The organism is Geodermatophilus sp. SYSU D01045 (assembly GCF_054050295.1).
In genome coordinates this window covers 112960-170630 of record NZ_JBJGZB010000003.1, presented here as the reverse complement: position 1 = coordinate 170630, position 57671 = coordinate 112960, and the positions used below count along the sequence as shown (strand labels likewise).

At 73.6% G+C, this 57671-nt stretch carries 47 protein-coding genes (2 of these 47 only partly in view); 23 read left to right on the top strand and 24 right to left on the bottom strand.

The genetic code is table 11. From position 1 onward, the window contains the following. A protein-coding gene (locus tag ACI798_RS04005) for a YihY/virulence factor BrkB family protein (RefSeq protein WP_457047300.1) crosses the window boundary here: on the top strand, nt 1–1052 show its 3' portion. Its footprint begins 82 nt before the window's first position; only the last 1052 of its 1134 coding nucleotides appear in the window; the start codon falls outside the window, past its left edge; the stop codon is at nt 1050–1052. Between the two features lie 25 nt (nt 1053–1077). Here ACI798_RS04005 and gcvT read toward each other — a convergent pair whose 3' ends face one another. Continuing rightward, on the bottom strand, nt 1078–2187 hold the full coding sequence (gene gcvT / locus ACI798_RS04000; protein ID WP_457047299.1) for a glycine cleavage system aminomethyltransferase GcvT: 1110 nt from the start codon (nt 2185–2187) through the stop codon (nt 1078–1080). Nucleotides 2188–2266: 79 nt separating this feature from the next. Here gcvT and ACI798_RS03995 point away from each other — a divergent pair, with 79 nt between their 5' ends. From ACI798_RS03995 to ACI798_RS03980, 4 genes are all read left to right on the top strand, one after another. After that, nucleotides 2267–3778: a leucyl aminopeptidase gene (locus tag ACI798_RS03995; protein ID WP_456941933.1), complete on the top strand. Its 1512-nt coding sequence runs from the start codon at nt 2267–2269 to the stop codon at nt 3776–3778. A gap of 141 nt (nt 3779–3919) precedes the next feature. Further along, entirely contained in the window at nt 3920–5299 is a 1380-nt protein-coding gene (gene lpdA, locus ACI798_RS03990; protein ID WP_457047298.1) for a dihydrolipoyl dehydrogenase, read from the top strand. Between the two features lie 60 nt (nt 5300–5359). Then, on the top strand, nt 5360–7246 hold the full coding sequence (sucB, locus tag ACI798_RS03985; protein ID WP_457047297.1) for a 2-oxoglutarate dehydrogenase, E2 component, dihydrolipoamide succinyltransferase: 1887 nt from the start codon (nt 5360–5362) through the stop codon (nt 7244–7246). A 72-nt stretch (nt 7247–7318) separates the two neighbouring features. Continuing rightward, nucleotides 7319–8230, top strand: a complete 912-nt coding sequence (locus tag ACI798_RS03980; RefSeq protein ID WP_456941936.1) for a TIGR01777 family oxidoreductase — start codon at nt 7319–7321, stop codon at nt 8228–8230. A 14-nt stretch (nt 8231–8244) separates the two neighbouring features. On the opposite strand, the gene ACI798_RS03975 is transcribed toward ACI798_RS03980, so the two are convergent. Further along, complete coding sequence (locus ACI798_RS03975) at nt 8245–9942, bottom strand: serine/threonine-protein kinase (RefSeq protein ID WP_457047296.1); 1698 nt, start codon at nt 9940–9942, stop codon at nt 8245–8247. A gap of 119 nt (nt 9943–10061) precedes the next feature. Between ACI798_RS03975 and ACI798_RS03970 the strand changes: the two genes are divergently transcribed. From ACI798_RS03970 to lipB, 3 genes are read left to right on the top strand one after another with little or no spacing between them, the layout of a single operon-like run. After that, nucleotides 10062–11315: an NAD(P)/FAD-dependent oxidoreductase gene (locus tag ACI798_RS03970; protein WP_457047295.1), complete on the top strand. Its 1254-nt coding sequence runs from the start codon at nt 10062–10064 to the stop codon at nt 11313–11315. Continuing rightward, nucleotides 11315–12049: a Type 1 glutamine amidotransferase-like domain-containing protein gene (locus tag ACI798_RS03965; protein WP_457047294.1), complete on the top strand. Its 735-nt coding sequence runs from the start codon at nt 11315–11317 to the stop codon at nt 12047–12049. Before ACI798_RS03970 ends, ACI798_RS03965 begins: the two co-directional genes overlap by 1 nt. Before the next feature lie 22 nt (nt 12050–12071). Beyond that, nucleotides 12072–12731 (top strand): lipoyl(octanoyl) transferase LipB, encoded by a 660-nt coding sequence (gene lipB / locus ACI798_RS03960; protein WP_456941940.1) that lies wholly within the window; start codon nt 12072–12074, stop codon nt 12729–12731. A 164-nt stretch (nt 12732–12895) separates the two neighbouring features. On the opposite strand, the gene leuS is transcribed toward lipB, so the two are convergent. Continuing rightward, nucleotides 12896–15790, bottom strand: coding sequence for a leucine--tRNA ligase (leuS, locus tag ACI798_RS03955; RefSeq protein ID WP_457047293.1), 2895 nt, complete (start codon nt 15788–15790; stop codon nt 12896–12898). A gap of 229 nt (nt 15791–16019) precedes the next feature. Here leuS and ACI798_RS03950 point away from each other — a divergent pair, with 229 nt between their 5' ends. The 4 genes from ACI798_RS03950 (at nt 16020) to ACI798_RS03935 (ending at nt 21460) form a co-directional block, all read left to right on the top strand. After that, complete coding sequence (locus ACI798_RS03950) at nt 16020–18281, top strand: putative bifunctional diguanylate cyclase/phosphodiesterase (protein WP_456941942.1); 2262 nt, start codon at nt 16020–16022, stop codon at nt 18279–18281. Between the two features lie 85 nt (nt 18282–18366). Beyond that, a complete protein-coding gene (locus ACI798_RS03945; RefSeq protein ID WP_457047292.1) occupies nt 18367–19515 on the top strand; it encodes a hypothetical protein in 1149 nt (382 codons plus the stop codon). An 82-nt stretch (nt 19516–19597) separates the two neighbouring features. Next, the gene (lipA, locus tag ACI798_RS03940; RefSeq protein ID WP_457047291.1) at nt 19598–20572 is read left to right on the top strand and encodes a lipoyl synthase; all 975 of its coding nucleotides are present in this window, start codon (nt 19598–19600) and stop codon (nt 20570–20572) included. Between the two features lie 51 nt (nt 20573–20623). Further along, the gene (locus tag ACI798_RS03935) at nt 20624–21460 is read left to right on the top strand and encodes a DUF4191 domain-containing protein (RefSeq protein ID WP_456941945.1); all 837 of its coding nucleotides are present in this window, start codon (nt 20624–20626) and stop codon (nt 21458–21460) included. A 48-nt stretch (nt 21461–21508) separates the two neighbouring features. On the opposite strand, the gene ACI798_RS03930 is transcribed toward ACI798_RS03935, so the two are convergent. Both ACI798_RS03930 and ACI798_RS03925 read right to left on the bottom strand, forming a co-directional pair. Continuing rightward, on the bottom strand, nt 21509–22006 hold the full coding sequence (locus ACI798_RS03930) for a GNAT family N-acetyltransferase (RefSeq protein WP_457047290.1): 498 nt from the start codon (nt 22004–22006) through the stop codon (nt 21509–21511). Beyond that, the gene (locus ACI798_RS03925) at nt 22003–22425 is read right to left on the bottom strand and encodes an RDD family protein (RefSeq protein ID WP_456941947.1); all 423 of its coding nucleotides are present in this window, start codon (nt 22423–22425) and stop codon (nt 22003–22005) included. The genes ACI798_RS03930 and ACI798_RS03925 overlap by 4 nt, the downstream gene beginning before the upstream one ends. 168 nt (nt 22426–22593) lie before the next feature. On the opposite strand from ACI798_RS03925, the gene glnA reads away from it, so the two are divergent. After that, on the top strand, nt 22594–24030 hold the full coding sequence (glnA, locus tag ACI798_RS03920) for a type I glutamate--ammonia ligase (protein WP_456941948.1): 1437 nt from the start codon (nt 22594–22596) through the stop codon (nt 24028–24030). A 58-nt stretch (nt 24031–24088) separates the two neighbouring features. Here the strand turns inward: glnA and ACI798_RS03915 are convergent, their stop codons facing one another. After that, the gene (locus ACI798_RS03915) at nt 24089–25216 is read right to left on the bottom strand and encodes a tyrosine-type recombinase/integrase (protein WP_457047289.1); all 1128 of its coding nucleotides are present in this window, start codon (nt 25214–25216) and stop codon (nt 24089–24091) included. 3 nt (nt 25217–25219) lie between these two features. After that, nucleotides 25220–25666 carry a helix-turn-helix domain-containing protein gene (locus ACI798_RS03910; protein ID WP_457047288.1) on the bottom strand — a complete coding sequence of 149 codons (447 nt, stop codon included), beginning with the start codon at nt 25664–25666 and terminating at the stop codon, nt 25220–25222. 82 nt (nt 25667–25748) lie between these two features. Here ACI798_RS03910 and ACI798_RS03905 point away from each other — a divergent pair, with 82 nt between their 5' ends. Next, a complete protein-coding gene (locus ACI798_RS03905) occupies nt 25749–25979 on the top strand; it encodes a helix-turn-helix transcriptional regulator (protein ID WP_457047287.1) in 231 nt (76 codons plus the stop codon). A 41-nt stretch (nt 25980–26020) separates the two neighbouring features. After that, the gene (locus ACI798_RS03900) at nt 26021–26569 is read left to right on the top strand and encodes a hypothetical protein (protein WP_457047286.1); all 549 of its coding nucleotides are present in this window, start codon (nt 26021–26023) and stop codon (nt 26567–26569) included. Between the two features lie 10 nt (nt 26570–26579). Here ACI798_RS03900 and ACI798_RS03895 read toward each other — a convergent pair whose 3' ends face one another. Next, on the bottom strand, nt 26580–27047 hold the full coding sequence (locus ACI798_RS03895) for a hypothetical protein (protein WP_457047285.1): 468 nt from the start codon (nt 27045–27047) through the stop codon (nt 26580–26582). A gap of 996 nt (nt 27048–28043) precedes the next feature. Here ACI798_RS03895 and ACI798_RS03890 point away from each other — a divergent pair. Beyond that, nucleotides 28044–28286 (top strand): hypothetical protein, encoded by a 243-nt coding sequence (locus tag ACI798_RS03890; RefSeq protein ID WP_457047284.1) that lies wholly within the window; start codon nt 28044–28046, stop codon nt 28284–28286. A 39-nt stretch (nt 28287–28325) separates the two neighbouring features. Here ACI798_RS03890 and ACI798_RS03885 read toward each other — a convergent pair whose 3' ends face one another. From ACI798_RS03885 to ACI798_RS03870, 4 genes are all read right to left on the bottom strand, one after another. Then, on the bottom strand, nt 28326–31979 hold the full coding sequence (locus ACI798_RS03885) for an HsdM family class I SAM-dependent methyltransferase (RefSeq protein WP_457047283.1): 3654 nt from the start codon (nt 31977–31979) through the stop codon (nt 28326–28328). Between the two features lie 653 nt (nt 31980–32632). After that, on the bottom strand, nt 32633–33121 hold the full coding sequence (locus ACI798_RS03880) for a hypothetical protein (protein ID WP_457047282.1): 489 nt from the start codon (nt 33119–33121) through the stop codon (nt 32633–32635). Then, a complete protein-coding gene (locus tag ACI798_RS03875; RefSeq protein WP_457047281.1) occupies nt 33122–34240 on the bottom strand; it encodes a DUF262 domain-containing protein in 1119 nt (372 codons plus the stop codon). Between the two features lie 1125 nt (nt 34241–35365). Further along, nucleotides 35366–35812, bottom strand: coding sequence for a hypothetical protein (locus tag ACI798_RS03870; RefSeq protein ID WP_457047280.1), 447 nt, complete (start codon nt 35810–35812; stop codon nt 35366–35368). A 241-nt stretch (nt 35813–36053) separates the two neighbouring features. Between ACI798_RS03870 and ACI798_RS03865 the strand changes: the two genes are divergently transcribed. The 4 genes from ACI798_RS03865 to ACI798_RS03850 all read left to right on the top strand — a co-directional run bounded on the left by ACI798_RS03865 (nt 36054) and on the right by ACI798_RS03850 (nt 41310). Further along, the gene (locus ACI798_RS03865; RefSeq protein ID WP_456941950.1) at nt 36054–36749 is read left to right on the top strand and encodes a hemerythrin domain-containing protein; all 696 of its coding nucleotides are present in this window, start codon (nt 36054–36056) and stop codon (nt 36747–36749) included. A gap of 1 nt (nt 36750) precedes the next feature. Beyond that, nucleotides 36751–37170: a hypothetical protein gene (locus ACI798_RS03860; RefSeq protein ID WP_457047279.1), complete on the top strand. Its 420-nt coding sequence runs from the start codon at nt 36751–36753 to the stop codon at nt 37168–37170. Between the two features lie 68 nt (nt 37171–37238). Further along, complete coding sequence (locus tag ACI798_RS03855) at nt 37239–37778, top strand: DoxX family protein (protein ID WP_456941952.1); 540 nt, start codon at nt 37239–37241, stop codon at nt 37776–37778. 205 nt (nt 37779–37983) lie between these two features. Then, nucleotides 37984–41310 (top strand): SpoIIE family protein phosphatase, encoded by a 3327-nt coding sequence (locus tag ACI798_RS03850; protein WP_457047278.1) that lies wholly within the window; start codon nt 37984–37986, stop codon nt 41308–41310. Between the two features lie 68 nt (nt 41311–41378). On the opposite strand, the gene ACI798_RS03845 is transcribed toward ACI798_RS03850, so the two are convergent. From ACI798_RS03845 to ACI798_RS03825, 5 genes are all read right to left on the bottom strand, one after another. Further along, nucleotides 41379–42626, bottom strand: a complete 1248-nt coding sequence (locus ACI798_RS03845; RefSeq protein ID WP_456941954.1) for an alpha/beta fold hydrolase — start codon at nt 42624–42626, stop codon at nt 41379–41381. Next, nucleotides 42620–43507: a CPBP family intramembrane glutamic endopeptidase gene (locus ACI798_RS03840; protein ID WP_457047277.1), complete on the bottom strand. Its 888-nt coding sequence runs from the start codon at nt 43505–43507 to the stop codon at nt 42620–42622. The genes ACI798_RS03845 and ACI798_RS03840 overlap by 7 nt, the downstream gene beginning before the upstream one ends. Before the next feature lie 17 nt (nt 43508–43524). After that, nucleotides 43525–44097: a dihydrofolate reductase family protein gene (locus tag ACI798_RS03835; protein WP_456941956.1), complete on the bottom strand. Its 573-nt coding sequence runs from the start codon at nt 44095–44097 to the stop codon at nt 43525–43527. A gap of 119 nt (nt 44098–44216) precedes the next feature. After that, nucleotides 44217–45569 (bottom strand): dicarboxylate/amino acid:cation symporter, encoded by a 1353-nt coding sequence (locus ACI798_RS03830; RefSeq protein WP_456941957.1) that lies wholly within the window; start codon nt 45567–45569, stop codon nt 44217–44219. 209 nt (nt 45570–45778) lie between these two features. Beyond that, entirely contained in the window at nt 45779–46147 is a 369-nt protein-coding gene (locus ACI798_RS03825; RefSeq protein WP_457047276.1) for a hypothetical protein, read from the bottom strand. Between the two features lie 191 nt (nt 46148–46338). Between ACI798_RS03825 and yidD the strand changes: the two genes are divergently transcribed. After that, on the top strand, nt 46339–46743 hold the full coding sequence (yidD, locus tag ACI798_RS03820) for a membrane protein insertion efficiency factor YidD (protein WP_457047275.1): 405 nt from the start codon (nt 46339–46341) through the stop codon (nt 46741–46743). Here yidD and ACI798_RS03815 read toward each other — a convergent pair. The 4 genes from ACI798_RS03815 to ACI798_RS03800 form a co-directional block, all read right to left on the bottom strand. Then, a complete protein-coding gene (locus ACI798_RS03815; RefSeq protein ID WP_457047274.1) occupies nt 46734–47864 on the bottom strand; it encodes a 5-methyltetrahydropteroyltriglutamate--homocysteine S-methyltransferase in 1131 nt (376 codons plus the stop codon). The two genes, yidD and ACI798_RS03815, sit on opposite strands and share 10 nt — an antisense overlap. Before the next feature lie 89 nt (nt 47865–47953). Then, complete coding sequence (locus tag ACI798_RS03810) at nt 47954–49711, bottom strand: bifunctional metallophosphatase/5'-nucleotidase (protein ID WP_457047273.1); 1758 nt, start codon at nt 49709–49711, stop codon at nt 47954–47956. A 79-nt stretch (nt 49712–49790) separates the two neighbouring features. Continuing rightward, on the bottom strand, nt 49791–50351 hold the full coding sequence (locus tag ACI798_RS03805) for a DUF1353 domain-containing protein (RefSeq protein ID WP_456941962.1): 561 nt from the start codon (nt 50349–50351) through the stop codon (nt 49791–49793). A gap of 60 nt (nt 50352–50411) precedes the next feature. Then, nucleotides 50412–50546, bottom strand: coding sequence for a hypothetical protein (locus tag ACI798_RS03800; RefSeq protein WP_456941963.1), 135 nt, complete (start codon nt 50544–50546; stop codon nt 50412–50414). A 200-nt stretch (nt 50547–50746) separates the two neighbouring features. On the opposite strand from ACI798_RS03800, the gene ACI798_RS03795 reads away from it, so the two are divergent. Then, entirely contained in the window at nt 50747–51757 is a 1011-nt protein-coding gene (locus ACI798_RS03795) for an iron-containing redox enzyme family protein (RefSeq protein ID WP_457047272.1), read from the top strand. Nucleotides 51758–51878: 121 nt separating this feature from the next. Then, a complete protein-coding gene (locus tag ACI798_RS03790) occupies nt 51879–53438 on the top strand; it encodes a methyl-accepting chemotaxis protein (protein WP_456941965.1) in 1560 nt (519 codons plus the stop codon). A gap of 93 nt (nt 53439–53531) precedes the next feature. Here the strand turns inward: ACI798_RS03790 and ACI798_RS03785 are convergent, their stop codons facing one another. The 3 genes in view from ACI798_RS03785 to ACI798_RS03775 are tightly spaced (each overlapping or abutting the next) and all read right to left on the bottom strand, a layout consistent with a single transcriptional unit that may run on beyond the window. Beyond that, entirely contained in the window at nt 53532–54872 is a 1341-nt protein-coding gene (locus tag ACI798_RS03785; protein WP_457047271.1) for an acyltransferase family protein, read from the bottom strand. Further along, nucleotides 54869–55927: a glycosyl hydrolase family 18 protein gene (locus ACI798_RS03780; protein ID WP_457047270.1), complete on the bottom strand. Its 1059-nt coding sequence runs from the start codon at nt 55925–55927 to the stop codon at nt 54869–54871. The genes ACI798_RS03785 and ACI798_RS03780 overlap by 4 nt, the downstream gene beginning before the upstream one ends. After that, on the bottom strand, nt 55924–57671 hold the 3' portion of the coding sequence (locus ACI798_RS03775; protein ID WP_457047269.1) for a bifunctional polysaccharide deacetylase/glycosyltransferase family 2 protein. Its footprint extends 592 nt past the window's final position; only the last 1748 of its 2340 coding nucleotides appear in the window; the start codon falls outside the window, past its right edge; its stop codon occupies nt 55924–55926. Before ACI798_RS03775 ends, ACI798_RS03780 begins: the two co-directional genes overlap by 4 nt.

The following is a 57671-nucleotide window of genomic DNA, read 5'->3' as shown; positions in this document are numbered from 1 at the left end:
CGCGGGAGGCGGCCGAGCGCGCCGCCCGGGGGGAGGAGGCCGATCCCGGCCGGGTGCCGCCCGGCGGCCCGACGCCGGCCGAGCTCCCTGGGGTGCACGCGACCACCCCCACCCAGATCCCGCCGCGCGGCTGGAAGCAGATCGTCAAGCGGGCGTGGGCCGAGAACAACGCCGACAACATGCCGATCATCGCCGGCGGCGTCGCGTTCTTCGCCTTCCTCGCGATCTTCCCGGCGCTGATCGCGACGATCTCCATCTACGGCCTCGTGGCCTCGCCGGAGACCGTCGCCCGGCAGGTCGAGAGCCTCTCGGCGCAGCTCCCCGACGAGGCGGCGACCCTCATCGGCGACCAGCTCACCGCGATCACCCAGAACAGCGGCGGGGCGCTGTCGCTGTCGCTGGTCGTCTCGGTGCTCGCCGCGCTGTGGTCGGCGTCCGGCGGCACCGGCAACGTGATCACCGCCGTGAACATCGCCTACGACGAGGTGGAGACCCGCGGGTTCGTCAAGCGCAAGGCCATGGCGCTCGGGCTCACCCTCGGCGCCATCGTGTTCGTACTGGTCACCTTCACGCTGGTCGCCGTCGTCCCGGCGGTGCTCGACGCGCTGCCGCTGGGCGTCGTCGGCACGGTCCTCGCGCAGGTCGTGCGCTGGGCGCTGCTGCTCGGGGTGTTCGCCGGCTCCCTGGCGGTGCTCTACCGGGTGGCGCCCGACCGCGACGCACCCAAGCTCAAGTGGGTCAGCCTCGGCGCGATCGTCGTGACGGTCATCTGGGCGCTGGTCAGCCTGGGCTTCAGCTTCTACGTGAACAACTTCGGCTCGTACGACAAGACCTACGGCGCCATCGCCGGCGTCATCGTGCTGATGCTGTGGCTGTACCTCACCTGCTACCTGGTGCTCCTGGGCGCGGAGATCAACTCCGAGTCCGAGCACCAGACGGCCGAGGACACCACCGAGGGCCCACCGGTCCCCATGGGCGAGCGCAACGCCACGATGGCCGACGAGCTCCCCGACCCGCCCGAGCCGACGAAGGAGTCCAAGCAGAAGGCCTGAGGCCGCTCCCCCGCCGGGCGCTGCCTCAGCGCACGTGCGAGGGCACGAACGGCGGCCGGACGGCGACGACGGGCTGCGGGCGGCCCCGGACGTCGACGGCCAGCGGCGTGTCCGGGGCGATGCCGGCCGCGGCGTCGAGCAGGGCCAGCGCGATCCCGGTGCGCAGCGTCGGGGAGAACGTGCCGCTGGTGACCTCGCCGACGCGGCGGCCGGCCTCGTCGAGGACGTCCATGCCGGGGCGCGGGATGCCGCGGCCGGTGGCGCGCAGGCCCCACAGCAGCCGCGTCGCGCCGGACTCCCGCTCGGCCAGCAGCGCCTGCCGGCCCCAGAACGCGGGCTTCTTCCACCCGACCGCCCAGCCGCTGCGCGCCTGGTTGGGGGTGATCCCGCGGGACAGCTCGTGCCCGTGCAGCGGGTAGCCCATCTCGGTGCGCAGCGTGTCCCGCGCGCCCAGCCCGCACGGGCGGATGCCCTCGGCGGCGCCCGCCTCGAGCAGCCGGTCCCACAGCGCGCCGGCCCGCTCGGCGGCGACGAGCAGCTCGTAGCCGTGCTCGCCGGTGTAGCCGGTGCGGCAGACGGTGACCTCCTGCCCCTCCCCACCCGCGAAGGCCATGTAGTCCAGCCCCGCGGCCAGACCGGCGGCCTCGAGGACGGCGGCCGAGCGCGGCCCCTGCACGGCGAGGACGGCGACCTCCTCGTGCCGGTCGGTCACCGTGACGCCGGCCGGTGCGGCGGCGGCGATCCGCGCGAGGACCTCCTGCGCGTTGGCGGCGTTGGGCACGAGCAGCACGTCGTCGGGTGAGTGCAGGTAGACGATGAGGTCGTCGACCACGCCGCCGGCGTCGGCCTCGCCGTCGGGGACGCAGCACAGCGTGTACTGCGCCTGCCCCGGGCCGATCCGGCCGAGGTCGTTGGTCAGGCAGGCGTCGACCAGGGCCGCGGCACCCGGCCCGCGCACGGTGCCGGTGCCCAGGTGGGAGACGTCGAACAGGCCCACCGCCTCGCGCACGGCGGCGTGCTCCGCGAGCACCCCGCCGCCGGCGTACTCGATCGGCATCGACCACCCGCCGAAGTCGGCCAGCTTGGCGCCGGCCGCCACGTGGCGGTCGTGGAGGGGCGAGGTCCGCGCGGTCACCCCCGCACCGTAGCGACGGCGGAGGCCGACACTTCGCCGTCCTCAGGACCGCGCGGAGGCCGGGACCTAGGATCGAGCGGTGCCGCCCACGATCACCGCCACCGACCGCCCGCTCGAGAAGACGCCCGCCGACGCCGTCGTCGTCGGCATCGGGAAGGGGTCCTCCGGGCCGCTGCCCACACCCGGCGCGGAGGCGGTGGACCGGCTCCTGGGCGGCCGCCTGCTGCCCGCCCTGGCCGACCTGGGCGCGCGCGGCGCCGCCGACGAGGTCACCCGGGTGGCCAGCCTCGGGCAGGGACCGTTCCCCGTCGTCGCCGCCGTCGGCCTCGGCGCCCCCGAGGCCACCGGTGGCTACTCCCCCGAGGCGATCCGGCGCGCCGCCGGCGCCGCCAGCCGCGCGCTGGCCGGCCGCGGCTCGGTCGTCACCCTGCTGGCCGCCGTCGGCGGGACCCCGGACGCCGAGCGGCTGCACGCCGTCGGCGAGGGCGCACTGCTGGGCGCGTACGAGTTCACCGCCTACAAGTCCGACCTGCCGGCCGACCGGCCCACCCCGCCGCGCGAGTTCACCGTCGTGGTCCCCGACGCCGGTGCGGCCAAGGCCCCGCTGGCGCGGGTCCGCGCCGTCGCCGACGCGGTCGCGCTGGTGCGCGACCTGGTCAACACCCCGCCCAACGACCTCTACCCGGCCGAGCTCGCCTCCCGCGGCGCCGCCGCCGGCAAGGCCGCCGGCCTGAAGGTGGAGGTGCTCGACGAGGACGACCTCGTCGCCGGCGGCTACGGCGGCATCCTGGCCGTCGGTGCCGGGTCGGTGCGCGGCCCGCGCCTGCTCCGCCTCACCTACACGGGCAAGAAGGCGCAGAAGAAGGTCGCCCTGGTCGGCAAGGGCATCACCTTCGACAGCGGCGGCCTGTCGATCAAGCCGGCCGCGAAGATGGACGAGATGAAGAGCGACATGGCCGGCGCCGCGGCCGTGATCGCCACGGTGTGCCTGGTCGCCCAGCTCGGCCTGCCGGTGGAGGTGACCGCCACCGTCCCGATGGCGGAGAACCTGCCCAGCGGCACCGCCTACCGCCCGGCCGACGTGGTCACCTTCCGCAACGGCAAGAAGGCCGAGATCACCAACACCGACGCCGAGGGCCGGGTGATCCTGGCCGACGCCATCGCCCGCGCCGCCGAGGACGCCCCCGACGTCCTGCTCGAGACCTCGACGCTCACCGGCGCGCAGCTGGTCGCGCTCGGCGCGCGCACCGCCGGCGTCATGGGCAGCGACGACATGCGCGACGCCGTCGTCGCGGCCAGCCGGCGCAGCGGCGAGCCGATGTGGCCGATGCCGATGCCCGAGGAGCTGCGGCGCGGCATCGACTCGCCGGTCGCCGACTTCGTCAACGCCAACGCCGACCGGATGGGCGGCATGCTCGTCGGGGCGCACTTCCTCGCCGAGTTCGTCCCGGCCGGGCTCCCCTGGGCGCACGTCGACATCGCCGGCCCCAGCTTCAACACCGGCGCCCCCTGGGGCCACACGCCCAAGGGCGGCACCGGGGTGCCGGTCCGCACCCTGCTGGCGACCATCGAGGACCTGCTGACCCGCTGACCGCCCGTGCAGCCGCGGACCCCGGCCGCACGCGGCACGGAACCGCCCTCGGCCTGCCCCGTCACCCGGAGTGGCAGGATGGTCGAGGACCATCCCCCACCCGATCGGGTGGGGCAGGCCGAGAGCATCGAGGAGCACGTCGTGAGCGCACCCACCACCCCCGCCGACCTGGTCATCCTCGGTGGTGGCTCGGGTGGCTACGCCGCCGCGCTGCGGGCCGCGGAGCTGGGGATGTCGGTCGTCCTGATCGAGAAGGACAAGGTCGGCGGCACCTGCCTGCACCGTGGGTGCATCCCCACCAAGGCCCTGCTGCACGCCGGCGAGGTCGCCGACCTGGCCCGCGAGGGCGAGCAGTTCGGGGTGAAGACCTCGCTGGCCGGCATCGACATGGACGGCGTCAACTCCTACAAGGACGGCGTCGTCTCGCGGCTGTACAAGGGCCTGCAGGGCCTGATCAAGAGCCGCAAGATCACCTACGTCGAGGGCGAGGGCCGGCTGGTCTCCCCCACCGCGGTGGCGGTGAACGGGCAGACCTACGAGGGCCGCCACGTGCTGCTGGCCACCGGCTCCTACTCGCGCTCCATCCCGGGCGTGGAGCTCGACGGCGTCCGCGTCCTGGACAGCGAGCAGGCGCTCGCGCTCGACCGCGTCCCGACCTCGGCGATCATCCTCGGCGGCGGCGTCATCGGCTGCGAGTTCGCCAGCGCCTGGAAGTCCTTCGGCGTCGACGTCACGATCATCGAGGGCCTCAAGCACCTGGTGCCGCTGGAGGACGAGAACTCCTCCAAGCTCCTCGAGCGCGCCTTCCGCCGCCGGAAGATCAACTTCGAGCTCGGGAACATGGTGTCCTCGGTGCAGTCCACCGAGAACGGCGTCAAGGTCACCCTGCAGAACGGCAAGGAGTTCGAGGCCGAGATCGTGCTGGTGGCCATCGGCCGCGGCCCGGTCAGCCAGGGCCTGGGCTACGAGGAGGCCGGCGTCGCGATGGACCGCGGCTACGTGCTGGTCGACGAGTACTGCCAGACCAACGTGCCGACCATCTCCGCCGTCGGTGACCTCATCCCGACCCTGCAGCTGGCCCACGTCGGGTTCGGCGAGGGCATCCTCGTCGCCGAGCGGCTCGCCGGCCTCCCGGTCGTGCCGATCGACTACGCCGGCGTCCCGCGGGTCACCTACTCCGACCCCGAGGTCGCCTCGGTCGGCCTGACCGAGACCCAGGCCCGCGACGAGTACGGCGACGTCGAGACCCTCGTCTACGACCTGGGCGGCAACGGCCGCAGCCAGATCCTCAAGACCCAGGGCGCGGTCAAGCTGATCCGCCAGAAGGACGGCCCGGTCGTCGGCGTGCACATGGTCGGCAGCCGGGTCGGCGAGCTCGTCGCCGAGGCGCAGCTGATCTTCAACTGGGAGGCCCTCCCCGACGAGGTCGCCTCCCTGATCCACCCGCACCCCACGCAGAGCGAGGCCATCGGCGAGGCCCACCTGGCCCTGGCCGGCAAGCCGCTGCACGCCCACAGCTGAGCCGGCCGGCTCCGCTCTCCGTCTCCCCCACCCGCGCCACCACGAAGGAGCCCCGCCCCGATGCCGACCTCCGTCACCATGCCCGCCCTGGGCGAGAGCGTCACCGAGGGCACGGTCACCCGATGGCTGAAGCAGGAGGGTGAGCAGGTCGAGGTCGACGAGCCGCTGCTCGAGGTCTCGACCGACAAGGTCGACACCGAGATCCCCTCCCCCGCGGCGGGTGTCCTCACCAAGATCCTCGTGTCCGAGGACGAGACCGTCGAGGTCGGCGCCGAGCTGGCCGTGATCGGCGGCGACGGTGACGGCGCGGGTGCCGGCGGCCCGGCCTCCGCCGAGGACGCCACCACCCCGCAGACCCCGGTCGAGCAGGTGGAGGACGCCGGCCCCGGCGCCGCGGACGAGCCGCAGCCGGCTCCCGCCGCCGAGGCCCCGGCCCCCGCCGACCAGGGCGGCGGTCAGGGCGGTGGCGAGGGGACGCCGGTGACCATGCCGGCGCTCGGCGAGAGCGTCACCGAGGGCACCGTCACCCGCTGGCTCAAGGCGGTCGGCGACGAGGTCACCGCGGACGAGCCGCTGCTGGAGGTCTCGACCGACAAGGTCGACACGGAGATCCCGGCCCCGGTGTCGGGGACGCTGCTGTCGATCACCGTCAACGAGGACGAGACCGTCGAGGTCGGCGCGCAGCTGGCCGTGATCGGGTCCGGCGCCGCCGGCGGTGGCGCCTCCGCCCCCGCCGCCCCGGAACCCGCCGCCCAGGAGGCCCCCGCTCCCGCTCCCGCCCCGGCCCCCGCTCCTGCTCCGGCGCCGCGCCAGGAGCAGCAGCCCGCGCCGCAGCCGCCGGCTGCGCCGCCGTCGGTCCCCGCCGGGGCCGACTACGGGTCCGGCGAGGCCGAGACCGTCCGCGCGCAGCAGAGCAGCCAGCCCTCGCAGCCCGCGCGGGCGGAGGCCCCGGCCGGCGCCGCCCCCGCGGCTGGGGCTCCGGCCGACGGTGGCGGCACCTACGTGACGCCACTGGTGCGCCGCCTGGCCGCGGAGCACGGCGTCGACCTGGCCGGCGTCACCGGCACCGGCGTCGGCGGCCGCATCCGCAAGCAGGACGTCCTGGCCGCCGCGGAGGCCGCCTCCGCCCCGGCCGCCGCCCCCGCTCCGGCGGCCGCCCCGGCTCCGGCTGCCGCCGCCCGGCCCACCACGCCGTCGCCGGCGGCCCAGCCGGACACCTCGCTGCGCGGCCGCACCGAGAAGATGTCCCGGCTGCGCGGGGTCATCGCCCGGCGGATGGTCGAGTCGCTGGCGGTCAGCGCCCAGCTGACCACCGTCGTCGAGGTCGACGTCACCCGGATCGCCAAGCTGCGCGACCGGGCGAAGCGGGACTTCGAGGCCCGCGAGGGCGTCAAGCTGTCGTTCCTGCCCTTCTTCGCCAAGGCGGCGGTCGAGGCGCTCAAGGCCCACCCGGCCGTGAACTCCTCGGTCGACATGGAGGCCGGCACGGTCACCTACCACGACCAGGAGAACCTCGGCGTCGCCGTCGACACCGAGCGCGGCCTGCTCGTGCCGGTCATCCACGGCGCCGGCGACCTGAGCATCGGCGGGCTCGCCCGCAAGATCGCCGACCTCGCCGAGCGCACCCGCCTCAACAAGGTGACCCCGGACGAGCTGGGCGGCGGCACGTTCACGCTGACCAACACCGGCAGCCGCGGCGCGCTGTTCGACACGCCGATCATCAACCAGCCGCAGGTGGCGATCCTGGGCACCGGCACCGTGGTCAAGCGCCCGGTCGTGGTGCAGGACCCCGACCTCGGCGAGGTCATCGCGGTGCGGTCGATGGTCTACCTGGCCCTCACCTACGACCACCGGATCGTCGACGGCGCCGACGCCGCGCGGTTCCTCGGCACGGTGAAGGAGCGGCTGGAGGCCGGACAGTTCCAGGGCGAGCTCGGCCTGAGCTGACGTCCCCCGGTCGGGCCCCGGCGCACGCGCCGGGGCCCGACGTCGTACCGGGCAGGGGGGACGAGGAGGGTCATGAAGATCGCCGTCACGGGGGCCTCCGGCCTCATCGGGTCGACGCTGGTGCCGGCGCTGCGCGCCGACGGGCACGAGGTCATCCGGCTGGTGCGCCGCACTCCCCGCACCGCCGACGAGCACCGCTGGGACCCCCAGCACCGGCGGATCGACCCGGCGCTGCTGCGCGACGTCGACGCGGTCGTCAACCTCGCCGGCACCCCGATCCGGCCACGCCCGTTCACCGAGGCCTACCGGCGGGACGTGCTGACCAGCCGGGTGGACAGCACCACCACGATCGCCGAGGCGCTCGCCGCCGCGGCCGCCGAGGACCCCTCGCGCAGGCGGGTGCTGCTGTCGGCCTCCGCGGTCGGCTACTACGGCGACACCGGTGACCGGGTGGTCGAGGAGGACGCACCGCCCGGGGACGACTTCCTCGCCCGCGTCTGCGTGCAGTGGGAGGCCGCCACCGCCCCCGCGGCCGAGGCGGGCGTCCGGGTGGTCACGCTGCGGACCGGCCTGGTCATCGGCCGCGGCGCGATGCTGGTGCGGATCCTCGGCACGGTCTTCCGGTTCGGCCTCGGCGGCCGGATCGGGTCGGGGCAGCAGTACTGGCCGTGGGTGAGCCTGGACGACCAGGTGGGCGCCATCCGCTTCCTGCTGACCGCCGACGAGGTGTCCGGGCCGGTCAACGTCACCGGTCCCGACCCCGTGCGCAACGACGAGTTCGTCCGGGAGCTGGGCCGCGCCGTCCACCGCCCGACGGTCCTGCCGGTGCCCGGCTTCGCCGTCCGGTCGGCGCTCGGCGAGTTCGGCCGTTCCAGCGTCCTCGCCGGGCAGCGGGCGGTGCCGGCCCGGCTGCTCGCGGCCGGCTACCCGTTCCGGCACCGGGACCTGCCCTCCGCCCTCGGCGAGGCGCTCGGTCGCGGCTGACGCGCCGCCGGGCCTCACGCCAGCCGCCCCGCCGTCCCGATCCGCCAGCCGCCGGTGACGGGGACCAGCACCATCGTCACCGGGGCCCGGCCGCGGCCGGCCTCCGTGCGCAGCACCGGGCCGTCCGGGGCCGCGGCCGCCACGACCGCGTACCCCGGCCAGCTGTCGACCAGCCGCACCTGCACGGACCCGTCCCCGGAGTCCCCGGAGGTCGTGGGCTCGACCGTCACGTCGGAAACCGACGGGGCGAAGCCGCGCAGCACCTCGCCGGCGCCGGTGAGGGAGCCCAGGTGGGCACGGTCGGCGGCCAGCAGCGGGCTGTCGGTCGTGTAGACCTCCTCCAGCAGCGCCGGGGAGCCGGTGGCGAACGCCCGTGCGCGGCGGTCGTAGAGATCGGTGAGGACGGCGGTCCAGTCGACCTGCTCCCCCGCCGGCGGAGGGGCCGGCACGGAGGACGGGACCGGCGCGGAGGACGGGACCGGCGCGGAGGAGGGGACCGGCGCGGAGGACGCGGCCGGCACGGAGGATGCGGCCGGCGCGGAGGACGGGACCGGCGCCGCCGCGGACGGCGCCGGGACGGCGGTCTCCGGAGCCGGAGATGCCGCCGGCACCACCGGACCGCCGGGCCCGGACCGGGTCAGCGCCAGCCCGAGCGCCACTGCGCCCAGCACCAGGGCGGCGACCGCGACGGCCGCGGCCGCGCGCCGCGCGACCGGTCCCCCCGGCCACCCGGACCGGTCCGACGGCGCGCGGACCTCGGCGGGCTCGGGCCGGCGGCGCCGCCCGGGCAGCTGGTGGGTCAGCTCGGTGCGCGGCCCGCGGCCGGTCCGTGCCAGCTCGGCGTCGGGGATCCCCGGCGTCGGCAGCCGCACCGGCTCCGGGCGGCAGGCGTGCCGCAGGTCGAGCGCGAAGGCCGCCGCCGGTCCCCGCACGTGGGGATCGGCCGACAGGCCACGGCCGACCACCTCGAGCAGCGCGGCCGGCGTGCCGGGGGCCAGCGCGGCGAGGTCGGGCAGCTCGCCCACGGCGGCGACGGCGAGGGTGTCGGCGGGGGTCGCGGCGTTCCACGGCGGGACGCCGGTCAGCGCGTGGAAGGCGGCCGCGGCGACACCGAAGACGTCGGAGGCCGGTCCGGGAGCGCTCCCGCGCGCGACGGCGGGGTCGACGTAGGCCGGCGTCACCTCACCGGCGGCGTCCTCGCCCAGCACCCGCGCCACGCCGAGGTCGGTGAGCACCGGCCGCCCCTCGGCGGTGAAGACGACGTTGCCCGGGGACAGGTCGCCGTGGACGACGCCCTGCTCGTGCGCACAGGCGAGCGCGGCAGCCACCGGCGCCAGCGCGGTGACCACCTCGCCGGGGCGCAGCCGGCCGCGCCGGGCCAGCAGGGCCGCCAGGCTGCCGCCCTCGAGCAGGTCGAGGACCAGCGCGACCCGGGCCGGTCCGCCGCGCCGGGGCTGGTGCACCACCTCGTGCAGCCGGACCAGGTGCGGGTGGTCGAGGGCGCCCAGCAGCGCCGCCTCCCGCGCCTGCCGTTCGGCGTCGCCGGTCACGAGCAGCTTCACCGCCACCGGCGCGCCGCCGTCGCGGGGCCGGGCGCGCCAGACCTCGCCGGACCCGCCGCGGCCGAGCAGCCGGTCGAGCCGGTAGCCGGGCACGACGGGCGGCGCCGGCGCGTCGTCGCGGCCGTCGCTGGGCGGGGAGGTGGCGGGCACGTCGGGGACCGTAGGCCGCGCCGCCCCCGTCCCGCCCCCGCCGTCCACAGGCCCGGCCGGCGTCCACAGGTCCCGGCTCCGGACGGGTGCCCGGAGCCGGCTGCACCTAGGTTCGGGGCATGCCGCTGCCCGCCGGTGCCGAGGTCGTCGTCGTGGGCGCCGGGCTGGCCGGGCTGTCGGCGGCCACCCGCCTGGCCGCCGCTGGCTGCGACGTGCACGTCCTGGAGGCCTCCGCGCACGCTGGCGGCCGGCTGGCCACCGAGCGGGTCGACGGCTTCGTCGTCGACCGCGGCTTCCAGGTGTTCAACACCGGCTACCCGCGCGCCGCCGACCTCGACCTGCCCGCCCTCGACCTCGGTTTCTTCACCCCCGGGGCGGTCGTCCGCGTCGGGGACCGGGCGCACCGCGTCGCCGACCCGCGCCGCCGGCCGTCGGCGGTGGCGGACACGCTGCGGGCGCCGGTGGGGTCGCTGCCGCACAAGGCGGCGATCGCCGCGTTCTCCGCGCGGGCCGGGTACTGGCCGGTCCCGCGGCTGCTGGCGGCCCAGGAGACCTCCGCGGCGGAGCACCTGCGGCGGGCCGGGGTCGGCGCCACGGCCCTGGAGCGCTTCTTCGGGCCGTTCTTCGCGGGAGTGCTGCTCGAGGACCGGCTGGAGACCTCCAGCCGCTACCTGGACCTGCTGTGGCGCAGCTTCGTCCGCGGCGGCACCGGCCTGCCGGCCCGGGGCATCCAGGCGATCGGCGAGCAGCTGGCCGCCGGGGTCGGCGAGGGGCGAGTCCACCACGGGGTCCGGGTCACCGCGGTCACGGGCACCTCCGTCGACAGCGACGCCGGCCCGGTGCGCGCCGACGCCGTCGTGGTGGCCACCGATCCCGACACCGCGGCCGCCCTGGTGCCGGCGGTGGAGGCCGCCGCGCCCCGCCAGGTGACGACCCACTACCACGTGCTGCCGGCCTCACCGTGGCCCGAGCCGCTCATCGTCCTGGGGACGCCGGGCGGCCGGCTGGTCAACAGCGTGGTGCTCACCGACGCCCAGCCCGCCTACTCCCCCGACGGCCGCGCCCTGCTGGCCAGCAGCTCGCTGGCACCGACCCCGGAGGCCGAGGTGCGCGAGGAGGTGGCCCGGCTGCACGACGTCGCGACGGCGGACCTGCGGCACCTGACCACGGTGACCGTGACCGGCGCGCAGCCGGCCGCGCTGCCCCCGCTGCGGCTGCGCCGCCCGGTCGACCTCGGCGGTGGCCTGTACGTCTGCGGCGACCACCGGGACACCCCGTCCATCCAGGGCGCCATGGCCAGCGGCCGCCGCACCGCCGCCGCGGTGCTGCGCCGGCTGCGGCCCGCGACCGCGACCGCGACCGGAGCGGCCTGATGCCCGCCACCGCCCCGACCATCGTGGCCACGAGCATCGGCTTCGACTCCCGCGGCCGGGGTCCCTACGACTGGGCGCCGGGCCCGGTGTTCGACCTCGCCGTCGAGCTCGCCGGGGCGCCCGCGCAGCCGCGCCTGTGCTACCTGGGCACCGCCACCGGCGACGACCCCGCGCGGCTGGCCGGCGTGTACGGCGCCTTCGCCGGCGGCGCGGTCCGGCTCAGCCACCTGAGCCTGTTCCCCATGCCCACCGTCGCCGACGTCCGGGCGCACCTGCTGGAGCAGGACGTGATCTGGGTGGGCGGCGGGAGCGTGGCCAACCTGCTGGCGGTGTGGCGGGTGCACGGTCTCGACGAGGTGCTGGCCGAGTGCTGGCGGGCCGGGGTCGTGCTCGGCGGGGTGTCGGCGGGGTCGCTGTGCTGGCACGTCGGCGGCACCACCGACTCCTACGGTCCCGACCTGCGCCCGGTGACGAACGGCCTGGGGCTGATCCCCACCTCCAACGGCGTCCACCACGACTCCGAGGAGCGGCGCCGCCCGCTGTACCAGCGGCTGGTCGCCGACGGGACGCTCCCGGCCGGGCACGCCACCGACGACGGCGTGGGCCTGGTCTACCGGGGCACCGCGCTCGTCGAGGCGGTCGCCGACCGGCCGGGCAAAGCGGCCTACCGGGTGGAGCGCGGCCCCGACGGCACCGCCGTCGAGACCCGCCTCGAGCCCCGCCGGCTGCGCTGAGCGCGGGCCTAGGCTGGGAGCCGTGACCGAGTTGCGCGTCGTCCGGGCAGGCACCGTCCCCTACGAGGAGGCCTGGGCACGCCAGCGCGAGATCCACGCCGCGCGGCTGACCGGGGAGGCGCCCGACACGGTGCTGCTGCTCGAGCACCCGTCGGTCTACACCGCGGGCCGGCGCACCGAGCCGCACGAGCGCCCGCTCGACGGCACGCCGGTGGTCGACGTCGACCGCGGCGGCAAGATCACCTGGCACGGGCCCGGCCAGCTGGTCGGCTACCCGATCGTGGCGCTGCCCGACCCGGTCGACGTCGTGGCGCACGTGCGCCGGCTCGAGGACGCGCTGATGGAGGTCTGCGCGTCGGTCGGCGTGGAGACGATGCGCGTCGACGGGCGCAGCGGCGTCTGGGTGGCCGCCGACGCCCCCGGCCCCGGCAGCCGGTTCCGGCCCGAGCGCAAGATCGCCGCGATCGGCGTGCGGGTCGCCCGCGGGGTGACGATGCACGGGTTCGCGCTCAACTGCGACCCCGACCTCGGCGCGTTCGGCGCGATCGTCCCGTGCGGCATCGCCGACGCCGGGGTCACCTCGCTCAGCGCCGAGCTGGGCCGCGACGTCCCGGTGGCCGAGGTGGTCGACGCGGTGGAGGCGGCGATGCGGCGGGTGCTCACCCTCGCCCCCGCCGCCTGAGGGCCCGGCTGCGGCGCAGCACCTCCGTCGGCCTGACCACCTCCCGCGCCGGTGCGGCCCCCGCAGTGGCCTGCGCAGTGGCCTGACCCGGCCGGGCTCCGAGCGGAACGCGGTCGTCAGCGCCCGTCCCGCCCGGACCGGGGTCCGGGCGGGACGGACGATCGTCAGGCGACGACGAAGTTGACCAGCCGGCCGGGGACGGCGATCACGCGCCGCACCGTCTTGCCGTCCAGCTGCGCGGCGACCTTCTCGTCGGCCCGCGCCGCCTCCTCCAGCGCCGCGGCGTCGGCGTCGGCCGGCACGGTCACCTGCGCCCGCACCTTGCCGTTGACCTGGACGGCGACCTGCACGGTGTCCTCGACCAGCCACCGCTCGTCGGCCACCGGGAACGGCGCCCAGGCGATCGACCCGTCGTGCCCGAGGCGGGCCCACAGCTCCTCGGCCAGGTGCGGGGCCAGCGGCGCCACCAGCAGCACCAGCGGCTCGGCCACCGCCCGCGGCACCGGGGAGTCGGCGCCGTAGGCCGCGGTCAGCGCGTTGGTCAGCTCGGCGATCCGGGCGATGGCCACGTTGAACCGCAGCGTCGCCATGCCGTCGCGCACGCCGGCGATCGCCTTGTGCAGCGCCCGCAGCACGTCCTCGGACGGCGCGGCGTCGTCGGCGGCCCGGACCGCGCCGGTCTCCTCGTCGACGACGACCCGCCAGATCCGCTGCAGCAGCCGCTGCGAGCCGACGACGGCCTTGGTGTCCCACGGCCGCGACTGCTCCAGCGGGCCGGTCGACATCTCGTACACCCGGAACGTGTCCGCCCCGTACGCGCCGATCATCTCGTCGGGCGTGACCATGTTCTTGAGGGACTTGCCGATCTTCCCGTACTCGCGGTTGACCGGCTTCCCCTCGTAGAGGAACTGCCCGTCCTCCTCGACCACCTCGGCGGCGGGCACGTAGAAGCCGCGCTCGTCGGTGTAGGCGTAGGCGGAGATGTAGCCCTGGTTGACCAGCCGCCGGAACGGTTCCTCGCTGGACACGTAGCCCAGGTCGTGCAGCACCTTGTGCCAGAAGCGGGCGTACAGCAGGTGCAGGACCGCGTGCTCCATGCCGCCGACGTAGAGGTCCACGCCGCCGACGTCGCCCGGCGACCGCGGGCCCAGCCAGTACCGCTCCAGCTCCGGGTCGACCATCCGGTCGTCGTCGCCCGGGTCCAGGTAGCGCAGGTAGTACCAGCACGAGCCCGCCCAGTTAGGCATGGTGTTGGTCTCGCGCCGGTAGGGCTTCGGCCCGTCACCCAGGTCCAGCTCGACCGTCGTCCACTCGGTGACCCGCGACAGCGGCGGCTCGGGCTGGGAGTCGGCGTCGTCGTCGGCGAAGGTCTTCGGCGAGTAGTCATCGACGTCGGGCAGCAGCACCGGCAGCAGCGACTCGGGCACCGCGCGCGGCAGGCCGTCGGCGTCGTACACGATCGGGAACGGCTCGCCCCAGTAGCGCTGCCGGCTGAACAGCCAGTCGCGCAGCTTGTAGGTGGTCGTCGCCTCGCCGTGCCCGGCGGCCACCAGCCACTCGGTCATCCGCGCGATGGCGGCGGCCTTGTCGGTCAGCCCGTCCAGCGAGACGTGCTCGTTCGACGAGTTGATCATCGGGCCGCTGCCGGTGTACGCGCCGCCGTCGAAGTCGGCGGGCGGCTGCACCGTGCGCACGATCGGCAGGCCGAAGGCCTGCGCGAACTCCCAGTCGCGGGTGTCCTCGCCCGGGACGGCCATGATCGCGCCGGTGCCGTAGCCGGTCAGCACGTAGTCGGCGATGAAGACGGGCAGCTCCTGCCCGGTGACCGGGTTGACGGCGGTGGTGCCCAGCCACACGCCGGTCTTCTCCCGGCTCTCGTTCTGCCGGTCCAGTTCCGAGCGCCGCGAGGCCTGCCGCTGGTACTCGCGCACCGCCTCGCCCGGGGTCGCCGCGCCGCCGGTCCACCGCGGGTCGGTGCCGTCGGGCCACGCGGCCGCGGTCAGCGTCTCGACCAGCGGGTGCTCGGGCGCCAGCACCATGTAGGTCGCGCCGAACAGCGTGTCGGGGCGGGTGGTGAACACCTCGATCGTCTCGTCCCCGGCGGCGAAGCGGATGCGCGCGCCGGTCGAGCGGCCGATCCAGTTGCGCTGCATCTGCTTGACCGAGTCCGACCAGTCCAGCCGGTCCAGGTCGGCCAGCAGCCGCTCGGAGTAGGCGGTGATCCGCATCATCCACTGGGTCAGCGGGCGCCGGAACACCGGGAAGTTGCCGCGCTCGGAGCGGCCGTCGGGGGTGACCTCCTCGTTGGAGAGCACCGTGCCCAGGCCCGGGCACCAGTTGACCGGCGCCTCGTGCAGGTAGGCCAGCCGGTGGGCGTCGACGACCTTCCGCTTGTCGACGTCGGACAGTTCGGCCCACGGCCGCCCCGACGGGTTGGTGCCCGGCGCGGGCTCACGGGTGCCGGCGTCCAGCTCGGCCACCAGCTCCTCGACCGGGCGGGCGCGGCCGGCCTCCTCGTCGAACCAGGCGCCGAAGATCTTCAGGAAGATCCACTGGGTCCACCGGTAGTAGCCCGGGTCGATCGTGGCGAAGGTGCGGCGCTCGTCGTGGTCGACGCCCAGCCGGCGCAGCTGCGCCCGGATCGCCGCGATGTTGGCCTCGGTGGTGATCCGCGGGTGCTGCCCGGTCTGCACGGCGTACTGCTCGGCGGGCAGGCCGAAGGCGTCGTAGCCCATCGGGTGCAGCACGTTGTCGCCGTCCATGCGGCGGAACCGGCTGGTGACGTCGGTGCCCAGGTAGCCCAGGGGGTGCCCGACGTGCAGGCCCGCACCCGAGGGGTACGGGAACATGTCCATGATGAAGGTCTTGGGCCGGCCCTCGACCCGCTCGAAGCCCTCGGACAGGCGGCCCACCGGGTTGGGCGTGTGGAACGTCCCCTCCCGCTCCCACCGGTCCTGCCACTCCAGCTCGATCCGCTGGGCGAGGGCGGGGGTGTAGCGGTGCGGGGGGACGCCCTCCTCGGCCGGCTCGGTCGTGGGCTGGCTGGCCGTCTGGCTCATCGCGGTGCTCCCGGGGTCATCCGTCGGCGGACATGAAAAGACCCCTCACGCAGGAGGGGTCGCCGTGCTGACGTGAGCGTTCAGGTCAGCACGGCCGGAGAAGCAGGCGTCCGCCGGTCACGCCCCCGAGTCTACCGCCCGGGGACTCACCCGGACGGGTCGGTCGGGAGGCTCCGGACTGCACCCGGACGGCGGACCGGCCGTTGTCGTCCTCGTGCGGCGCACTCAGGTGTCCCTCCGGCGTGCGGGGACCGGGCCCCGCGGCCACCTCGTGGTGGTCGCGGCGGTCGCCGCTGCCCTCTTCGCGACCGGCGTCGGCCCGCGCCCGCCCGGGCGGGCCTGGGACGTCGTCTACGACGTCGTCCTCTACCACCTGTCCTGGCTGGCGGCCGGCGCCGCCTGCTGGCTGACCGCCCGGCTCGCCCCCCGCGAGGCCCTCGCCTGGCGGGCGCTGGCCACCTCGCTCGTCGTCGGCGCGGCCGGCAACGTCGCGCGCATCCTCGAGACCGGCCAGGCGGGCACCACGCCGGCCCCCGTGGCCGACACCTGCGTCGCTGTCGCCTACGGCAGCCTCTACGTCGCGCTGTTCGTGCTCATCCGCGCCCGCGTCGCGCGGTTCCTGCCCAGCATGTGGCTCGACGGCGTCGTCGCCGCCCTCGGCACCACCGCGGTCGGCACCGGGTTCCTGCTCGGCCCCTACCTCACCGACAGCAGCCACGTCTCGGTCGCCCAGCTCGCCTGGCCCGGCGCCGACGTGCTGCTGCTGGCCCTCCTGGTGGGGGTCAGCGCCATCCTCGGCGTGCACCTGGACCGCACCCTGCTGACCATCGCCGGGGCCATCGCGCTGTTCTGCGTCGCCGACGCCGCCCTGTTCGTGCTGAGCGCGGAGGGCCGCTACGCCGACGGCGGGCCGCTGGAGCTGGTGTGGCAGGCCGGCGTGCTGCTGGCCGCCGTGGCCGCGTGGCGCACCACCGGCGACCCGCGGCGCGGCGCCGGGCAGGAGGGCGTGCGCATCACCTGGCGGCTGGTCGCGCTGCCGCTGGCCGGCACGCTCGCCGCCCTCGCCGTGCTGGCCGCCGGCTACGGCGACGACCTGCCCGACAGCGCCGGGTGGCTGGCCGTGGGCTGCGTGCTCGCCGCGCTGGCCCGCACCGCGGTCACCTTCCGCGAGGTGCGGTCGTTCGCGGTGGTCCGGCAGGAGGCGCGCACCGACGAGCTCACCGGGCTGCCCAACCGGCGCGCCCTGCTCGAGCGCGCCCGCACCGTCGTCGCCGCGGCGACCACCGCCTCCCCCGCCGCGCTGCTGCTGCTCGACCTCGACGGGTTCAAGGAGGTCAACGACAGCCTCGGGCACGGCGCCGGCGACCAGCTGCTGTGCCAGGTCGGCCCGCGGGTGGCCCCCGCGCTGCGGCCCGGCGAGGTGCTCGCCCGGCTCGGCGGCGACGAGTTCGCCGTCCTGCTGCCCGCCGTCGACCTGGACACCGCCGCCGAGCGCGCCGCTGTCGTCCACGACCTGCTGCGCCGGCCGTTCGAGGTCGACGGCATCCGGCTGCACGTCGGCGTGAGCATCGGCGTGTCGACCGCGCCGGTCCCCGCCGACGACGTCCAGGAGCTGCTGCGCTGCGCCGACGTGGCGATGTACGCGGCCAAGACCGAGCGCGCCGGCGTGCACGTCTACGTCCCCGACCCGACCAGCGGCTCGGGCGAGCGGCTGCGCACGATGGAGGAGCTGCGCACCGCGCTGGCCGAGGACCAGCTCGACGTCCACCTGCAGCCGCAGGTCGCCATGGACGACGGCCACGTCGTCGGCGTCGAGGCGCTGCTGCGGTGGCACCACCCCGGGCGTGGGCTGCTCGGCCCCGCCCAGGTCCTGCCCGCCGCCGAGCAGGCCGGCCTGCTGCGCCCGCTGACCGACACCGTGCTCGCGCGCTCCCTCGACGCGGTCACCCGCTGGTGGGACGAGCACCGGGTGCCGGTGTCGGTGAACCTGTCCGCGGCCAACGTCGCCGACCTGGACCTCCCCGGCAAGGTCGCCGCCGAGCTGGACCGGCGGGGGCTGCCGCCGGCCGCGCTGACCCTGGAGCTGGTCGAGGACACCCTCATGGCCGACCCCGAGCGCGGCCGCACCGTGCTCGGCGAGCTGCGCCGCCTGGGCGTGCGGACCTCCATCGACGACTACGGCACCGGCTACAGCTCGCTGGCCTACCTGCGCCGGCTGCCGGCCGACGAACTCAAGCTCGACCGCAGCCTCACCGCCGACGTCGACCGCGACGAGCGGGCCGCGGCGATCGTGCGGCACACCGTCGCGCTCGCCCACGACCTGGGCCTGAGCCTGGTCGCCGAGGGCGTCGAGGACCTCGCCACCGCCGCCCGCCTCGCCGCGCTGGGCTGCGACGTCGCCCAGGGCTACGCCGTCGCCCGGCCCATGCCGGTCCCCGACCTGCTGCGCTGGCTGACCGCCCACCGCGCAGGGCTGCTCCGCCCGGCCTGAGCGCGCGGGACGGTGTTCCCGGGGATGTGCCTTCCCGCCGGAGCGGGCAGGATGGCCGGAGTCGATCAACCCGGAGGTGCATCCCGTGTCCCGCACACAGTCCCGCGGCCAGGTCATCGGGGCCGAGCTCCAGGAGGGGCTGAGTCACCTCGGCGCCGCCGTCACGGAGGCCGGCCGGGCCGCCGCGGAGCAACTCGCCCCCCGCGTGGACGCCGCGCGCGAGGCGGCCGCCCCCAGGGTCGCCGCCGCCGTCGCGGTGGCCGCGCCCGCCGTCGCCTCGGCCCGCGAGGCCCTGGCCCCGCGGGTGGACGCCGCCCGGGGCGCCGCCAGTCCCGTCCTCGACGCCGCCCGCGAGCGCGTCGACGCCGCCGTCGTGGCGCTCACCCCGCGCGTGGTGGCGGCCCGCGAGGCGGCCAACCCCGTCCTCGACGCCGCCCGCGAGCGCGTCGACGCCGCCGTCGACGCCCTGACCCCGCGCGTGGTCGCCGCCCGCGAGTCCGCCGGCCCGGCGGTCACCTCGGCGCTCACCGCCGCCGGTGCCGCGGCCGCCAAGGCCGCCGCGGACCTCGCGCCCCGGGTGGAGGCCGCCTCGGCCGCCACCCGCAAGGCGCTGGCCGCCGAGGTCGCCCCGCGGGTGGCCGCCGCCAGGGACACCGTCGTCCCGGCGCTGGGGAGCGCCCGCGACAGCCTGGTCGCCGGCGTCGGCACCGCCCTCGGCGAGCTCGAGCACCGGCGCGCGGAGCTCGTCGGCGGCGCCGCGAAGACCGGCCGGAAGGCCAGGCGGAAGACCACGCGGAAGGCCACGCGGAAGACCGCGGAGAAGGCTGCGCAGGTGAGGCGGAAGGTGGGTACGGAGTCCGAGCCGCGCCGCTGGCCGTGGGTGCTGCTCGCGCTGGCGGTCGGTGCGGCGGCGTTCTCGTTCCTGCGCCGCAAGACCGAGGACCCGTGGACGCCGGCACCCGCCGGTGACGGGCCCGTGCCCAGCTACCGAGAGGACCCCGTGCCCAGCTCCCCGAGCAACGACGACTCCGGCAAGACCGTCTCCGACGCCATGTTCGTCGCCGGCGACTCGGCTCCCCCCGAGTCCGACATGGGCATCCGCGACGCCCAGAACGTGGCCGGCGACGACGACGCCGGCGCCACCGACCCGACCCAGACCGCGCCCGAGCCGTTCACCAGCGGCGGCGGGGCGGACGAGGGCCCGACCGCCGGGCCCGCCGCCGGCCAGGCCTGACGATCCGGCACCCGCGCGCCGATCGCCCCCGCTGCCCTCGGGGCGGCGGGGGCGATCGCCGTCCGGGGGTACGGTGGGGATCATGAGCGAGACGGTGGCGACCAGCACCTCCGAGCCGTCCCGGATCGGCCCCTCGGGCCGCAAGCTGCTGCGCCTGGAGGTGCGCAACAGCCAGGTCCCGATCGAGCGCAAGCCGGAGTGGATCAAGACCCGGCTCAAGACCGGCCCGGAGTACACCGAGCTCAAGTCGCTGGTGCGCCGCGAGGGCCTGCACACCGTCTGCGAAGAGGCCGGCTGCCCCAACATCTACGAGTGCTGGGAGGACCGGGAGGCCACCTTCCTCATCGGTGGCGACCAGTGCACCCGGCGCTGCGACTTCTGCCAGATCGACACCGGCAAGCCCGCCGAGTTCGACGCCGACGAGCCCCGCCGCGTCGCCGAGAGCGTCGCGACGATGCAGCTCCGGTACGCCACCGTCACCGGCGTCGCCCGCGACGACCTGCCCGACGGCGGGGCCTGGCTCTACGCCGAGACCGTCCGCCAGATCCACGCCGCCGTCCCCGGCTGCGGCGTCGAGCTGCTCATCCCCGACTTCAACGCCGACCCCGGCCAGCTGGCCGAGGTGTTCTCCTCGCGGCCCGAGGTGCTGGCGCACAACGTCGAGACCGTGCCGCGGATCTTCAAGCGCATCCGCCCCGGCTTCCGCTTCGAGCGGTCGCTCGCGGTGATCACCGCCGCCCGCGAGGCCGGGCTGGTCACCAAGTCCAACCTCATCCTCGGCATGGGCGAGGAGCCCGACGAGGTGGTCGAGACCATGCGCGCCCTGCACGAGGCCGGCTGCGACCTGCTGACGATCACCCAGTACCTGCGGCCCTCGCCGCGGCACCACCCCGTCGTCCGCTGGGTCAAGCCCGACGAGTTCGTCGGTTTCCAGAAGACGGCGGAGGAGATCGGCTTCCCGGGGGTGCTCGCCGGGCCCCTGGTGCGCAGCTCCTACCGGGCCGGGCGGCTCTACCAGCAGGCCGTCGAGGCCCGCGGTCTCACCACTCGGGGCTGACCGCCCCGCGGGCTCACCGGGACCGCTGCGCGACGCCCCTATCCTGGGGACATGGCACGCAGCAAGCCCACAGACTCCCCCGCTCCCGCCGGCAACGCCGGCCGGGGCCCCGCCGCGGGGCGCGGCCGGTCGACGGGCGGTGCCACCGCGGCGGGGAAGGCCGGCAAGCCCGTGAAGACCGGCAAGGACGGCGAGCCGAAGGTGGGCCGGCTGAAGAAGGTCGGCAACCAGGTCCGCATGATCAAGCAGGCCTACTCGCTGACGCGGAAGAACGACCCCAGGCTGCCGTGGTACATGCTCATCGCCTTCGTGGCGGTGGCCGGCGTCATCGAGCTGCTGGCCATCCTGTTCGGGGCGCCGTTCCTCTTCCTGCCGATCGCGGTCCTCTTCGGCGTGCTGGCCGCGATGATCGTCTTCGGCCGCCGCGCGCAGGGCTCGGCCTACCGCCAGGTCGAGGGCCAGCCCGGTGCCGCCGCGTGGGTGCTCGAGGGCATGCGCGGTGACTGGCGGGTCTCCGCCGGCGTCGCCGGCACCGCCCAGCTCGACGCGGTGCACCGGGTGCTCGGCCGCCCGGGCGTCATCCTGGTCGGCGAGGGCTCGCCGGTCCGCGTCCGCGGCCTGCTGGCGCAGGAGAAGAAGCGCATCGCCCGCGTCATCGGCGACACCCCGATCTACGACGTCACCGTGGGCGAGGAGGAGGGGCAGGTCCCCCTCCGCAAGCTCAGCGCCCACGTGATGAAGCTGCCCCGCAACCTGTCCGCCGGTGAGGTCAACACCCTCGGCCGGCGGCTGGCCGCGCTCGGCGGCGCGCGCCCGCCCGTCCCCGGCGGCCCGCTGCCCGGCGGCCGGCAGATGACGGTCAGCCAGCGGCAGGTCCGCCGCCGCTAGGACTCCCCGACGAGAGCCCCGCACCGCCCGGTGCGGGGCTCTCGTCGTTCACAGCCGGTCGAAGGGCTCCGCGTAGCGGAAGGTGCCGCGCTGCTCCGGGCCGGCGAGGCGGCGGGCCTGGAAGTGCTCGGCCCAGGTGGGGTCCGGCGGGTCGACGCCCAGGTCCGAGGCGCGCACGAAGCCGGCCCGCGCGTAGAAGGCCGGGTCGCCGAGCAGCGCCACGAGGCGCTCCCCCGCGGCCTCGGCGACGGCGACCAGCGCGTGCACGAGCACCGTCCCGACGCCCCTCCCCTGCCGGTCCGGCCGCACGCCGAGCGGGCCCAGCCCGAGCGCCGGGGCGTCGAGGGGGTCGATCCACCCGCGGGTGGCGATCACGTGCCCGACGACGTCGTCCCCGTCGACGGCGACCAGCGACAGGTGCGGCAGGAAGCCGGCGTCCGCGCGCAGCTCCCCCACCAACCGGGCCTCGACGTCCGTGGGGAACGCCGCCCGGTGCACCGCGTCGACGGCGGCGGCGTCGGCCGGCCGCTCGCGCCGCACGATCACCTGTCGAGGACGACGGCGGTGTCGGTGATCCGGTCGTGCAGGCCGCGGCCGTCGGCGTCGACCACCAGCGCCGGCACCAGCAGCATGAGCAGCCCGGTGCGGACGACGGCCCGCCAGAGCGCCAGCCGGGACGCGGGGTGCGGGTGCGCCAGCCGCAGGCCCAGCAGCCGCATCCCCGGCGTCTGCCCGACCGCCACGAGGAACACGACGTAGACCACCGCGAACGACAGCAGGCTCCAGTTGCCCGGCAGGTCCGGCGCGGTGAACAGGGCCGCGACGACGGCGGAGAGGAACGCGTCGACCAGGAACGCCAGCACCCGGGTGCCGAAGGGCGCCAGCGACCCGGGCCCGCTCCCCGGCAGGCCCAGCGACGCGCCCCGCCGGCGCTCCTGAGAGGGTGGCTGCGCGTCCCCGACCATGTCCACCAGCGTAGGACCCGCCCGCAGCACGCCCGGCCGACCGCGTGCGACGGCGACCGGTGCGACACGCCGGAGCCGTTGTTACCGCCCCGAAACAGACGGGACACCCCGGGGCAACTCCCCGGCCATAGCTTGCGAGTCGGCTGTCCGCCCCATACCGGAGGATCGATGTTCACCAGTCCCGACGAGGTCGCCGCCTACATCCGCGACAACGACGTCGAGTACGTCGACGTGCGCTTCTGCGACCTGCCCGGCGTCATGCAGCACTTCACCATCCCGGCGTCGGCGTTCGGTGAGGACACCTTCTCCGACGGCCTCGGCTTCGACGGGTCGTCGATCCGGGGGTTCCAGGCGATCAACGAGTCGGACATGCTGCTGCTGCCCGACGCCAACAGCGCCTTCCTCGACCCGTTCCGCAAGAGCAAGACGCTGAACGTCAACTTCTTCATCCACGACCCGATCACGCGCGAGGCCTACAGCCGCGACCCGCGCAACGTGGCGAAGAAGGCCGAGGCGTACCTCGCCAGCAGCGGGATCGCCGACACCGCCTACTTCGGCCCGGAGGCGGAGTTCTACGTCTTCGACTCGATCCGCCACAACACGGGGATCAACGAGGGCTACTACCACATCGACTCGGTCGAGGGCTCCTGGAACTCCGGCTCCGCGACCGGCGCGAACGGCGTCGGCCCGAACCTCGGCTACAAGACCCGCCCCAAGGGCGGCTACTTCCCGGTCGAGCCCTACGACCACTACAGCGACCTGCGCGCCGACATGATGACCAACCTGACCAACGTCGGGCTGGAGCTCGAGCGCGGTCACCACGAGGTCGGCACCGCCGGCCAGGCGGAGATCAACTACAAGTTCGACACCCTGCTGCGGGCCGCCGACAGCCTGATGCTGTTCAAGTACGTCATCAAGAACACGGCCTGGCAGGCGGGCAAGACCGTCACCTTCATGCCCAAGCCGCTGTTCGGTGACAACGGCTCGGGCATGCACTGCCACCAGAGCCTCTGGAAGGACGGCGAGCCGCTCTTCCACGCCGAGACCGGCTACGCGGGCCTGTCCGACACCGCCCGCCACTACATCGGCGGCCTGCTGGCCCACGCCCCGTCGCTGCTGGCCTTCACCAACCCGACGGTGAACAGCTACCACCGCCTGGTGCCCGGCTACGAGGCCCCGATCAACCTCGTCTACTCGGCCCGCAACCGGTCGGCCTGCTGCCGCATCCCGATCTCGGGCGACAACCCGAAGGCCAAGCGCATCGAGTTCCGCGTGCCCGACCCGTCGGCCAACCCCTACCTCGCCTTCTCGGCGATGCTCATGGCCGGCCTCGACGGCATCAAGAACAAGATCGAGCCGCCGGCGCCGGTGGACAAGGACCTCTACGAGCTGCCGCCCGAGGAGGCCCTGGGCATCGAGAAGGTCCCGGCGTCGCTGGACGCCGTCCTGGACCGGCTCGAGGTCGACCACGAGTACCTGATCGACGGCGGCGTCTTCACGCCCGACCTGATCGAGACGTGGATCGAGTACAAGCGGGAGAACGAGATCGACCCGATCCGCCTCCGCCCGCACCCGCACGAGTTCGCGATGTACTACGACATCTGATCGACCACTTCGGCCCCACCTGCAGAAATCTCGCAGGTGGGGCCGAATCGTTCCGAGATCAGTCCGACACTTGTCTGACTGGGCGCGGACCGCCCCCGGCACCCCGCTCGCGCGCCGCTCCCGCGCGCTCCCCCAGCACCGCTGCGATGGACGCCGTCGCCAACTCGTCACCGTCCGGCCACAGGTGCGCGTAGGTGTCGAGCGTCGTCTTGGCACTGGCGTGCCGGAGTCGGTGCTGCACCACTTTTACGTCCGCACCGCAGCCGATCAGCAGTGACGCGAGGTAGTGCCGGAGGTCATGGAAGCGGAGCCCATCCGGCAGCCCCGGCACCCGCTTGCGGGCCGACCGGATCGCCCGCTCGATTGCCCAGCTGGAGGACCGGCCGCCGATCCCGTCGGTGACCATCCATTCCGTCCCGAACTTCGCCACGTAGGGCGACAGCAGCGTCGCCAGCTCCCGCGAGCATGGAAGCGCGGTGCGGGACGTCTTGCTCTTGAGCGGTTGCGGATCGCCATTGCCCTGCTGGACCGGGGTCACGATGCCGCGAAGGAAGTCGACGTGCTCGACCTTCAGCGCAACCACCTCGGCGACTCGCAGACCGGCGAACGCACCCAGCAGGATCGCCGGGCGCAGGTGCTCGGGCACCGCGTCGTGAAGCTGCCAGAGCTGGTCGGTCGTGAGGAGGTAGGGCCGCTGTTCCGCGGTTCGGGGTGAGGTCCGCCGGGAGCACGGAGACCGTGGGATCACACCGTCTAGCACCGCGTCGCCCATGATCTGCGCCAGCCGACGGTGCAGCGCGTAGACGTAGCTGTCGGCATAGCCCTCAGCCCTGAGCTTCACCGTCCACGCCTTGACCTGGGACGGGCGAACGTCGGCGAGCTTGAGGCTCCCGAACTCGCGAACGATCTGGGCCACATGCACCCGCGCCTGCCGCACGGTGCTCGGACGACCGCCGTACCCGGCCTGCCAGGTCTCGCACCAGGCCGCGACAGTCTTCCGCGCGGTCTCCCGGTCGACGTACTCGTTGCGAGTGATCGATGCCGTCTGCTCGTCCAGCCACGCCTGCGCCGCCTGCTTGTTCGGGAAGCACTTGGACCGCTCCCGCTTCGACACCGGGTCGATGAACCGGGGGACGTAGAACGCCTTACCCTTGGCGTTTCTCCGCTTGCTGATCGTGCCCCGCATGGGTCAGCCCTCCTCGTCGCCCCCGCGCTCGTCGAGTACCCGGCGCACAACTCGCTCGATCTCTGCCTGCAGTTCAGACCGGTCGATCGGCCGCTCTGGGATGGGCGCATGTGGTGCGTGCGGATCGGCGAGGGTGACGCGGACTGGGCCGTTCACCCCGACATCGATGGCCTGCCCCGTCCCCTCGGCGTCCCACAGGACGGCCTCGACCTCCTCCCGCGTCACCGGGATCAGGAACGGCAACTCCACGTCGAATACCTGAGCCAGCGCCGCCGCCTCGTTGACCCTGACCGGCCGCTGCGCCAACTCGACTCGCGCCACGGTGGCCTGCCGCCAGGGCGTGCCGTGCTCAGTCATGACCTCGGCGAGCCGTTCCTGGGACCAGCCGCGCGCGGTGCGCAACAGGCGCACGCGCCGGCCCATTCGTTGCTCAGCCGTCTCATCCTGCATGCGAGTAGCTTATGCGTAGGAAGAGTAGAGTCAACAGTGCAGCACCTCACACTGTCGTCATCGCACAGAGGTAGGACTCGGAGTGACCACCAAGCTCCTCAGTCAGCAGGACGTCGCCGACCTGTTCGGTGTCCCCCTCGCGACTGTTCGATATTGGCGAGTGCAACGCACCGGCCCGCGCGCCGCCGTGATCGGCAAGCACGTGCGCTATCGCGAGTGCGACGTGGAGGCCTGGCTCGCCCAGCAGTTCGAGCGCGCGACCGCTGGCCCGGATCCGACCCGGACCCGTCGCCGCAAGGTCGCATCGTCATGACCAGGGACCGGATCCCCCGGAGGGACTGCGCGCGAGTCCTCATGACCGGTCTCCCCATCACCACCGACCCTGATGAGCTGACCGAGGCGGTCATCCTCGGCGACGCTGTGATCGGCTCCCTGGAGGAGTTGCAGACCGCCATGCTGCGGTGCGGCCGGAACGCGGAGCCGGCCATCGTCGCCAATCTGTTCGCCGACGACTGCCTCGAGCCGGCGTGGCTCCCCAGGCTGGTACCCGGCGCCTGGTGCTCGGCCGAGTGGCCGCTGCAAGCCCTGGACCGGGACACCTGGCGGGACTTGTTCCGCGCAGCCGGCTACACGGACGACGGGCACCGGCGAGCCCGCCCCCGAGACGTCGCACGGCTCTACCGCGGCGCCGACGAAGACCACCGGTACGGCTGGTCATGGACCTCGGACCTTGCCCGCGCCCGCTGGTTCGCCGAGCGACCGATCCACGACACGCCTGGGCTCGTGTGGGTCGCCATCGTGGAACCAGCCCAAATGCTCGCCAAGATCCAGGACCGGCGCGAGGCCGAGGTTGTCGTGGACACCGAGGGGCTGAGCATCCAACCGCTGGAGGAGCCACCGTGACCGACCCGCATCATGCGCTAAGCGCGTCGCCCGCCCCGCCCTCGCTCCTTCTGTCACGAAGCACCTCCGTCCTCGCGAAGGCCGCACCGCGCCCCGCCGACGCTTTAGGGACGCCGCGGTGAGCTGGGTCAAGCTGTCGGATGACTTTCCTGAGCGCGCAGCTCATGCAGAACTGTCCGACGCCGCCGTGCGTACTCATATCGACGCCCTCTGCTGGGCGATGCGCCGAGAGTCCGGTCCCCACCTCACCCACCGAGATCTCCGCCGCGCCCTCGACTCGCCAGATGCCGAGCGGGCCATCGCCGAGCTGGTGGCAGCCGGCTGGTGGGTCCCCATGGCCACCGGGGTCCGACTCGTCGAGTGCATGACCGATCAGCCTGAACCCGAGGTGCTCGCCAAACGCCGACAAGCTAACGCCGACCGGCAACGCCGGAAGCGACTCCTCGACGCCGAAATTGACCCGGATACCGGAGAGCATCTGACACCAGGTCAAGTGAAAGCCCGGCGGAAGCAGGACGGAAGCGCGCTCTCGCGCGGATCGTCTCGCGCTCGCGTCGCTGCCCCGACTCGTCCCGACCCGTCCCGGCCCGCCCCGAGTAACGCCCCTACTCACACCGTGAGTCACGCCGTGACAGACGCCGTGACAGACGCCGTGACAGATCATGCCGAGGACTGGCCGGCGGTCCGGCCGATTCCAACCGGCTGGGACGACTTGGCGGACACCGACCCCGACGACCCTTGGCAGGAGGCCGCCCGATGATCATCAACCGCGAGGCTGGCAGCTACCGTCCTAACAGGACACGCTCGACGTCGCCGCCGAGCCGACCACAGTCGGGATCGACCTCGGACAACTCAAGCGGGACGGCTTCGCGCTCGCTGACCACGGCGGGCGATCGGCGCGACGCCCGCCGACACGAGACGCCGATCGTCGTCGACCATCGCGCACACGAGCCCGTTCGGCGTCGGCAACAGTGTGCACCTTTCTCGACCTCCGTCTGGCGCTCATGTCGTCGTCATTGAGTCGGCCGAGTTCTATGCGGCTCCCTGTGAGGCCACCGTCGCCCAGCCGACTCCCCAGGTTTGCATGGTGTAGGCGATGCAATCAGGAGGCGATCGTTGAACAGGTGATCGGTCGCAGGCACTTCTACTGCTCCCCGTCGCAATCTCACAGCGCAGGACGCACCCAGTGCCCACGTCGGCACCATTCCAACGCCGCACGGGGGCGGCCTAAAAAGTTCATGCGGCTCGCCGCTCCGCTCCGCCGGGTACTGGTCGTCCCCCTCCCAACGGCACAAGCACCGACTGACGAGCCGAACACGCTCCGTAACCCTCACGATGGAGACGAAGGATGACCAGAACCGCTGTCCCAACGGGAACCGGGCCATGTGGCCGTCGTCTATGGCGCGCGGTCAGTGAGCGGCAGCCTGAATTGGATCCTGTGCAGCAAGCCCTGCTGACTCAGGCCGTCCGAGTCGTGGATGCCATCGAGTGGCTACACGCAATCGCCGACGACCCGGAGGAATCGAACGCTGAGCGCCGACGCGCGCTGGCCGAGCTTGCCCGGCAGCGAACCCTACTCATGAGGCTGTTGGAGGCCATTCGGCCGATCGTCGGCAGACAAAGAATGCCGGACCCGAACAGTCGACTGGCGCAGCTCCGGCGGATCCACGGACTCGCGTCGATGCGTCGCGAGATCGAGGACGAGTCCGTCCTATGACTGCAACCTCACGGAAAGCCCGTCAATGGGTCCTGCGGTTTACGTCCCGAGCGCAGACTCAACAGCGACATCAATGGCCTTGCGATTCTCCTGGTATGCCTCAACAACCATCTTGACTGCCTTGAGGTCATCTTCATACGTCGCTAGCAGACCAGTGACCGACAAAGGGACAGGAGTCGCAAGGAGGTCATCCACGCTTCCCCGCCGCAGTTGGACGCCTCGGGCGATCGCCTCCAACACCTCGAATGCGCGGTCACTTACATCCGGATCGAGGTCTCCTTGAAGAGACAGGTGAACAACGCCTCGGGTGAAACGGACAGCGAGATGGCGACCGAACAGATCATCTTCTCGCTCAACCTCCTCCACCACGCCCATCGCCCGTCCTACCTGTTCTGCAGCAACCCACAAAACCGAGGCGATGTTGCCCCACCGTCGACCGGACGTGGGTATCCAACCCGCCGCCACGGGGCCCATCAACGACAGGTCCACGCTCAAAACATTTACGAGGTTGGGCCAGACCTTCGCTTGGTTTCGGACCATGTCCTGGACAAGATCGGCTAGGACGCGAGTCCGCGCCTCGATATCCACGACGACAGGCGCCGCGAAGCGAGGCAGCCCAAGCGCCTCGATATCTCCTTGACCAACACTCCCAGGTGCAAGAGCCTCAGCCAGTTCCTGGATCGGGCTCGAGTTGATCAAACCCACGAGGTAAGCGGCTGTAGCGCCCGACTCGCCCGTCACAGCGTGGAGTCCGGACAGCGGAAGGCTGCCGGCTGGGGCCAGAGCAGTCAGCAGTTTCCGGTCCCCCCAGCGCGTAGTAACAGCTAGGTCAGCCCATCCAGCCGTTGCAGGGTGGCCTTCCACGAGGTGAGTGCGGGGGCTGTGGGCCGACCACCAGGGTCTTCCCATACGTCCCTTGAAGTAGCCCTTGACCGTCTTCTCAAGCAGTGGCTTGAAGCGCTCTAGGTGTGCCTCTAGCACCGGCATGTTCGCGGGGAACTCCCCGGTCGGACCGCCGTGAGACCCAGGTAGCCAAATGAGAGTAGGCGCGTCGTCGGGGAGAACGGCCGCATAGGGAAAGACGTCAGAGGTGTTGATCACCCGCTTGAGGTGGGCCAGTTCCTCGGGAGTGAAGCCTCCGCTGTCCTTGGACAGGGCCTGCCGCTCTTCCTCGCTGAGAACGAAAATCCCGGCACGGCTGTCGGGACCGCCGATCTCTGCCAGCACGGCAGCCGAAACATCGCTGGCGTGCTTCTGCCTGAAGGCCTGCGGGGGAGCAATCACGCCCTCGCTCATGACCATCTCAGCCTTGGGTGCCAACTTCTGAATTGCCCTGCGACGACTCAACTGCTGCGAAGTCATGATGACCTCAGCCCAAGATGCGCCGCCAAGGCTGGTGGGGTCGATCCGCGCACGGAACGACTGGACGAACGCCGTGGATGGTCGGTTGGCGTGTGTCCGAATAGCGTCAAGGACAGCTGTGCGATCGTCCCGTCGCGCTTCCCCAATGTAGATGGAGACCCACGGGTTTCCTCGCGGTGAGGGAGTGGAAGTCGGGTCCTCCGGGTCTGTGACTCGCTCCCCAATGACGATCAAATTGTGTTGACCGGGCGCGTCGGGGAAAAGGGTCATCCGCCGAAACAGGATCAGTCGATCGATACGCGTGTGCTCCGCGAGGAACTTGCGAAGCGGGGCGGCCCCTTCGGCCTTGAGCCAGTATTCCGTGGTAATGAACCCGAAGCGGCCACCCTTACGGAGCTTGGAGACACCGAGGATGAGGAAGTTGTACAGGTAGTCGACGTGAGCAGCGGAGAACTGCTGCCAGTATGGGTGCTGCTGGCGCAATGCTTCTAGCGTCTTAGCTATCGACTTTTCGCCGACGTAGGGCGGGTTGCCAACAGCGACGTCCAGCCACTCCCCACTGCTTTGGGGATCCCGAACTCGTTCAATCGAATCTTGGCGTTCGGACGCCGTGGCCCGGTCTTCAAGGCCACCTTCATCCACGGCGGTATCCGTTGTCTGCGCGACGGTGCCGGGCGCCTCGGGATTGTGCAAGGTGAGAGTGTCGGTGCAGTGGATTCGCAAGCCAGGCAGGCGGAGAGTGCTGTCTCCCTGCAGGAGGGGGGAGAACTGCAGCACCAGGTTCACCTCCGCCAGGTATGCACTGAACTGCTGGATCTCGCAGCCCACGAACCCGTCGGTGACTTCACTCAGCCACTCGCGAGTGTCCTCTAGCGCGCCGGCCGCCTTAGCCTCTTGGAAGTGGCGACGGCGCCGCGCTGCACCTTCGACCAGGAATCCCCCACTGCCAGTGGCGATGTCGAGTACCCGCAGAGGTCTTCCTTCGGCTTCTGCAGCTTCGGTCAGGGATCCGTCATCAACGAGGTCCCAGATCAGCTTGATGATGTCGCGTGGGGTGTAGTACTGACCCAGTTGCTTGCGGTCAACGCGCGCCAACTGACGCTGATAGACATCGCCAAGTACGTCGTCACCGAGATCGCCAAGGTACGTGTTCGCCAATTCATAGATGGCGTTGACGTAGACGTCTTCACCAGGGGTGTACCAGGAGAACGCGTTGTGCCTGCCGAACAGTTCAGGGTATTTGCCCTTCGCCCGCTGGTAGGCAACCTCGACCACTTCGGTGACGTTCGACAGGGCAGCCAGCATCTTGTCAAAGCCACCGTCGTGGAGGGCCGGCTCAATGAGGCCGCTGTCCTCCCAGGCTCTCACGAGGAGAAGTCGCGTCGCCGTATAGAAGGCGGTGTGCGCAACAAACTGCTGGACGGCTAGGCCTGGTTCCGACCTGGGTCCGGCGTTGAGGTAGTCCTCGAGCGAACGCGCAGAGGCGGCCTTGTCTGGGCTACCAAGACGCTTATCCAGTTCGCGCAGTTCTTTTTCGAGCAGCGGCCGGTCACTGAGCGGCACGATGTTCTGGTCAAGGAGCGCCCCCGCGTCGACCTGCTTTGCCACGTCAGCATGGATCGATTGGACAACAGAGTCCAGGCGAGTCAGAACCCAGTCGGGAGACGTAATCTCCAGCGACGGGTTCCAAGGAGCCGCTTCGCGAACCCGCTGGATTTTCTCCGGAAGCGAGAGCTCCCGCCTGCGGTGTGCGTTCAGGAAGTCCGCGAGGCGCTGAGCGTCGGGACGGTCTGCCGCCTGCTTGTCCGTCGGGATGAGCGCTAAGGCGCGGAGATCGATCTCTTGAACGCATCGGACAGTCTGCCCGTCGCCATCCAACTCAAAGACGCGCAATCCAGCAAGGTTGGTCAGAACTACCCGCGTAATCCGCGGGCGCCCCTCACGTAGGTAGCGACCCACTTGGGCCTCGTGCCCAACCAGTTGGACGCCACCGTCTGTGCCCTTCACCTCGAAGACGAAAGGATGTGTCACAGCATCTGCCGGAGTGAAGTCCGGGCGCCCTTCGGGCCCAGACACTTCGGCGGCCAAGGTCTGTCCGACCTCGAAGCCGAGGACTGTCTGAGCGAAAGCCGGGAAGACCGTGGGACCGACCGTCGTCCGCTCGTCCGCTCGCCCGTGCGGGTACTTCTTCAGGTACGACGTCCACGAGATCGCGGGGCCGCTGGCGGGGTTGACGCGTATGCCGTTGGCGAACGCCCGCCAGGCTCGCACCGCTTCTAGCGCACTGAGCGCTCCTGCCTGCGCCACTCTGCCATCCCCGTCGTCGTGCATCCTTGCCACAGTCTCTCTATCGGCAGCCAGACACCGACGGCGACTCCCCGATCGGGTGTGATCGACCGCGGGGGAGCTAGAAGATCCGTGGCTGGGGCGCCTCCCTAAGATCAGCGTCAAGCAGTGGCCGGCCGACCCGCTTGGCCCGCCGACGCCCCTGAACGGCGCGGGTGCACGGGAAGCGCTCAGTCGGCAGCAGGCAGAGTGACCTCGGCCAAGCCGACTGCTCTGCCACACCTCGGCACAGCTGAGCGGCGAGCCGGAGACCTCAGACCTGCAGGTGGTCGGAGCGTAGTGTCACCGCCACACTCGGATCTTCAGCTCTCTGGCGGCCTCGAGGGCGGCCTTCTCCACCCGCCTACGAGTGCCCGGACCCTGCGCGATCGGGTATCGGAACTTCTCAAGCGACCGTGTGTAGCGCAGACGCTCAACCGACCCGAGCGGCCGGTCGCACCCGACAGTCCTTGGCGAACCGGCTCTGACCTATTGCCGTCGAAGTGGCTACGGGCAACCCCGAGGTGCGATGTCGTAGCGCGGCGTGGCGACATGCATGAGACGCCGTTGTGGCCTACTGAGGGACATCCCCGCGGTTGCAGCTTAACCGACCGGAGACCAGAGCCTGGTGACGCTCTCGGGTGACAAGGCACCAGAGGTCAGTGACTGCAACTGCACTCGAGAGCCTCGGATAGCGCCGCAAGGATGACGTCACACTTATCGAGGTCTTCGGAGAAGTCGTCCAACGTCATCGAACTTCCTAAGCTGTGCGATTGATCGTGACGTCCGTTCACGATGCGGTCGTAGGCAGCCTGTTCCGGTGTGCCGTTGATTCGGTCCTGGAAATGCTTTTTACAATCCGCGTCGAACATCCCGAGCGTTCCCGCGAGCTCACTACATTTGATGCTGCGCACCACCCTCTTGATCGCCACATCAATGAAGCTATGCACGCGCGACTCTTTGGTCCATTCCTGGCCATAGCGCGCAAGGACCGATCGAATCTCAATCTCGAGGTCAGCGTAGGCGCAGGTCAGGAGGTAATTGACCACCATGGACTCGAGTAGTGGCTTGTCTGCAGAATCAGCCAACGGTTCAAGCGATTGACGAATAAGCGCCAGGAGGTTGCGGGACCTCGCCAAGCCGGACATTCAGCCGAGGATGAATTTCTTGGCGATGCGCACACGGTCTTCAACAACATCGTCGTCTGTGGTACTGCGTGTGATTGTCTCCTGGAAACGCTCATCCTCAAGCAGCTTGGCGTAAGCAGCAGATAGCGCGTCGGGATCTACAACGCCCCCTTCGGGCGCCTCCATGAGGGCGGTCATAACCGCATCAAAGAACGCCGCATTAAGGCCAGCACCGCGACGGAAAGGTCTGGGTCCGAACGCCTGGGCGCTCTTTACGGCGCGCCTGAACTTCTCCTCAAGTCTGGCGAGGGTCTCCATGCCAGGGTCACGGTGCTCACTCATGAAGCCGTTAAGGAAGTCCTTCATCGGCTTCGCGTAGGTTGCGATTGACTCAGAGAGGGCCATCACGCGCAGGATCAATTCGATATCCCGCTTGCGCCGGTCGGGCTGTGGCGATCCGTAGATCGCGCGCCAGTCGTCCCACCTGTTTAGTTCGTGCAAGAGGTCATTGAATGGCCCGTGAGCCACGGCATTGCGGATTTCCTGCGGATACAGAAGAGTTCCGCCGGTGTTGAGCCTCTCGAAAATGTGGTAGATGCTCGTGTCGTCAGACGGATCCAACTGCTGAATGACGAACGCGCGAAGCACTGAGTCATTGAGTCGGTTCCATGCACCGGGGTCATCACGCTCAAGGTCTGCGTACGTCTTGTTCGCGAAGGGACTGTCCTCGTGCAACCCCGTTAGGCGAAAGATTTGTCGACGCCCTCGAGAATTGGGTTCCCCGAAGTAGCCCTCGAAGAAGTATGCGATCGTTCGAAGACGCTGCTGACCGTCGACTACCAGTTGATTGTTGCGGTCAGACCGATCCGTGTAGAGAAATATTGCAGGTACAGGCAGGCCGAGCAAGAAGGACTCGATAAGCCGACTCGCTTGATTCTGCTTCCAAACGAAGTCGCGCTGAAATTCTGGAATGCGCACTTGGCGGCGGCGCCACTTGTCAACCAAGACAGAGAGAGTGTAGTCAGCGGGGAACGTGACGATCTCATAGCTGCGGAGAGCGGCGTCACCATCCTCTTCCTCGCTCGGAACGTCATCGAATGCGACGTCCACTGGGTCCGTACGGTTGCTCGAGGTCGTCACCCGGGTAAGGTACGACACTACGGAATGGCTGGCGGGGTGGGTGTATCCCGGTGGCTACTGGTGTTGCTACGGGGGTGGATGTGAACGTAGAGGCTTCCCCACAAGTGCCGCCGAACCTGGAGAGCAAGCGACTTACAACGCCGGGGCGCCTCACGGACGGAATCAACTGGCCGGAGTGAGCTGAGGGGTCGCGTGTGGTACCACGACCCTCGGCAGGGAGGTGCGGCGCCAGCCCACGTCCCAAAGGCCGCCCTGAGGGCTCGCGACTTCGCCGAGGTCCGCCGCAGTGGCGGGCAGGCGCCGAGTGGAGCTACTAGCCCAGCCGGCGAGGAAGCCTGCGACTGGTTGGGCGGTGTGTCGCTCGAGGGCGTCGCCGCTGATGTCGTAGTTGGCCAAGGTGGTCTCTAGGCGGGCATGGCGCAGCAGGCGCTGGGTGTCTCGCGACGCAATGCCGTGATTGAGCCCGAGGGTGCCGACCGTCCGGTGCAGTGCGTGCAGGCCGCTCGGCCGTTGATTCCGGAGACCCGGGCGGTGCGGGCGACGTAGCGACGTAGCGAGCGTGGATCTATGTCGACGCCGGCACAGGTCCGCTAGAGAGGCCTTGAATTGACTGTCGCAGGACCAAGGGACTTCACCGACGGCGGGCCACCGACCGTGTCCGTTTTGATCTAGGCCGAGCGCAGCGTCGTCGAACGCTGCTTCCACCTAAGCAGCTCCTCGCCTTGATCACCTTCTACGCCGAGCAGGTTGCTGTAGCGCGCTGCCTCGTCTCGCCTCCGCCATCTTCTGGCACCGCGAAGATCCTCCGACAGCCTCGGGATCGTTCCAAGACTCTTCCGACATCGATGCGTGATGAGTGCTCGCTGTCGGGGTTGATTGAGAAGGGTTGATCAAGGAAACCCCTGGTCAGCTCGCATGTTCCATCTCCAGCACTCATTGACCATCACCACGGCCCGAGTTCGCGATGTACTACGACATCTGATCCACCCGGACATCTGATCCACCCGGCACACCCAGGGGCCGGTGACCAGCACCAGCGGTCACCGGCCCCTGTCGTGCCCTGGTGCTGCGCTCAGCCGACGGCTCGGCCGGCCCCGTCCCGGTCGGGCCACCGGCCGCCCCGGGTCACTCCCCGCTGCGCAGCAGACGCCGGGCCCGGACCACCGCGAGCGCCCCGACGCCCGAGGTCACCCCGACCAGCAGGAGCTGCACCCCGAGGAGGTGGCGGGGCAACCCCGGTCTCGCGAGCTGGCCGTCGAAGAAGCCGGACAGGCTGCTGAGCAGGCACACGGCGGCGAGCAGCCCGGCCGCCGCAGCCCCGCGCCGGCCGGGCCAGCGGACCGCTGCCGCGGCGAGCGTGGCCTGCGCGACCATCACCGGAGCGGGCGCGGCGGCGACGGCCCGTCCGCTCCAGGCCTCGGCCGGGGTGTTCCAGCCGGACGCCACGGCGAGGCCGCCGCCGACGCCGTCGAGCAGGAGCACGCCGGCGGTGGCCAGCCCGAGCGTCCGGCCGCTCCTGTCGATGGGGCCCGGCGACTCGACGACCCGCCGGCTCGTGGTGGGGGCGACCATCGGCGGAACCTCCCGCTCGGCCGATCGACGACCGCAGGGTAGGCGGGGTCTCGCACGGTGGGTACCGGTGTGCTCGCCGCACCTGATCCCCCGCGGGGGAACACGTCCGGAACGCCCCGCCGCCACGGGCGTGGGGCAGAGTCCAAAGTCGGTTCCCCGTGCCGCGCGCCGCTGCCAGGGTGGGCACGCGGCAGTCCCCAACGTGCACCACGCCGTCCACGGGGGAGAGACGGGGCCTCTCATGACCGCTGACACCCGGCCGGATCTCCGCCCCAGCTACCTGGAGCACCGTGCGATGCGCACGGACGCCGAGCGGCTGCGCACCCTCGTCGCCTCGGCGCACCCGGCCGACGCGGACCGGCTGTCCGCGCTGGCCTCCTGGTACGCCAGGTACGAGGGCGCCATCCACGACCACCACACCGCCGAGGAGGCGGTCGTCTATCCCGCGCTGCTGGAACGGGACCCGACCTTCGCCGACGCGGACGGCGAGCTCGAGGGAGAACACCGCGTGCTCGCCGACCGCCTGGCGGTCATGGGCGAGAGCCTCCGGGCACTGCCCGCCGCCGCCGGGGGCAGCAGGTGGGAACGGGACCTGGAGGAGGCCGTCCGTGCCGCGCAGGCACTGCAGGAGATCCTCGGGGTACACCTCCCCCACGAGGAGGACGTCGCCTTCTCCCGGTACCGGCGCGAGTTCACGGCCGAGGAGTTCACGGCCCTGGGCAAGGCCGCGTGGAAGGTCGTCGGCGCGCGCGCCGTCGTGTTCGCCGGGCCGTGGGTGCTCGACCACGCGACCCCGGCCGAACGCGCGGAGATGCTGGCCGCTCAACCGCTGCTGCTCCGGGTCCTGTACCGGCTCGCGCTCCGCCCGCGCTACGAGCGCCTGGCGCGGCCCGTGCGCACCCCCGCTCCCCCGGCGTCGTCACGGCCGGAGGCGTGACGTGCCCACCGTGCCGTGGCGTCGCCGCCTCTCCCCGGTCCCGGACGACGAGTACCTGGTGCTGGCCAGCCGGCTGCCGCTCCGGTCGCTGGTGCAGGTCCCGCGGTTCGTGGGGCTCACCGTCGCGGTCGTCCGTCAGCTGGAGCGCACCGAGGGACTCGTCGGGTACAGCCTGCGGGCCCAGCCGCTCGCCAGGACGTTCTGGACGCTGTCCGCGTGGACCGACGACGCGGCGCTGGGGCGCTTCGCGCGGCAGATGCCGCACGCGGCCGTCATGGCGACGCTGCGCCCGCACATGCGGCCCACGCGGTTCGAGTCGTGGACGTGTCGCGGCGACGAGCTCCCCGTGGCGTGGGACGACGCGATCGAGCGCCTGCTGCGCCCGGCCGGCTCCGCACCGCCGCCGTCCCCGGTCACCTAGGCGACGGCCACCCAGACGACGGTCACCCAGACAACGGTCCCCGGGAGAACGGACCGGGAGGTCCAGCCATGGTGCTCCTCGTCGTGCTGGTCGGGACCTACGCCCTCGCCCGGCTGCTCCCCTCTCGGCTGCACCGGCGCCGCCCTCCGCCGGACGCCGCCCGGGTGGCGATGGCCACCACGATGGCCTTCTCGGGGGTCACCCACGTCCTGAAGCCGGAGCCCTTCGTGCAGCACATGCCGGACCTCGTGCCCGCGCGGGAGCGGGTCGTCTTCTGGACCGGGCTGCTCGAGGTGCTGTTCGGGGTGGGCCTGGCGGCGCCCCACCGCCGGCGCCGGGAGGTGGCTCTCGCCCTCGCGGCGTACCTGGTCGCCGTGTTCCCCGCCAACGTCTACGTCGCCGCGGCGGGCGTCCGGATCGAGGGCCTCCCCGGCGCCTCGCACCCGTGGCTGCGGCTGCCCCTCCAGTTCGTCTACATCGCCTGGACCTTCTGGGCCGTCCCCGGTGCGTGGCAGCTCGCCCGGAGCCGGGTCGCGCAGCTGCGGGACGCGACGGCACCACCGTCCTCCGGCCGGGAGCCGGTCCTGGCCGGGGCGAGGACGTCCTGACCGCGGGCACGGACCCGGGGCCGGCGTCGTCGCCCCGGGGCCGTGCCCGGGAGTCCGCCTGCCCCTGACCACCGCCCTGCACCGCGTCCGGGCGCGTGGCCCGGCGGCGCGGTCCCGCCGGGGGGTTCGCAGACGGCGTCCGCCGAGGCAGAATGCCGGGCAGCGGCTCAGATGCGGGGCGGGCACCCGACCGACGGGAGACGTCGTGGACGCGTCCGACGCGCCGGATCCACCCGAGGACGCCCCGCACGGCGACGACCGCGCGGAGCTGCGGCGGTACCGGGCGCTGGTGGAGTACGCCCCGGACGCCGTCGTGATCCTCGACCTCGACGCGGGCCGGTTCGTCATGGTCAACCGGGCCGCCGAGGAGCTGTTCGGCATGGACCGGGCCGAACTGCTGCAGGTGGGGCCGGTCGAGGTCAGCCCGCCGGAGCAGCCCGACGGGCGGTCCTCGCGGGAGGCGGCGACGGCGCAGCTGGACCGGGCGCTGGCCGGCGAGCGGCCCCGCTTCGACTGGACCCACCGCCGCGCCGACGGCACCGACGTCCCGTGCGAGGTCACCCTGCTGCGGCTGCCCGACCCCGACCGGCGGCTGGTCCGCGGCAGCCTCCTGGACGTCACCGAGCGGCGCGCCACCGAGGCGGCCCTCGCCGCGCAGGCCGCCCGCCGGATCGCGGAGCAGATCGCCCGGCGGGCCGCGGAGGCGAGCGTGGCCCGGCTGCAGGCGACGGTCGCGGGCCTCAACGCGATCGTGTGGGAGCGCGATCCGGCCACGCTGCGGCTCACCTTCGTCAACGAGCGGGCCGAGGAGCTGCTCGGCTACCCGGCCTCGCGGTGGCTGGCCGACGAGGGGCTGTGGTCGCGGATCCTGCACCCCGACGACCACGACGCCGTGCTGGAGCAGGTGCGCCGCGAGGTCGACGCCGGCGCGGTCGACTTCACGCTGACCTACCGGGTGTGCAGCGCCGACGGGCGGTGGGTGTGGCTGCAGCACCTGGGCCACGTCGCCCGCGACGAGGACGGCACCGCCCGCACGCTGCACGCGGTCCTGTTCGACGTCACCGAGGCCCGGCGCCGGGAACGGGCCGCGGAGCTGTTGGCGGCCGCCGGCCAGGCGCTGGCCGCCCCGGGTGCGGTGGAGGACCGGCTGGCCGCGGTGGCCGCGCTCGCCGTCGAGGAGCTCGCCGACCGGGCCCTGGTGTGGCTGCGCGGCGACGACGACCGCCACAGCATCGTCGCCGCCGCTCCCGCCGACGCCGCCCCGGGCCTCACGGGCGTGCCCCTGCTCGTCGTCCCCGAGGAGCTGCGCCCGTCCGTGGAGGCCGGGCAGCCGTTCGTCGTCGGCGCGGTGACCGAGGCACTGCGGGACGAGGCCACCGGGCGCGCGCCGGCCCCGCTGCCCGCCGACCCGCTCGCCGCAGGCCCCCGCCTGGTCGTGCCGCTGGTGACCGGCGGGGAGCGGGTCGGGATGCTGTCCCTGGCCGCCGCGGACGCCGGCCGCCGCTTCGACGACGCGGACCGGGAGCTCGCCGGCGACCTCGGCCGGCTGGTCGCGACGACGGTGGCCGCGGAGCGGCTGGCCGAGCGGCAGCGCCAGCTGCACGACCTCGCGGTGGCCCTGGCCGCCGCCGGCACCGCCGCGGAGGCCGGCGCCGCGCTCACCGCGCGCCTGCACGAGTCGCTGGGCGCGGCGGTGGTCGCGGTGTGCGTGCTCGGCGAGGACGGCCTGCTGCACACCGTCGACGTCCACGGCGACTCCCCGGGGTGGGCCGCCGGGTTCACCACCATCCGGCTGACCGCGCCGGCCCCGCTGGCCGAGGCCGCCCGCACCCGCCGCCCGGTGTGGCTGCCCGACCGCGAGGCGCTGGTGTCCGGCTACCCGGAGATGGCGCCGTACCTGCGCCCGGAGACCCAGGCGACGGCGTCGCTGCCGCTGCTGGCCGGTCCGCGCCTGGTCGGTGCGGTGGCGGTGGTCTTCGACCGGCCGCGGGCCTTCGACGCCGCCGAGCGCGCGTTCCTGCTCACCGTCGCCGGGCAGGTCGCCGGGGCGCTGGAGCGGGCCGCGCTGGCCGACGTGCGCCGGGAGATGGCCGACACCCTGCAGCGCAGCCTGCTGCCGGCGCACCTGCCCACCTCCGAGCGGCTGACGGTGACCGCCCGCTACCTGCCGGCGGTCACCGGCACGTCCGCCGGCGGCGACTGGCACGAGGTGGTGCCCGTGCCCGGCGAGCGGACGGCGCTGGTCGTGGGCGACGTCGTCGGGCACGGCGCCTCGGCGGCGGCCGTCATGGGCCGGCTGTCCAGCGCGCTGTCGGGCGTGCTGCTCACCGGGGAGGGGCCCGCGCGGGCCCTGGAGCTGCTCGACGGCTTCGCCGGGCGGATCGACGGCGCCGGGCTGGCCACCGTCGCCTGCCTGGTCCTCGACCCGGCCACCGGCCGGCTCACCGCCAGCACCGCCGGCCACCCCCCGCCGCTGCTGCTCACCTCCGACGGGTCGGCCGTGCTGCTCGACGGCGGCCACGGCCCGGCGCTCGGCGTGTCCGGCGCCGGCCGGCGTCCGGAGACGGTGAGCGTCCTGCCCCCCGGCGCGACCCTGCTGCTCTACACCGACGGCCTGGTCGAGCGGCCGGGCAGCCTGCTCGACGAGGGGCTCGCGCGGCTGTCGGCGGCGGCCGGGGCGCGGGCGACGGCGCCGCTGCCGGCGCTGGTCGACGGCGTCCTCACCGACCTGCTGGGCGGCCCCGGCGCCGACGACGACGTCGCCGTGCTCGCCGCCCGGCTGCACCCCGCTCCCCTGCGCGTCGAGCTGACCGCGGACCCCGCCCAGCTGGCGCGGCTGCGGCGGGAGGTGTCCCGCTGGGCGCACGAGGCCGCGCTGTCCCCCGACACCACCGGGGACCTGCAGCTGGCGGTCGGGGAGGCCGCGGCCAACGCCGTCGAGCACGCCTACCGGGACGCGACCGAGCCGGGCCGCGTGCAGGTCGAGCTCGTCGCCGACCCCGACGGCGGGGTGGCGGCCACGGTCGTCGACGGGGGCACCTGGCGGCCGGCGGCGGCCGACCCCGGCTTCCGCGGCCGCGGGCTGGACATGATCGCGGCGCTCGCCGGCGGCGTCGACGTCGTCCCCGGCACGGGCGGCACGGCGCTGCGGTTCCGGCTGGCGCCACCGAGCCCGCCACCGCCACCGTCGCCGGGGTCGGCCCCGGTGACGGGCGTCCCCGCCTCGCTGCTGGCCGGGGACGCGCCGCGAGGCCGCCGGCTGGAGCTGACCGGCGACCTCGACCTCGCCGGCGTCGCGGAGGTGCGGACGGCCCTGCTCGCCGAGGCCACCGCCGGTCGGTCGCTGCTGCTGGACCTCACCCGTCTGGGCTTCGTCGCGAGCGTCGGCGCCGGCCTGCTGCTCGAGGCGGCCCGGGCCGCGGCCGGCCACCTGGAGGTCGTGCTGCCGCCCGGCGGGTCGGCCCGGCGACTGCTCGACCTCACCGGTCTGTCCGAGGTCCTGAGCGGCGGGGGCGCGTCCGCGACCCGGTGACGTCGTGGCACCCCGGCCCGGCGTCCTCCCGTCACGGACGAGCCCGACCCGGAACGACGGGGGTCCGGTCAGTGCCCGGCGGGGACCAGCCGGGCCGGCCCCGCGGGCGCCTGCGCCGTCGCGGCGCGCAGCAGCTCGTAGGTCCCCTGGACGGCGGCGGCCCACCGGCCGGCCACCGGTTCGCCGCGCAGCCAGGTGGCGGCGGCGAGCAGCAGCTGCTGGCCGGCCGCCGCCTCGAGGTTGAGGTGGACCGGCAGCGGCAGCACGCGCAGCAGCCCGGCCGGGTGGTCGGTGAGCAGCGTGTCGGCCAGCCCGGCCGCGCCGGAGGCGGCCAGCAGCAGGCGGGTCCGCGGCCCCCACGGCCGGGTCCACGGCACGGTGAGCAGCGCCAGCGTGCTCACGACGTCGAGGACGGCGTGCACCGTCGGCGGCAGCGGCCTGACCGGGGCGAGCGGGTCACCCGGCCGTGACCGCGGCAGCACGACGTCGTCGTCGATGGGCTCCCGGCGGTCCAGCTCGCCGGAGAGGAAGACGTCCACCAGCCGGGCGGACACGTCCGGCGCCGACCAGTGGGCGTTGTGCGCCGCGCCCTCGATCACCACCAGCCGGCCGTCGGGCAGCAGCCGGGTGACCTGCTCGGCCCACGCCTGGGTCAGTGTCCGGTCGTGCCGGCCGCGCACCACCAGGGTCGGCGCGACGACGTCGGGCAGCCGCCGCTCGATCGGGTCGTCCGAGCTGCGGACCAGCTGCTGCACCATCCGGGCCACGCCTGTGGACAGGTACTCGAGCTGCATCACCGGCTGCAGCGTGGGGACCTCGAAGACCTGGTTGCGCAGCACCTGCGGGTACTGCTGCCACGGCCGGCGGTACCGCGGGTCCGGGGTGGGGCCGGACAGCACCAGCCGCTCCACCCGCTCGGGGTGGCGGGCGGCGAGCTCGACGCCGACCTGCGCGCCGATCGAGTTGCCGAAGAAGCTCGCCCGGCCGACCCCGCAGGCGTCGAGCCAGGCCAGCAGGTGGCCGGTCTGCGTGGCGACGTCGGGACCGCCGGGCCGGCGCAGGTGCGGGTCCCGCGGCGAGCGGCCGAAGCCCGGCAGGTCGGGTGCGAGCACGTCGTGTCCGAGGGCCGCCAGGCGCCGCCCCAGCGGCACGAGGTAGCGGCTGGACAGACCCAGCCCGTGCAGCAGCACGACCGGGATGCGGTCCGCGCCCTCGCCGGAGCGCCAGGTCCGGGCGTGCACCCGGGTGCCGAGGGCGGGCACGTCGGTCCAGACCCGTCGCGGGGCCGGACCGGCGGGACGGAGGGAGGTCAGCACGGGCACGGGTCCTCCGGAGGGAGGTGGGACGCCCCGTGGGCTCGGGGCCCGGTCCCCCTACCCCGCACCGCGGGGTGCTCCACACCGCGGCCGTGCCGGCCGGCCCGCGACGAGGCGCTGCGGGAGGCCGGCGTCGCCGCGGTCGCCGACCCGTGGGACGACGGGGAGCGGCTGCCGGGTCGACCCCGGTGGCGTCCGGCCGCCGCGGCCGCCAGCGCCCCGAGGTCGTTGGCCGCCAGGTGCAGCAGCGCCGGCGCCAGCAGGCTGCCGCTGCGCTCGCGCAGCCGGGCGAACAGCACGCCGGCGCCCGCCGTGCCGAGGCAGGCGGCGGTGACCGCGCCGGCCCGGCGCAGCGGGCCCGCGGCCGGCACGGCGACCGCGAGCGTCCGCACGGTCGGCGTCACGTGCCAGAGGCCGAACAGCGCCGCCGCCGCAGCCCGCGCCCGCCGCGCGGGCAGCACCCGCCGCAGCACCGGGGGCAGGACCCCGCGGAACGCCACCTCCTCCCACAGCACGGTGCCGACCGGGATGCGCACCAGCACCCGGACGGCCAGTTCCCGCGTGCCGAGTCCCGTCACGCGGGCGTCGGCGAGCAGGGGTCGCAGGGCCGGGACGGCGAGGGCGGTGGCGTACCCGGCGCCGACCACGGCGGTCCAGGTCCCGGCCTCCCGCGCGCCCGCGGGCAGCCGCCGCGGGTCCAGGCCGAGCTCGGCCCGGGAGATCCCCCGGGAGCGGGCCGCCGCGAGGAGCGTCGCCGCGGCCGCGGCGTTCACCGGTGTGTACGCCCGCTCGGGGAGCCGTGGCACCAGCAGGTCGTTCCAGGCAGCGAGCAGCACGGCCAGGCCGGCGGCCCGGCGGACGTCGGAGCGGCGGGCGGCCATGTGCCCCCCGACCGGGGTCAGCGGGCGCGCGTGTAGGTGAGCACCGCGGGGCCGCCCGGGAAGACGCGGACGTCGTCCAGGACGAGCGCGGTGGGCGCGAACCGCACGCCGAAGGCCGGGCGGCCCGCGCCGGCCACGACCGGGTACTGCTTGACCACCACGCGGTCGATCTCGGGCAGCAGCTCACCGGCCAGCTGCCCGCCGCCGGCGAGGTAGACGTCGAGACCCGGCTCCTGCTTGAGGGCGCGCACGGCGGACAGCGGGTCGCCGCGGACGACGGTGACCTCCGGGGCCGGGGACTCCAGCGACCGCGAGACCACCACCTGCCGCAGGTGGGCGTAGGGGCTGGTGATGCCCGCGGCGAGGGCGGGGTCGTAGGTGCGCCGTCCCATGACGACCGTGTCGAACCGGCGCAGGGCGGCGGTGTCCACCCCGAGGGCCCGGCGCACGTGCGTGGGCAGCGCGTCGGGGAACTCGAGCGCCATCCACTCGGTGAACGGTTCGCTCAGGGGGTAGAAGTCGACCTCGTCGTCGGGGCCCGCGATGAAGCCGTCGACCGACGTCCCGACGTAGTAGACGAGGTCGCGCACGTCCCACCTCCACCGTCGTCGCCGACGTCACGCTCCCGTGGTGCGGCACCGGTGCGCAAGCGGCGACGGGCCGGGGACCCCTGGAGGGTCCCCGGCCCGTCGCCGGGTGGGGCGGAGGATCAGGCGACCGCGGGCTGCCGCAGGTCGGCGTCCACCCCGCCGGTCCCCGCGGCGACCGGGGCGGACGCCCGGCCGGTGCGGAACCGCTCGAGGTCGAGGATGCCCTCGCGCCGGGCGACGATCGTCGGGACCAGCGCCTGACCCGCGACGTTCACCGCGGTGCGGCCCATGTCGAGGATCGGGTCGATCGCCAGCAGCAGGCCGACGCCGGCCAGCGGCAGGCCCAGCGTGGACAGCGTGAGCGTCAGCATGACCACCGCGCCGGTGACGCCGGCGGTGGCAGCCGAGCCGACCACCGACACCAGCGCGATGAGCAGGTAGTCGGTGAGCGAGAGCGGCACGTCGAAGAACTGCGCGACGAAGATCGCCGCCAGCGCCGGGTAGATCGCGGCGCAGCCGTCCATCTTCGTCGTCGCCCCGAGCGGGACGGCGAACGAGGCGTAGGACCGCGGCACGCCCAGGCTCTGCTCGGTGACCCGCTCGGTCACCGGCAGGGTGCCGATCGAGGACCGGGAGACGAAGGCGAGCTGGATCGCCGGCCAGGCGCCGGCGAACCACCGCAGCGGCGAGAGGCCGTGCAGGCGCAGGAGCACCGGGTAGACGACGAACAGCACCAGCGCGAGGCCCGCGTAGACCGAGCCCGCGAAGACGCCGAGGGAGCCGAGCGAGTCCCACCCGTAGGTGGCCACGGCGTTGCCGATGAGGCCCACGGTGCCGAGCGGGGCCAGCAGGATGACCCACCACAGCAGCTTCTGGACGACGGCCAGCGCGGAGCGGACCAGGCCGAGGAACGGCTCGGCCGGCTCGCCGACCTTGAGCACCGCGACGCCGATCGCGACCGACAGCACGATCAGCTGCAGGACGTTGAACGACAGGCCGATCGAGCCGTCGTCAGCGGCGGAGGCCTGCAGGCCGAGGACGTTGCCCGGCACCAGGCCGGTGAGGAAGTCCCACCAGGAGCCGGTGGTCTCGGGCGCGGCCTGCGCGGCCGCGTCGACGCCGCTGTTGCGGCCGGGCTGGGTGAGCAGGCCCAGGCCGATGCCGATGGAGACGGCGATCAGCGCGGTGATCGCGAACCACAGCAGGGTCTGGCCGGCCAGCCGGGCGGCGTTGGAGACCTGGCGGAGGTTGGCGATGCTGACGATGACCGCGGTGACGACGAGCGGCGGGACCAGGACCTTGAGCAGCGTGACGAAGGTCTGGCCGACGGTCTGCAGGGTGCTGGTGAGCCAGTTGGGCGTCCCGTCGGCGACGGGGCCGAGGTCGCGGGCCACGAGGCCGAGCGCGACGCCCAGCACGAGGGCGAGGAGGACCTGCGCCGCGAACGGGACGCGGCGGAGACGTGCGAGCACGGGGGTGCCTTTCAGGGGTTCTGCGGGAGGGACGACGAGCGCGCGCGGCGTCGACAGCCCGCGGTCGTCACCCGGCAGTTGTCCAGCTCACGGCGGCGCGTGAGTCCCCAGGGGTTCGGCACGCCAGGGGTCAATGCGGACGCGGCGGCGCCGCATCCCGGATGTGCCCGGACTCACGCGCCGGCGGCTCCCCCGGAGCCCCTGACGGGTCAGGCGGCGTCGTCGACGGCGGGCGCGTCCTCCACCGCCACCACGACCTCGTTGGTCTGCAGCGTGACCAGCCAGGCCAGCGCGTGGTCCTCGACCGGGCGGCCGGTCACCTGCGCGATGGCCTCGAGCTGGGCGGCGACCAGCCCGCGGGCGGCCTGGTAGACGTCGGCGGCGGACACGGCCATCTCCAGCTCGTCGAGCCACAACCGCCCGTCGGGCAGCACGCGGACGTCGGGCTGGCTGCCGACACCCAGGTCGGCGGCCGCGCTGCCGAGGACCGACATCCCGGCACGCAGCTCGGTGAGCCGGCGGGAGCGGCGGCCGGGCGACGGCGGCATGGACGGCGGCACGGGCTGCGACTCGGACATCTGGGCGCCTCCTGTCGGACGGGCCCCGCGGTCGTCGTGGGCCCCGTCCCCAGGGTCGGCAACCCGGGCGCGACTCCGGACCACGCCTGGGGCGGCGCGGGCGGCTGGGGCGCGAGGGACGAGACGTTGCAGGCCCGACCCGTGCAGCAACCCCTTCCCCGGTCCGGCGGCGGCCTGCACGATGCCCCGCCGTGACCAGCCGCCCGGGGTGCACCCGCCGTCGCCGCCGCCGCTCCGCCCGCTCCTCCCGGAACTCCTGCGACGGCTGGGACGGCTGCTCGGAGGGCTGCGACGCGATCGGCCTGCTCACCCTCCTCTGGCTGGCCCTGCCCGCGGCGCTGGTCACCCCGGCGCCGGCCGGGACGCCGTGGGCGGCGCGCTGGCCGGTCCGGCTCGTCGTCGCCTACCGGGAGCGGGTCAGCCCCACCCGCCCGCCGGTGTGCCCGTTCACGCCCACCTGCTCGACCTACGGGCTGGAGGCGCTGCGCCGGCACGGCACGCTGCGCGGGCTGCGGCTGACCCTCGGCCGGCTGCGCCGCTGCCGCCCCGGCGCCGGCGGCAGCGACCCGGTGCCGCCGGCCCGGGCTCAGGCGTAGCCCCAGACCTCCTGGGCGACCTCGACGACGAGCGCCAGCTTGGCCACCTGCTCGTCGCGGGTCAGCGCGTTGCCCTCGACGGTCGAGGAGAAGCCGCACTGCGGGGAGATCGCCAGCTGCTCCAGCGGCACGTGGCGCGACGCCTCGTCGATGCGCCGCTTGAGGTCGTCCTTCGACTCGAGCGCGGGCCGCTTCGTCGTCACCAGGCCCAGCACCACCCGCTTCCCCGGCGGGACGAACCGCAACGGCTCGAAGCCGCCGGAGCGGGCGTCGTCGTACTCGAGGAAGAAGCCGTCGACCTCCAGGCCGCCGAACAGCGCCTCGGCGACGAAGTCGTAGCCGCCCTCGGCCACCCAGGAGGAGCGGAAGTTGCCGCGGCACATGTGCGTGGTGACCGTCAGGCCCTCGGGCCGGCCGGCCAGCGCGGCGTTGATCTGCCGGATGTAGCGCTCGTGCTGGTGCTCGGCGTCGCGGCCCTGGGCGGCGAGCTCGGCCCGCTGGGCGGGGTCGTTGAGGTAGGCCAGGCTGGTGTCGTCGAGCTGCAGGTAGGTGCAGCCCAGCGCGGCGACGCCCCGGACCTGCTGCGCGTAGGCCGCCGACAGGGCGTCCCAGAACGCGTCCTCGTCGGGGTAGACGGCCGGGTCGATCGCCGCGGCGCCGCCGCGGTAGTGGACCATCGACGGGGAGGGGATGGTCAGCTTCGCCGTCTGCCCCTCCCCCACCCGCGACTGCAGGTACGCGAGGTGCTCGCCGAAGACCGGCTCCCCGATCGACAGCGGGCCGTCCACGTGCAGGCCGGCCGGGGTGAAGTCGATCGTGCCGTCGGCGTTCCTGAAGTGGACGACGATGTCCTCGCCGGTCACCCTGCTGATGCCGCCGATGGCGTAGATGAAGTCCATGTGCCACGAGGCGCGGCGGAACTCGCCGTCGGTGGCGGTGCGCAGGCCGACGTCGCCCTGCAGCCGGACGACGTCGGCGATGGCCTCGTCCTCGATCCCGCGCAGCTCGGCGTCGTCGATCTCCCCGGCGGCGTGCCGGGCGCGGGCCTCGAGCAGCGACGCGGGGCGCAGCAGGCTGCCGACGTGGTCGGCGCGGAACGGCGGGCCGGAGGTGTCGGTCATGCCGCGAGCCTGGCGCAGGACGGCCCCGGACGCGCGCCGGCGGCGGCCCCCTCGGTGGGGACCGCCGCCGGGACGGGGTGGTGCGGGTGTCAGGCGACCGGGTCGATCCGGTCGGTCGCCGGGGCGTTCACCGGCCGGTTGGCCATGAGGTGGGCCGTGAACGCGTCCAGGTCGATCGAGGTGGTGACGGCGTTCGTGCCGTTGGTGAGCTGCGAGAAGCCGTCACCCCCGCCGGCCAGGAAGTTGTTCACCGTCACCCGGTAGACCTGGGTGGGGACGACCGGGACGCCGTCGATCGCCAGGGCGTTCACCCGGGCACCGCTGCACGGGTCCGTCGCCGAGCCCGCGGGCGCCGCCGGGTCGACGACGTAGTTCACCGTCGACGACGGCTGGAGCACGACCGCGTTGCCGGTGCGGGCGTACTGCTGCTCCAGGACGCAGTCGAGCTGGGCGCCGGTGAGGTCCAGGGTCACGAGGTTGTTGGCGAACGGCTGCACCGAGAACGCCTCCCCGTACGTGATCGGCCCGGCGTCCAGGTCGGCGCGGACGCCGCCGGGGTTCATGAAGGCCGCGACCGCGCGCTCGTCCCGGGTGTCGGCCAGCTGCGCGTCGGCGATCAGGTTGCCCAGCGGGGTCTCGCCCTGGGCGTCAGCGGCCCGGCCGATGGCGGTGGCCGCGTCGCCCACGACCTCGCTGGCGATGGGGCCGATGACGGCGTTGTAGCGGGCGATCAGCGCGGTCTGCGCCGGGTCGGGGGCGACGTCCCGCTTGACGATGACGTTGTCGACCCGCGTCCGGTCGCGCATGACGTCGCCGCTGCGAGAGTTGATCTGCAGGTCGATGTCGGTGACCAGCCGGCCGTTGTTGCCGGCGCTGGTGACGACCTTGCCGTCGATCAGGCAGTTGTAGGCCTGGTGGGTGTGGCCGCTGACCACGACGTCGATGTCGTCGGACATGCCGGTGGCGATGTCGACGATCGGGCCGGTGAGGCCGTTGCACTGGTCGACGTTCCACGCGTCGGGACCGCTCTGGGCACCGCCCTCGTGCAGCAGGACGACGATCGACTTGACGCCCTGGCGCTGCAGCTCGGCGGCGTAGCGGTTGGCGGTCTCGACCTCGTCGGCGAAGTCCAGGCCCGCGACGCCCTGCTGGCTGACGATCTGCTCGGTGCCCTCGAGGGTCATGCCGATGAAGCCGATCCGGACGCCGCCGACCTCGTGGACCGCGTAGGGCTCGAGCAGCGGCTGCCCGGTCGCGGTGACGAAGGCGTTGGCCGACAGGTACTCGAAGTCCGCGCCCTCGTACGGGGTGCCGTCGGCGCAGCCGTCGACCGGGTGGCAGCCGCCGTTCTGGATGCGCAGCAGCTCGGCCGAGCCCTCGTCGAACTCGTGGTTCCCGACGCTGGCGTAGTCCAGGCCGGCCAGGTTCAGGGCCTCGATCGTCGGCTCGTCGTGGAAGGCGGCCGACAGCAGCGGCGAGGCGCCGATGAGGTCGCCGGCCGCGACCGTGACGGTGTTCCCCTGCCGCTGCGCGGCGGCCAGCTGCTGGAGCTGGGTGGCGAGGTACTCGACACCGCCGGCGTTGACCGTCGGGGCGGTCAGCGGGCCGCTGCCGTCGGGGTCGGGGCCGGTCTGCACGCGGCCGCCGGACCCCGACGGGGCCTCCAGCGCGCCGTGGAAGTCGTTGAGGGCCAGCAGCTGGACGTCGACCGGCGTCTGCCGGTCCGGGGTGCCGGGAGCGCCGGGGGCGGCGCCGGCCGGCGCGAGGGCGGCGGCGACGACCAGGCCGGTCATCGTCGCCGTCAGCGCCGCGGCCACCGTGGCGCGGCGCAGGACGGGCAGGGACATGCAGGATCTCCTGTGGTCACCGGGGACGGACGCCGGCGATCCGCCCGCGTCCCGCACGGAGTCTGACCCAGCCGCGGCGTTACCGGAACCCTCCGTCCTCGAACGTCCACCGACGACGGCGGCTCCACGGACGGACCCCGGCCTCCCCCGACACCAGCCGCTCCGCGGCGGCGTAGACCACCAGGGCCGGCACGGCCAGCAGCGACGGCGGCAGCACCAGCGGCGCCGCCAGCGCCGTGATCGCCAGCACGCCGGGTGCGCTGAGGACCCAGCCGCGCCGCCGCTCGGGATCGGTCAGCGCACCCCACCGCACGCCCGTCCACATGAGCCAGCGCAGCAGCACCGGCACCCCGGCCTCCCGCATCGCCCGGCGGAAGATGCCGTCGGCCTGCCGCGCGGTGACGACGCCGGCGGCGATCCCCTCCTGGCAGAGCCAGTCGTGCAGCACCGCGGCCAGCGTGTACCGCCCGGACTCCGGGACCAGCCACCGCACCGGCCGCGGCACGGACGCGAGGTCGGTGCGGAAGCCCGCCGGGACGACGAAGGTGTCCCGGTTGCCGTGGTAGGTGAGCGGCTCGACGAGCGTCCAGCCGCCGGCACCGGCGGTGCTGAGCACGCCCGCGGGCGGGTCGAAGGGCACGTCCGTACCCTCCTCCCCGCCCGCGCCGCCCGCTCGGGGGAGCCGTCCGTACCGCGGCTGTCAGTACCGCGGCCGGGCCGAACCCTCCGCGCGGGTGCCCGGCCGGCGCGCCGCGGACGGGGTGGCGATGTCCTCGAGCGACTTCCCCTCGGCGGCGACGCCGAGGACCGCGGCCACGACGCCGCCGAGCACCATGACGGCGGCGCCCAGGACGTACCCCCAGAACAGCCGGACGGGTTCGGAGCCGTCGCCGATGAGCGCCGGCCCAGCTTGCCCGACAGCCGGCCGAAGAACAGCGCCCGGCCGGTGGAGCGGGCCGGCGGCCCGCCACGGACGTGCGACATCCCATCGCGCACGGTGCATCGAAGTGCGCGACGCTGGGCATGGGCGGGACCATGCGCCTGCCTCTCGCCCGGGGCCCCCTGTCCGCGGCCCTCCGCGACGACCTGCTCGCCGGGTCGGTCTCCCCCGCCACCGCCGACCTCGCCCGCACCACCGCGGACGCCTCGGCCGACCCCCTGCACGACGACGACCTGCAGCTGGCGCTGGCGCTGTGCTACGAGCTGCACTACCGGGGCCTCGACGGCGTCGACGACGCCCTCGAGTGGGACCCCGCCCTGATCACGCTGCGCGCGCACCTCGAGCGCCGGCACCTCGCCGCGCTGCGCGAGCTCACCGGCCCGCCCTCCCCCACCGGCGAGCCGGTCGACCAGCAGCTGACCGCGCTGATCGCCGCCGACGACGGCCCGTCGCTGTCGTCGTTCATGGCCAGGCGCGGCACCGCCGAGCAGTGGCGCGAGTACCTGACCCTGCGGTCGGTCTACCACCTCAAGGAGGCCGACCCGCACACCTTCGCCGTCCCCCGGCTGTCGGGCCGGGCCAAGGCCGCGATGGTCGAGATCCAGGCCGACGAGTACGGCGGCGGCGCCCCCGAGCGCATGCACAGCGAGCTGTTCGCCGGGATGATGCGCGACCTGGGCCTGGACGCCGGCTACGGCGCCCTGTGGGACGACGCACCCGCCGTCGCGTTCACCTCGGTCAACACCATGTCGCTGTTCGGCCTGCACCGCCGCTGGCGCGGGGCGGCGCTGGGCCACCTGGCCTGCGTGGAGATGACCTCGTCCGAGCCCAGCCGCCGCTACTCCGCGGGGCTGCGCCGGCTCGGCCACGACGGGACGACGACCGTCTTCTACGACGAGCACGTCGAGGCCGACGCCGTCCACGAGCAGATCGCCTCGGTGGACATGTGCGGCTCCCTGGTGGCCGAGGACCCCGTGCTCCTCGGTGACGTGCTCTTCGGCGCGGCCTGCTCCCTCGCCCTCGACGGGCTCGCCGCCCGGCAGCTGCTGGGCGCCTGGGAGGCCGGGCGCTCGGCGCTGTACACGCAGCCCGCGCTCGCCGCCTGAGTGGCGATCCGGTCTCGGGGCCGGATTCCGGCTCCGATCCGGCTGCACTCCGCGGCGGCGCTGCCGAACCTCTCGGCGCAGGACCACCGTCCCCGGGGGTCCCCGAGCCCGGAGGACGACCATGTGGCGGCGCACCGACCCGGACCCGTCCGGCACGCCGGCGACCACGGCGATGCCCCGGGACGTCGAGACCCTCGAGGAGGTGGTCGAGGCCCTCGACTCCGGCGTGACGACGGTGCTCGACGCCCACGTCGCGGTCGTCCGCACCATCGTGGAGACCTGCGGCCTCGGGTACGGCGCGGTCTGGCTGCCCGACGCCACCGGTGCGTTCGCCCTCGCCTGGGAGGGCGGCCCGCTCACCCGGGCCATGTCCGCCGCGTGGCCGCGGGACGGCGTGCTGACCGAGTCCGCCGGGATGGGCGGGAAGGCGCTGCGCGAGCGGCAGACCGTCCACCTGGCCGGTGCCCCGGCCGGCCGCGGCGGCTGCGTGCGCTGGGAGACCGCCTGGGCCGCCGGCGCGCGGGAGGGCTGCTTCCTCCCCGCCGTCGACGACGGCGCGGTCACCGCCGTACTGGAGTTCCACAGCGCCACGCCGCTGCCCTTCTCCGGCGTCCGCCAGGAGAAGTGGCGGGCCATCACCCGGCTGCTCGGCCACGCCCGGCGGGCCGCCCTGGCCTCCGCCGCGCTGCGCGAGACCCTCGACGACCGCGCCGCCGTCACCACCGTCGTCACCCGGGTCGGCGAGGCCACCGACGAGGCCTCGGCCCTGCGGACGGCGCTGGAGAGCGTGCGCACCTCCTTCGGCTGGGCCTACGGCTCGTTCTGGGCGCTGGACGAGGCGGAGGGCGTGCTGCGCTTCCAGCTCGAGTCCGGCTCGGCCGGCGAGGAGTTCCGCACGGTCACCCTGGCCGCCAGCTTCGCCGAGGGCGTGGGCCTGTCCGGCCGCGCCTGGAAGCGGCGCGACCTGGTCTTCGTCCGCGACCTCGCGGAGGTGACCGACTGCGTGCGCCGGCCCGCCGCCCAGCGCGCCGGCGTGAAGTCCGGCGTCTGCTTCCCCATCACCGCCGGGGGCCGGGTGATCGGGACGATGGACTTCTTCGTCACCGAGACCATCGAGCTGTCCGAGTCGCGGGCCGCCGCGCTGCGCAACGTCCAGCAGCTGGTCAGCCAGCGGCTGGACACGCTGCGCCGGGCCGCGGCCGACGCGCAGCGCTCCCGCGAGCTGCTCGACAGCGTCGACCGGCTGCGCGAGGCCGCCGCCGCGGCCGGTGAGGTCGCCGAGAAGGCGGTGTCCCAGGCGTCGGCCATGACCACCGAGGTCGCCGCCCTCACCGAGGCGTCGACGTCGATCGGCGAGGTCATCCGGATCATCTCCGGCATCGCCGACCAGACCAACCTGCTCGCGCTCAACGCCACCATCGAGGCCGCGCGGGCCGGTGAGCTCGGCCGCGGCTTCGCCGTCGTCGCCAGCGAGGTCAAGGACCTGGCCCGGGAGACGGCGGCGGCCACGCAGCGGGTGTCGGACCAGATCGCCGGCATCCAGTCCAGCAGCGACCAGGTCACCGCCGGCATCCACGCGACCAGCGAGGTCATCGGCCAGCTCGACGCGGTGCAGGCCCGGATCACCGACGTGCTCGAGGAGCAGGTCCGCCTGGCCCGCGCCATCGAGACGACCGCCTGAGGGACCCCGTCCCCACCGGGGACGTCGACCACGGTGGCGTGGGCCGGGCACGGGGGCCGGCCCACGCCACCGTCTCGTCCGGAGCCGCGACCGTCAGTGCCGCGCCGGTGCCCCGTGGGCACGGTGCGGGCCGAGCGGGGCCCGCGGCCGCGGCACCAGGCGCTTGAGGAACCGGTCGGGCCGGTGGGCGGGCACGGGTCCCGCGCCGGGAGCGGCCCGGCCGGACGCCTCCTCCGCCGTGCCCGCGGCCTCCCGGACGACGTTGCCCCGCACCACGCTCCGGCGCTCCTCCGCCGGGGCCGGCCTGCCGACGGCCCCCGGGGCGGCCCCCCGGACCACGTTGCCCCGCAGGACCACCCGCCGGGCGCGGGGGACCCGGTCCCACGGCAGCAGCCGCGGCCGCCGTGCGGCGGCCACGTCCTCGACCCAGCCGACGACCAGGACGGCGACCAGGAGGAGCAGCCACGCGGTGGCGAACTCCAGGACCATGCCGCGGGGACCCGAGGTGTCGTACCGGGCGAGCACCGTCGCGCCGAGCACGACCGGCGCCATGGCGATGGCGAGGTTGCCCCACAGGTAGATCGTCATCGCCCGGCTGTTGAACAGCGACACGACGGCGCCGAGCGTCGGCAACCGGTCCAGCCAGCCGAACCGCGGGTAGGCGCGGAGCAGGACGAGCACCGCGCCCAGGCAGTAGAGCATGTCGGCCAGGGGGATGTCGTCGATGTTGTACGAGCCGTACTCCGCCTGGTGGGAGAAGGCGTACCAGGCGCCGGCGGCGAGGAGCGCGACCCCGCCGGCGAGGGTGCGTCCCAGCGGCAGCCGGCGCAGCGTGCCGTCGTGGTGGGCGAACCCGAGCATCCAGCAGCAGGCGTAGACGCACAGCTCGACGACGATGTCGTGGGTCCGCCCGACGAAGTTGACCAACCCGAGGGTGACCAGCCCCATCGTGACGACCGGGACGCTCATCGTCCGCAGCGGCCAGCGGCGGAACAGCCACAGCATCGCGGGGCTGAGCAGCAGGAACCACAGGTAGACGCGGATGTACCAGAGCGGCGCCGTCCACTCGTACCCGGCCGACGACGCCGGCGGGTCGGAGAGCGGGACGACCCACAGCCAGGCCGTGTCCCAGGTCAGCGGAGCCGAGCCGTCGTCCTGCCCCACCTGCCAGCCCAGCAGCAGCATGACGGCGACCATCACCCCGCCGAACACCCAGAACGGCGGCAGCAGCCGGCGGATCCGCTTGCGCAGGAAGGCCCGGGCCGAGCCGGCCCGGTCCAGGGAGCCGGCCACGAGCCCGCCGCCGAGGGCGAACATGATGCCCATCGACGGGAACAGCAGCGGCAGCCACGCCCAGCCGAAGGCGTGGAAGGTGATGACCCGGACGAGCGCGGCGGCCCGCAGGAAGTCGATGTAGCGGTCCCGCTGTCTCATGCCTCCGCACCTCCCGTGGTGACCCCCGCCACCGTCGGCCAGACGGCGGGGTCCTCCCCGCCCAGTCGCCAGATGGCCACGCCGCGGAGCCCGTGCTCCACCGCGACGTCCTGCTTGGCGGCCAGGGCACGCGCGTCCTCGAACCAGACGGTGTGCTCCTGGCCGTTCTCCGTGTAGGTGAAGGTGACCGCCGCCGCGGCGTCGTCCCACCGGGGTCGTGCGCCCACCCGCTCGGCGAGGGCGACCGCGTCGGCGGCGCCCAGGACCGCGCCCTGCTCGCCGACCCAGTCGTAGCCGTAGGTCGCCAGCCCGAGCATCAGCTTCTCCTCCGGCACCCGGTCGACCGCGTACCGGGCGACCGACCTCACCCAGTCCACGGGGGCCACCGGGCCGGCGGCGCTGTCGCTCCACGCGTGGTCGTAGGCCATGACCCGGACCTGGTCGGCCACCGCGCCGATCTGCTGGTAGCTGTAGGCCAGCGTGCCCGGGTCGTCGTCGGCGGCGCGGGCGGGCACGGCCACGGTGAGCTCGAGGTCCCGGGCGTGCAGGTCGTCGGCCAGGGCGGTCAGGAACTCGGTGAACACCGGTCCCGCGGTGGGCGGCAGGCTCTCGTAGTCGACGTCCAGTCCGTCCCACCCGTTCTCCGTGACGAGCCGGACCAGCTCCTCCCGGTGCGCCTCGGCCCGTCCTGCGTCGGCGAGGAGGTCGGCGACCACCTGCCCCTGCCACTGGCCGTCGGCGAAGTTCTGGACCGTCGGCAGGACCTGCAGGCCGGCGTCCCGGAGCTGGTCCCGGACCTCGGCCGGCGGCTGGGTCACGACCAGCGCCCCGTCGGTGCCGAGGGTGAGCCAGGTCGGGCTGACCTCGGTGACCCCGCCGACGTCGACCGCCGGGGTCAGGGACGCGGACGCACGGTCGTCCCACGCCGGCAGCCAGGCCGCCGCGACGAGCGGAGCGGACCGGTCGGAGACGGCCCACCGGACGACGAACGCCGCGGCGACCAGCACCGGGACGACCGCCACCGCGACCAGCAGGAGCAGTCTGCGGCGCCTCATGCCGGCACCGCCGCGGGCTGCGGGGGCTGCACCGGTTCCTGCGGGCCCTCGTCCATGTTCGCCGTCCGGGCCAGCTTGTTCCAGCCGAGCCGCACCCCGCGCAGCGCGGTGCCCAGGCAGGCGTAGAGCAGGTAGGCCCGCAGCGGCTCGAAGATGAACCGGTAGAGCGGGACCATCAGCAGGTGGGCCGGGCGCTCCCGGAGCAGCCACACCGCGACCGCGGCCAGCGCCCCGTAGACCACGGCGAAGGCGCCGAAGTACGCCAGGACCACGAGCGGTCCCCGGTCGGCGAGCATCTGCAGGACCACGACGGTGATGAAGGGCGTGAAGACCAGCGGCAGGAGGATGGTCAGCGCCGCCATGGGCAGGACCAGCACGCCGAGCCAGCCGTAGCGGGGCCGCAGGAGCATGTTGCGGTGCCGCCAGACGGCCTGCAGCGTCCCGTACGTCCACCGGACCCGCTGCTTGAGCAGGGCGTCCACGGTCTCGGGGGCCTCGGTCCAGGCCACGGCCCCGTCGGCCTGTTCCACGCGCCAGCCGTGCTGGTGGAGCATCAGCGTGAGGTCGCAGTCCTCGGCGAGCGTGGCGTCGCTGTAGCCGCCGGCCTCCAGCACCGCCTCGCGGCGCCACGCCGCGCAGGCCCCCGGGACGATCATCACCGCGTTGAGCAGGGCACCGGCCGCGCGATCGACGCCGATCTGCGTGACGTACTCCAGCGCCTGCCACCGCGTCACGACGTTCTGGGCGTAGTTGCCCACCTTGATGACGCCGGCCACCGCTCCCACCCGCGGCGAGTGGAACTGCTCCACCAGCCGGCTGACGGTGTCCGGGGTGAACAGGGTGTCCGCGTCGAGCGTCACCACGTACGGGTGCCGCGCCGCGGCGAAGCCGCGGTTGAGGGCTGCCCACTTGCCGGCGTTGTCCTGCCGCAGCAGCCGCACCCGGCCGTCCTCGGCCGCCACGTCGCCCACCATCGCGGCGGTCCCGTCGGTGCTGCCGTCGTCGACGACGATCACCTCGCGCACCGGGTACCGGGAGGCCAGGACGTGCCGCAGCGTGCGGACGATGACCAGTTCCTCGTTGTACGCGGCGATCACGACGGTCACCGCCGGTGTCGCGGTGTTGATCGGCCGTCGCCGGCGCCGGGCCCGCGTCACGGCCAGCACCGTGTTGAACAGCCCGAAGCCGAGCATGCTGGCCACCCCGATGACGAACAGGACCTCGAGCAGGGGGGCCGGGACGGCGAAGAGGAGGAAGACCACCGCCGCGGTGATGCGGTCCCAGACGTCCGGTCGCGCCGGGCCGACGAGGTCCTCCAGCCCCGCGTTCGCCTGGGGCATGGAGTGGAAGGTGTAGCCGGCCTCCCGGGCGGCGAGGATCAGCCGCTCGACGTACTCGACGGTCATCGTGCGGTCGGAGCCACCGCTGTCGTGCAGCAGGACCGTGATGTCGTCCTGCTCCCCGAGCGGGGGCAGCGGGATCTCGCCCTCCCGCTGGCCGCTGGCGTGGGCCCAGTCCAGCGAGTCGAAGTCGTGTGACGCCGCCACGTACCCCAGCTGCTGGGCGCGGAGGATGCCCGGCGCGTCGTAGCGCATGCTCTCCTCGTCGTCCCCCTCGTAGGGGAGCCGGAAGATCGCCGTCCGGTAGCCGGTCTCCGCCCGCATGACCCGGTCGGTCACCGCGATCTCGAGCCGCTCCCGGAACGCCGTCGTCACGTTGACGTCGACGTGGGTGAGGGAGTGGT

What these genes read in the sequence shown, in the direction of transcription:
- glnA (WP_456941948.1), top strand. Translation starts at nt 22,594, where the DNA reads ATGTTCACCAGTCCCGACGAGGTCGCCGCCTACATCCGCGACAACGAC.
- ACI798_RS03910 (WP_457047288.1), bottom strand. Translation starts at nt 25,666, where the DNA reads ATGCAGGATGAGACGGCTGAGCAACGAATGGGCCGGCGCGTGCGCCTG.
- ACI798_RS03840 (WP_457047277.1), bottom strand. Translation starts at nt 43,507, where the DNA reads ATGGCCGCCCGCCGCTCCGACGTCCGCCGGGCCGCCGGCCTGGCCGTG.
- ACI798_RS03980 (WP_456941936.1), top strand. Translation starts at nt 7,319, where the DNA reads ATGAAGATCGCCGTCACGGGGGCCTCCGGCCTCATCGGGTCGACGCTG.
- ACI798_RS03810 (WP_457047273.1), bottom strand. Translation starts at nt 49,711, where the DNA reads ATGTCCCTGCCCGTCCTGCGCCGCGCCACGGTGGCCGCGGCGCTGACG.
- ACI798_RS03880 (WP_457047282.1), bottom strand. Translation starts at nt 33,121, where the DNA reads ATGTCCGGCTTGGCGAGGTCCCGCAACCTCCTGGCGCTTATTCGTCAA.
- ACI798_RS03815 (WP_457047274.1), bottom strand. Translation starts at nt 47,864, where the DNA reads ATGACCGACACCTCCGGCCCGCCGTTCCGCGCCGACCACGTCGGCAGC.
- ACI798_RS03780 (WP_457047270.1), bottom strand. Translation starts at nt 55,927, where the DNA reads ATGAGGCGCCGCAGACTGCTCCTGCTGGTCGCGGTGGCGGTCGTCCCG.
- ACI798_RS03970 (WP_457047295.1), top strand. Translation starts at nt 10,062, where the DNA reads ATGCCGCTGCCCGCCGGTGCCGAGGTCGTCGTCGTGGGCGCCGGGCTG.
- sucB (WP_457047297.1), top strand. Translation starts at nt 5,360, where the DNA reads ATGCCGACCTCCGTCACCATGCCCGCCCTGGGCGAGAGCGTCACCGAG.
- ACI798_RS03925 (WP_456941947.1), bottom strand. Translation starts at nt 22,425, where the DNA reads ATGGTCGGGGACGCGCAGCCACCCTCTCAGGAGCGCCGGCGGGGCGCG.
- ACI798_RS03895 (WP_457047285.1), bottom strand. Translation starts at nt 27,047, where the DNA reads ATGCTCTCCGGTATCCGGGTCAATTTCGGCGTCGAGGAGTCGCTTCCG.
- ACI798_RS03865 (WP_456941950.1), top strand. Translation starts at nt 36,054, where the DNA reads ATGACCGCTGACACCCGGCCGGATCTCCGCCCCAGCTACCTGGAGCAC.
- ACI798_RS03935 (WP_456941945.1), top strand. Translation starts at nt 20,624, where the DNA reads ATGGCACGCAGCAAGCCCACAGACTCCCCCGCTCCCGCCGGCAACGCC.
- ACI798_RS03825 (WP_457047276.1), bottom strand. Translation starts at nt 46,147, where the DNA reads ATGTCCGAGTCGCAGCCCGTGCCGCCGTCCATGCCGCCGTCGCCCGGC.
- ACI798_RS03870 (WP_457047280.1), bottom strand. Translation starts at nt 35,812, where the DNA reads ATGGTCGCCCCCACCACGAGCCGGCGGGTCGTCGAGTCGCCGGGCCCC.
- ACI798_RS03855 (WP_456941952.1), top strand. Translation starts at nt 37,239, where the DNA reads ATGGTGCTCCTCGTCGTGCTGGTCGGGACCTACGCCCTCGCCCGGCTG.
- ACI798_RS03915 (WP_457047289.1), bottom strand. Translation starts at nt 25,216, where the DNA reads ATGCGGGGCACGATCAGCAAGCGGAGAAACGCCAAGGGTAAGGCGTTC.
- ACI798_RS03795 (WP_457047272.1), top strand. Translation starts at nt 50,747, where the DNA reads ATGCGCCTGCCTCTCGCCCGGGGCCCCCTGTCCGCGGCCCTCCGCGAC.
- ACI798_RS03785 (WP_457047271.1), bottom strand. Translation starts at nt 54,872, where the DNA reads ATGAGACAGCGGGACCGCTACATCGACTTCCTGCGGGCCGCCGCGCTC.
- leuS (WP_457047293.1), bottom strand. Translation starts at nt 15,790, where the DNA reads ATGAGCCAGACGGCCAGCCAGCCCACGACCGAGCCGGCCGAGGAGGGC.
- lipA (WP_457047291.1), top strand. Translation starts at nt 19,598, where the DNA reads ATGAGCGAGACGGTGGCGACCAGCACCTCCGAGCCGTCCCGGATCGGC.
- ACI798_RS03800 (WP_456941963.1), bottom strand. Translation starts at nt 50,546, where the DNA reads ATGGTGCTCGGCGGCGTCGTGGCCGCGGTCCTCGGCGTCGCCGCCGAG.
- ACI798_RS03900 (WP_457047286.1), top strand. Translation starts at nt 26,021, where the DNA reads ATGACCGGTCTCCCCATCACCACCGACCCTGATGAGCTGACCGAGGCG.
- ACI798_RS03790 (WP_456941965.1), top strand. Translation starts at nt 51,879, where the DNA reads ATGTGGCGGCGCACCGACCCGGACCCGTCCGGCACGCCGGCGACCACG.
- ACI798_RS03885 (WP_457047283.1), bottom strand. Translation starts at nt 31,979, where the DNA reads ATGCACGACGACGGGGATGGCAGAGTGGCGCAGGCAGGAGCGCTCAGT.
- ACI798_RS03965 (WP_457047294.1), top strand. Translation starts at nt 11,315, where the DNA reads ATGCCCGCCACCGCCCCGACCATCGTGGCCACGAGCATCGGCTTCGAC.